The organism is Amycolatopsis iheyensis, from assembly GCF_024703995.1.
GTDB classification, from domain to species: domain Bacteria; phylum Actinomycetota; class Actinomycetes; order Mycobacteriales; family Pseudonocardiaceae; genus Amycolatopsis; species Amycolatopsis iheyensis.
This window is the reverse complement of the sequence record NZ_JAMXQV010000025.1, coordinates 1-57671: the sequence shown is the minus strand read 5'-3', so window position 1 is coordinate 57671 and position 57671 is coordinate 1. Positions and strand designations below refer to the sequence as shown.

24 protein-coding genes, 2 tRNA genes and 1 pseudogene (1 of these 27 running past the window's edge) are annotated in these 57671 nt (G+C 72.0%); 11 read left to right on the top strand and 16 right to left on the bottom strand.

The window, feature by feature from the left end:
- Positions 1-20026: pseudogene (locus tag M8542_RS36965) on the bottom strand (SDR family NAD(P)-dependent oxidoreductase) (its annotated part extends 50 nt beyond the left edge of the window); the annotation flags it as partial.
- Positions 20027-20075: 49 nt separating this feature from the next.
- Positions 20076-20852, bottom strand: coding sequence for an SDR family NAD(P)-dependent oxidoreductase (locus M8542_RS36960; protein ID WP_257924988.1), 777 nt, complete (start codon positions 20850-20852; stop codon positions 20076-20078).
- A 281-nt stretch (positions 20853-21133) separates the two neighbouring features.
- Here M8542_RS36960 and M8542_RS36955 point away from each other — a divergent pair, with 281 nt between their 5' ends.
- From M8542_RS36955 to M8542_RS36930, 6 genes are all read left to right on the top strand, one after another.
- Positions 21134-21850: a class I SAM-dependent methyltransferase gene (locus M8542_RS36955; protein ID WP_257924987.1), complete on the top strand. Its 717-nt coding sequence runs from the start codon at positions 21134-21136 to the stop codon at positions 21848-21850.
- A gap of 125 nt (positions 21851-21975) precedes the next feature.
- Complete coding sequence (locus tag M8542_RS36950) at positions 21976-23043, top strand: class I SAM-dependent methyltransferase (protein ID WP_257924986.1); 1068 nt, start codon at positions 21976-21978, stop codon at positions 23041-23043.
- 30 nt (positions 23044-23073) lie between these two features.
- A complete protein-coding gene (locus M8542_RS36945) occupies positions 23074-23739 on the top strand; it encodes an HAD family hydrolase (protein WP_257924985.1) in 666 nt (221 codons plus the stop codon).
- Between the two features lie 307 nt (positions 23740-24046).
- On the top strand, positions 24047-25168 hold the full coding sequence (locus M8542_RS36940; RefSeq protein ID WP_257924984.1) for an epoxide hydrolase family protein: 1122 nt from the start codon (positions 24047-24049) through the stop codon (positions 25166-25168).
- Between the two features lie 103 nt (positions 25169-25271).
- Complete coding sequence (locus M8542_RS36935) at positions 25272-25610, top strand: hypothetical protein (RefSeq protein WP_257924983.1); 339 nt, start codon at positions 25272-25274, stop codon at positions 25608-25610.
- 9 nt (positions 25611-25619) lie between these two features.
- Positions 25620-26666 carry a hypothetical protein gene (locus M8542_RS36930; protein WP_257924982.1) on the top strand — a complete coding sequence of 349 codons (1047 nt, stop codon included), beginning with the start codon at positions 25620-25622 and terminating at the stop codon, positions 26664-26666.
- 13 nt (positions 26667-26679) lie between these two features.
- Here the strand turns inward: M8542_RS36930 and M8542_RS36925 are convergent, their stop codons facing one another.
- Both M8542_RS36925 and M8542_RS36920 read right to left on the bottom strand, forming a co-directional pair.
- A complete protein-coding gene (locus tag M8542_RS36925; RefSeq protein WP_257924981.1) occupies positions 26680-29475 on the bottom strand; it encodes an AfsR/SARP family transcriptional regulator in 2796 nt (931 codons plus the stop codon).
- 935 nt (positions 29476-30410) lie between these two features.
- Positions 30411-33269, bottom strand: a complete 2859-nt coding sequence (locus tag M8542_RS36920; protein ID WP_257924980.1) for an ATP-binding protein — start codon at positions 33267-33269, stop codon at positions 30411-30413.
- A gap of 287 nt (positions 33270-33556) precedes the next feature.
- On the opposite strand from M8542_RS36920, the gene M8542_RS36915 reads away from it, so the two are divergent.
- Positions 33557-35095: a S8 family peptidase gene (locus M8542_RS36915; protein WP_257924979.1), complete on the top strand. Its 1539-nt coding sequence runs from the start codon at positions 33557-33559 to the stop codon at positions 35093-35095.
- A 40-nt stretch (positions 35096-35135) separates the two neighbouring features.
- Here the strand turns inward: M8542_RS36915 and M8542_RS36910 are convergent, their stop codons facing one another.
- The gene (locus tag M8542_RS36910) at positions 35136-36581 is read right to left on the bottom strand and encodes a trypsin-like serine protease (protein WP_257924978.1); all 1446 of its coding nucleotides are present in this window, start codon (positions 36579-36581) and stop codon (positions 35136-35138) included.
- Between the two features lie 191 nt (positions 36582-36772).
- Complete coding sequence (locus M8542_RS36905) at positions 36773-39013, bottom strand: NACHT domain-containing protein (RefSeq protein ID WP_257924977.1); 2241 nt, start codon at positions 39011-39013, stop codon at positions 36773-36775.
- Positions 39014-40425: 1412 nt separating this feature from the next.
- On the opposite strand from M8542_RS36905, the gene M8542_RS36895 reads away from it, so the two are divergent.
- Positions 40426-40575 carry a hypothetical protein gene (locus tag M8542_RS36895; RefSeq protein WP_257924976.1) on the top strand — a complete coding sequence of 50 codons (150 nt, stop codon included), beginning with the start codon at positions 40426-40428 and terminating at the stop codon, positions 40573-40575.
- A gap of 834 nt (positions 40576-41409) precedes the next feature.
- Here the strand turns inward: M8542_RS36895 and M8542_RS36890 are convergent.
- Positions 41410-41622: a hypothetical protein gene (locus tag M8542_RS36890; protein ID WP_257924975.1), complete on the bottom strand. Its 213-nt coding sequence runs from the start codon at positions 41620-41622 to the stop codon at positions 41410-41412.
- A 300-nt stretch (positions 41623-41922) separates the two neighbouring features.
- On the bottom strand, positions 41923-42522 hold the full coding sequence (locus tag M8542_RS36885; RefSeq protein ID WP_257924974.1) for a Hint domain-containing protein: 600 nt from the start codon (positions 42520-42522) through the stop codon (positions 41923-41925).
- A 127-nt stretch (positions 42523-42649) separates the two neighbouring features.
- Here M8542_RS36885 and M8542_RS36880 point away from each other — a divergent pair, with 127 nt between their 5' ends.
- Together M8542_RS36880 and M8542_RS36875 are read left to right on the top strand one after the other, a co-directional pair.
- Positions 42650-43021 carry an effector-associated constant component EACC1 gene (locus tag M8542_RS36880; RefSeq protein WP_257924973.1) on the top strand — a complete coding sequence of 124 codons (372 nt, stop codon included), beginning with the start codon at positions 42650-42652 and terminating at the stop codon, positions 43019-43021.
- Between the two features lies 1 nt (position 43022).
- Positions 43023-45548: a caspase, EACC1-associated type gene (locus M8542_RS36875; protein ID WP_257924972.1), complete on the top strand. Its 2526-nt coding sequence runs from the start codon at positions 43023-43025 to the stop codon at positions 45546-45548.
- A gap of 439 nt (positions 45549-45987) precedes the next feature.
- Here the strand turns inward: M8542_RS36875 and M8542_RS36870 are convergent.
- The 4 genes from M8542_RS36870 to gltX all read right to left on the bottom strand — a co-directional run bounded on the left by M8542_RS36870 (position 45988) and on the right by gltX (position 48702).
- Positions 45988-46063, bottom strand: a tRNA-Glu gene (locus tag M8542_RS36870).
- A gap of 102 nt (positions 46064-46165) precedes the next feature.
- A tRNA-Gln gene (locus M8542_RS36865) sits at positions 46166-46237 on the bottom strand.
- A gap of 49 nt (positions 46238-46286) precedes the next feature.
- The gene (locus tag M8542_RS36860; RefSeq protein WP_257925062.1) at positions 46287-47021 is read right to left on the bottom strand and encodes an HAD family hydrolase; all 735 of its coding nucleotides are present in this window, start codon (positions 47019-47021) and stop codon (positions 46287-46289) included.
- A 202-nt stretch (positions 47022-47223) separates the two neighbouring features.
- Entirely contained in the window at positions 47224-48702 is a 1479-nt protein-coding gene (gene gltX, locus M8542_RS36855) for a glutamate--tRNA ligase (protein WP_257924971.1), read from the bottom strand.
- Positions 48703-48797: 95 nt separating this feature from the next.
- On the opposite strand from gltX, the gene M8542_RS36850 reads away from it, so the two are divergent.
- Positions 48798-50045 (top strand): FAD-dependent oxidoreductase, encoded by a 1248-nt coding sequence (locus M8542_RS36850; RefSeq protein WP_257924970.1) that lies wholly within the window; start codon positions 48798-48800, stop codon positions 50043-50045.
- Here M8542_RS36850 and M8542_RS36845 read toward each other — a convergent pair.
- The 4 genes from M8542_RS36845 to M8542_RS36830 form a co-directional block, all read right to left on the bottom strand.
- Complete coding sequence (locus M8542_RS36845; RefSeq protein ID WP_257924969.1) at positions 50042-50812, bottom strand: fumarylacetoacetate hydrolase family protein; 771 nt, start codon at positions 50810-50812, stop codon at positions 50042-50044. The two genes, M8542_RS36850 and M8542_RS36845, sit on opposite strands and share 4 nt — an antisense overlap.
- Before the next feature lie 4 nt (positions 50813-50816).
- Complete coding sequence (cimA, locus tag M8542_RS36840; protein ID WP_257924968.1) at positions 50817-52448, bottom strand: citramalate synthase; 1632 nt, start codon at positions 52446-52448, stop codon at positions 50817-50819.
- Between the two features lie 257 nt (positions 52449-52705).
- A complete protein-coding gene (locus tag M8542_RS36835; RefSeq protein WP_257924967.1) occupies positions 52706-53746 on the bottom strand; it encodes a 3-isopropylmalate dehydrogenase in 1041 nt (346 codons plus the stop codon).
- Positions 53747-53974: 228 nt separating this feature from the next.
- Positions 53975-57337: a S8 family serine peptidase gene (locus M8542_RS36830; RefSeq protein WP_257924966.1), complete on the bottom strand. Its 3363-nt coding sequence runs from the start codon at positions 57335-57337 to the stop codon at positions 53975-53977.
- Between the last annotated feature and the right edge of the window lie 334 nt (positions 57338-57671).

The following is a 57671-nucleotide window of genomic DNA, read 5'->3' as shown; positions in this document are numbered from 1 at the left end:
CGGTGGCGGCGTTGAGCCGGTCACGCAGTTCGAGCGAGGTGAGCGAGTCGAACCCGAGGTCCCGCAGCTCCACACCGCTCAGCGACTCGGGCGGCTCGTGGGCGAGCACGGCGGCGACGGTGGTGCGCACCAGCTCGAAGACCAGGTCGTACCGCTCCCGCGGCGGCTGTCCGGCGAGCTTGGCCACGAAGTCCGCCCGCGCCGCACCGCCGTCGGCTGCCGGGCGCAGGCCGGCGCGGGCCCGCAGGGTGGCGAGGTCGAGCCGGGCCGCGACGAGCGTCGGCTGCCCGGCGGTGAGCGCTTCGTCGAAGAGCGCCAGCCCATCGGCGACGGGCATCGGCAGCACCCCGGCCCCGGCGAGGCGGCCTCGGCCGGCGGCGTCGAGCTGCCCGGCCATGCCGTCCTCCGACGCCCAGAGCCCCCAAGCCAGCGACGTCGCCGGCAACCCGAGCCGGGCGCGGTGCGCGGCGAGCCCGTCGAGGAAGGCGTTGGCCGCGGCGTAGCCGGCCTGCCCGGCGCTGCCGAGCACCCCGGCCAGCGACGAGAACAGCACGAAGGCCGCCAGGCCCTCGGTCTGCCGGTGCAGTTGCCAGGCCGCACCGGCCTTCGGCTGGAGCACCGCGGCCAGCCGCGCGGGGGTCATGGTCGCGATCGGACCGTCGTCGAGCACGCCGGCCGCGTGCACCACGGCCCGCAATGGACGCTCGCTGGGGATTTCACCGAGCACGCGGGCCAGCGCGGCCCCGTCGGCGGCGTCGCAGGCGATGAGGTTCGCGCTTGCGCCCAGGTCGGCCAGTTCGGTGAGCAGCCGGGCCGCGGCGGGTGCATTTTGCCCGCGCCGGTTGAGGAGCAGCAGGTGCCGGACTCCGTGCCGGGTGACGAGGTGCCGCGCGATCAGCCTGCCCAGCGCGCCGGTCGCGCCGGTGACGAGGACGGTCCCGTCGGTCAGGGTGGCGCCGGTGCGGTGCGCCATGAGCTGTGCGGTGGTGGCCTGCTCGGACTGGATCGCGGGAACTGTTCCCTCGGCCAAGGCTGAGTCGGCGCGGTGCCCCACGAGCGGTGGTGTGGTGGCCATTCCGGACTGGATCGCAGACTCCGGCGTGCCGGAGCCGAGAACCGGCCCTTCGGCAGGGGCTGAGTCGGTGCGGTGCACCACAAGCCCTGCCGTGGCGGCCTGCCCCGACCGGACCTCAACCTCCGGCGTGCCGGAGCCGACAACCGCCCCCTCGGCCAAGACCGAGTCGGTCCGGTGCCCCACGAGCGGTGGTGTGGTGGCCTTTCCGGACTGGATCGCAGACTCCGGCGTGCCGGAGCCGAGAACCGGCCCTTCGGCAGGGGCTGAGTCGGTGCGGTGCACCACAAGCCCTGGCGTGGCGGCCTGCCCCGACCGGACCTCAACCTCCGACCCGCCAGAGCCGACAACCGCCCCCTCGGCCAAGACCGAGCCGCTCCCGTGCACCACAAGCCCTGCCGTGGCGGCCTGCCCCGACCGGACCTCAACCTCCGACCCGCCAGAGCCGACAACCGGCCCGCCGGCAAGCGCAGCGCCGGTGCGATGCACCACAAGCCCTGGCATGGCGGCCTGCCCCGACCGGACCTCAACCTCTGGCCCGCCAGAGCCGACAACCGCCCCCTCGGCCAAGACCGAGTCGCTCCCGTGCACCACAAGCCCTGCCGTGGCGGCCTGCCCCGACCGGACCTCAACCTCCGGCCCGCCGGAGCCGACAACCGCCCCCTCGGCCAAGGCCGAGTCGGTCCGGTGCCCCACGAGCGGTGGTGTGGTGGCCTGGCCCGACCGGTTCGCAAGCTCCGGCCCGCCGCCAAGGGCGGCGCCGGTGCGGTGCACCACGAGCCGTGGCGTGGCGGCCTGCCCCGACCGGATCGCGAGCTCCGGCGCGCCGGTGGCGAGCGCCGCGGGAACCGCGCGCCAGGACGCCGCGGTGTCGTCGGTGTCCAGCAGCACGAACCGGCCGGGCTCTTCGGCCTGCGCCGCGCGCACCAGACCCCAGACGGCGGCCGCCGCCGGGTCGATGTCGTCCGTAGGCCGGGTGGCGACCGCGGCCGTCGTCGCCACGATGAGCCGGGCCGCGGCGAACCGCGGGTCGGCCTGCCACTGCTGGACCTCGGCGAGCACCCGTGCGCACCGCCGCTCGGCGCGGACCGCCGCATCGGCCTCGCCGGCTTCGGCGGCCGTGGCGAGCAGCACCAGGTCCGGCGGGCTCGCCCCAGCGTCGAGCGCGGCGCGGAGGTCGCGCACGGTGGCGTACCGCTCGACGTCCGGCCCACCCTCGCCCACCACGACCAACCCAGCCGAAAACCGGTCGCCCGTCGCGAGCGGTGACCACGCCTGCCTACGCAGCACCGGACGCCCGGCGCCGAGGTCGGCCAGGGATACCGCCCGGGTGTGCAACTGCGCCACTTCCAGCACGGGCACCCCGCGCTCGTCCGCGACCGTCACCGACACCGAACCGCCCCCGGCGCGGGTGAGCCGCGCCCGGACAGCCGCCGGACGGCCGCCGTGGAACCGGACCCCGGCCCACGCGTGCGGCAACCGGACCGAACCGGACGGTTCCGCCAGTGCCAGCGGGTGCAGGACCGCGTCGAAGAGGGCCGGGTGCAGCCGCCAACCCTCGACGTCCAGTGCGTCGGAGGCCGCCTCGACATCCAGGTCCTCGCCCTGTCGCCAGGCCGCGCGCACGGCCCGGAAGGCCGGTCCGTAGCCGAGGCCCGACGCGGCCAGCCGCGGATACGCGCCGGCGAGGTCGATCTCCTCCCCTGCGCCGGGTGTCCGGGCGGGCAAGGCATCGGCGGGGGTCCCGTCGTCGGCGACGAGCGCCCCGGTCGCGTGTTCGGTCCAGGCGTTCGTGTGCAGCCGTCCGTGGATGGTGATCGCGGCGGCGCCCGTCCCGTCGGCGGCCGCGACCCGCACCTGGACGTCGACCGCCCCGGTCTCCGGCACCGGCAGCGGCACCTGGACGACCAGCTCGCGCACCACCGGCCGGCCGGCCTGCGCACCCGCGTGCAGCGCGAGGTCGACGAACGCGGTGCCGGGCAGCAGGACCACGCCCGAGACGGTGTGGTCGGCGAGCCAGGGCTGCCGCCGGAGCGAGACCTGTCCGGTGAGCACGACGCCGCCGTCGGCCAGTTCGACCGCCGCGTCCAGCACCGGATGGCCCGCGTCGGCGGGCTGCGGCGTGAGCCAGAACCGCTGGTGCCGGAAGGGATAGGTGGGCAAGTCGGCGGGCCGGATGTCGGCCGGGAACACCGCGGAGACGTCCGGTCGCACACCCGCGGCGAACAGCCGCGCCAGCATCGTGACGGCCGCGTCCGGCTCGGGTTCGTCCTTGCCGAGCACCGCGACGACCGCGGGTTCGGGCGTGGTCCCGGCGACCGTGGCGGTGACGTCCGGCAGCAGCACCGGGGTCGGGGAAAGCTCCAGGAACGCGGTCACCCCGCGGTCCCGCATGGTCCGGACGCAGTCGGCGAACCGCACGCCACGACGCAGCTGCCCGGCCCAGTAGCCGGCGGAGCGCAGCTGCTCGCCGGTCGCCTGCTCACCCGTCACGGTCGAGATCAGCGGAATGGTCGCGGGGTGCAGCGTCAGCCCGCCGACGACGGCGCGGAACTCCTCGGCGGCCTGGTCCAGGTGGGCCGAGTGGAACGCGTGGCTGACCCGCAGCCGGGTGGTGCGCCTGCCGCGCGAGCGCCAGTGCGCCACCAGGTCGAGCACGGCTCCGGCGTCCCCGGAGACGACGACCGACCCGGGCGCGTTCACCGCGGCGACGGACACGCCCTCGCCCGGGTCGCCCAGTTCCGCCTCGTCCGCCTCGATCGCGGCCATCGCGCCGCCGGTGCGCGCGGCCTGCATCAGCCGGCCGCGGGCGGCGACCATGGTGCACGCGTCGGCGAGCGACAGCACCCCGGCGACGTGCGCGGCGGTCAGTTCGCCCAGCGAGTGGCCCGCCACGCAGCCGGGCACCAGTCCCCAGCTCTCCACCAGCCGGTACAGCGCGACCTCGACGGCGAAGAGCGCGGGCTGGGTCCAGGCGGTGTCGTGCAACGCCGGGTCTTCGTCGCCGTCCAGGCCGATGACCGCCCGCAGGGGCCGGTCCAGGTGGCGATCCAGCTCGGCGCACACGGCGTCGAACGCGGCGGCGTACACCGGGAACGCCGCCGCCAGCTCGCGGCCCATCCGGTGGCGCTGGCTGCCCTGGCCGCCGAACAGCACGGCGAGCTCGCCGTCGCCGGCCGTGCCGGTGACGACGGACGAGCCCCCGTCCGCGAGCTTCCGCAAGCCGGCCAGCAGCTCCGCCCGAGTCCGTCCGACGATCCCCGCGCGTGCGGGGAACACGCTCCGCCGCGCGAGGGCCGCTCCGGTCGCGGTGGTCGAGTGCCCGGGGTGCGCGAGCAGGAAGTCACGCAGCTGCCCGGCGCGCCTCCGCACTCCCGCCGCCGTGGGCGCCGACACCACCCACGGCACCACGGCGCCGTCGGGGGCCTCGGGCGCGGCTGGCTCGTCGGGGCCCTGCTCCAGCACGACGTGTGCGTTGGTGCCGCTGATGCCGAACGACGAAACACCCATCCGCCGCGGCACGCCGCGGTCCGGCCAAGGCGTCGTCTCGCGCAGCAGGCGCACCGGTCCGCGGGTCCAGTCGACGTGGGGTGTCGGCCGGTCGACGTGCAGCGTGGGCGGCAGCACGCCGTGCCGCATCGCCTGCACCGCCTTGATGATCCCGGCGACACCCGCAGCCGCCTGCGCGTGCCCGATGTTGGACTTCACCGAGCCGAGCCAGAGCGGCCGCGCACGTCCCGCTCCGTAGGTCGCCAGCAGCGCCTCGGCCTCGACGGGATCGCCGAGCGGGGTCCCGGTGCCGTGCGCCTCGACGGCGTCGACGTCGTCCGGGGCGAGCCCGGCGTCGGCGAGGGCCCGCCGCACCACGCGCTCCTGCGCGGGCCCGCTCGGGGCGGTGAGCCCGTTGCTGGTGCCGTCGGAGTTGACCGCCGAGCCGCGCAGCACGGCCAGCACCCGGTGGCCGTGGCGCCGGGCGTCGCCGAGCCGTTCGAGCAGGAGCAGCCCGGCGCCCTCGGAGAGCGCGGTGCCGTCGGCGGCCGCGGCGAACGGCTTGCAGCGGCCGTCGGGGGCGAGCCCGCGCCGGCGGCTGAACTCGAGGAGGGCGGCTTCGGTGGCCATCACCGTGACCCCGCCGGCCAGTGCGAGCCGGCATTCGCCGGCACGCAGCGCCTGGGCGGCCAGGTGCACCGCGACCAGCGAAGACGAGCAGGCCGTGTCCACCGTGATCGCCGGGCCGGCGAAGCCGAGGTGGTAGGCGACCCGCCCGGACGCGACGCTGCCCGCGCTGCCGGTGACGAGGTAGCCCTCGGTTTCCGCGGTGGGCCGCGTCGCCCGGGTCCGGTAGTCGCCGTACATGACGCCGGTGAAGACGCCGACCGGCTCGCCGCGCAACGAGTGCGGGTCGAGGGCCGCGTGCTCCAGGGTCGCCCACGCCGTTTCCAGGAGCAGCCGTTGCTGGGGGTCGGTGGCGGTCGCTTCCCGGGGGGTCATGCCGAAGAACTCCGCGTCGAAGCCCGCCGCGTCGGCGAGGAAGCCCGCCTCCCGCGTGTAGATCGTGCCGGCGCGGGCGGGGTCGGGATCGTAGAGCGCGTCGAGGTCCCAGCCCCGGTCGGCGGGGAACGGCCCGATCGCGTCCCCGCCTTCGGCGACCAGCCGCCACAGCTCGTCGGGGCCGTGCACGCCGCCCGGGAAGCGGCACCCCATGCCGACGATCGCGATCGGCTCGGCGGAGGGGGCGCGGACCACCTCGGCGGGCCCGGCCGGTTCGCCGGACAGCTCGCTCCGCAGGTGGCGGGCCAGGGCGTCCACGTCGGGGTGGTCGAACACGACGGAGGTGCGCAGCCGGAGCCCGGTGGCGGCGGCAAGCCGGTTGCGCAGTTCGACGGCGGTGAGCGACTCCATGCCGAGCCGGCTGAAGGTGCGATCCGCCGGCAGCGCCCCGCGGTAGCCGAGGACGGCGGCGGTGAGCCCGGCGACGAGTTCACGCAGTTCCCGCTCCTGCTCGGCCGGTGGGAGGCGACGCAGCCGATCCCCCGGCCGCGACGGCGGGGGCGCGGCGGCGGCGTGCGGCGGGGGCGCTGTTGGGCTCGCGGCGGCTTCGCTCGGTAGGAGCGCTGCCGGGGTCGCGGCGGCTTCGCTCGACAGCAGCCCCGCTGGGCTCGCAGCAGCTTCGCCCGACAGCAGCCCCGCCACGGTCTCAGCGGCGTCGCGCGAAAGCAGCGGCGCCGAGGGCACAGCGGCGTCGCTCGACAGCAGCCCCGCTGGGGTCGCAGCGGCTTCGCCCGACAGCAGCCCCGCCGCGGTCTCAGCGGCGTCGCGCGAAAGCAGCGGCGCCGAGGGCGCAGCAGCGGCGCGCGACAGCAGCCCCGCTGGGCTCGCGGCGGCTTCACTCGACAAGAGCCCCGCCGCGGTCGCAGTGCCTTCGCGCGACCGGAGCGCCGCCGGGTCGAGCTGGGCCGGGACCACCACCGGGTGCGTTCCCGCGAGCGCCGCGTCGAGCATCGCGAGTGCCCGTTCCGTGGGCATCGGCGTCAGGCCCGAGCGCCGCAGCCGCGCGCGGTCGATGTCGGTGAGTGAGCCGGTCAACCCGCTCTCGGCCGCCCACAGCCCCCAGGCGAGCGACCGGGCCGGGAGGCCGAGCGCCGCCCGGTGTCCGGCCAGCGCGTCGAGGAAGGCGTTCGCGGCCGCGTAGCCGGCCTGGCCCGCGGTGCCGGTCGTCCCGGCGATCGAGGAGAACAGCACGAACTCGGCCAGGTCGAGGTCGCGGGTCTGTTCGTGCAGGTGCCAGGCGCCCGCCGCCTTGGCGTGGAACACCGGCCCGAGCCGGGCCGGGGTGAGCGCTTCGACGGTGCCGTCGCCGAGCACCCCCGCCAGGTGGAACACGGCGGTCAGCGGGTGCTCGGCGGGGATCCCGCGCAGCAGGGCCGCCACCGCGTCCGGGTCCCCGACGTCGCAGGCGGCCACGGTGACGACAGCGCCCAGCTCCCGCAGGTCCGCGGCCAGCTCGGCGGCGCCGGTGGTGTCCGGGCCGCGGCGGCCGGCCAGCACGAGGTGCCGCACGCCGTGCCCGGTCACCAGGTGCCGCGCGACGACCGAGCCGAGCGTGCCGAGCCCGCCCGTCACGAGCACGGTGCCGTCCCGGTCGAGGGGCCGGGCGGGAGCGGAACCCGCGGCCGGCACCAGGCGTGGGGCGGTGAACCCGTCCGCGCGCAGGGCGAGCTGCGGTTCGCCGGTGGCCAGCGCCTCGGCCAGCTGCCGCGCCGACGGCGGCGCGAGCGCATCCAGCAGAACGATCCGGCCGGGGTGCTCGGTCTGCGCCGACCGCCCGAGCCCCCACCCGGCGGCCGCCGCCGGGTCGGCGGGATGCGGGTCACCGGCCGCGCCCGCGGTGAGCAGCACGAGCGGCGGCCCGGCCGGTCCGGCGAGGTGACGCTGGATCGCGGCGAGCGCGTGCGCGGCAACTTCGCGCGCCGACGCGGCCAGGTCTGCTCCGCCGCCGTCCAGCCGGACCACCTCCGGCGTGACTGCAGAGGCCTCCCCATCACGCGCCGGCGCAACGACATCCGCCGCGCCACCGGGCCGCACCGGCCGCCAATCCACCCGCCACAACCGGACTGCGGGTCGCAGCACGAGCGAACCAGCGCGCAGCAGCGGCGCACCCGAGACATCGTCGACCGCAACCGACACCCGCCCCGCCGCGAGCAGCCGGATCCGGACCCGCGCCCGCGTCGCCCCAACGGCCGACAACGTCACCGAAGACCACTCGAACGGCAGCAGCGGCGCGGTCTCTTCACCCACCAGCAGCGCCGGATGCAGCGCCGCGTCCAGCAGAGCCGGGAAACCACCCGCCCCGATCCCGGCGGGCAGCTCGACCTCGGCCAGCACGTCCGGGCCCGACCGCCACGCCGCCGTCAGGCCGCGGAACGCGGGCCCGTAGCCGTAGCCCAGCCCGGCGAGCCGCGCGTAGCCGGCGGCGACGTCGATCGGGACCGCGCCCTCCGGTGGCCACTGGGCCGGCGGCCCGGGCACGTCCTCGGCGACCGGCTCGCCACACAGCAGACCGTCGGCGTGCCGGAGCTGGTCCGCGCCGGAGTGCACCGAGAACGCCCGCGTCCCGCCCGCGCCCGGTTCGGCCACCACGACCCGCAGGTGCGCGACGCCGTTCTCGGGCAGCACCAGCGGCGCGTGCAAGGTCAGCTCCGCGATCGCCGGGGTGCCGAGCTGCCGCCCGGCCCGGGCCGCGAGCTCCAGCACCGCCGTCCCGGGCAGCAGCCGGGTCCCCAGGACCGCGTGGTCGGCGAGCCATGGGTGGGTGCGCGAAGAGACCGAGGCGGTGAACAGGACACCACGGCCGTCGCCCAGCTCCGTCGGCGCGGACAGCTGCGGGTGGTCCGGCTCCCGGCCGGTGTCCAGCCAGAAGCGCGTGTGCTGGAACGGGTAGGTGGGCAGGTCGACCGGGCGGCCGGGCCCACCGCCGAGCACCGCGGGCCAGTCCACGGCGAGGCCGCGCACGTACCCCTCGGCCAACGACGTCCGGAAGCGCTCCAGGCCGCCCTGGTCCCGGCGGAGGGACCCCAGCACCACCGCGCCCGGGCCGGTGCCGTCGTCGGCCGTCTCTTCGATCGCCGCGGTCAGCACCGGGTGCGGGCTCGCTTCGACGAACCACGTGTGGCCCGCCGCGAGCAGCGCCCGGGTGGTCTCCTCGAACCGCACCGGCTGCCGGAGGTTGCGGAACCAGTACCCGGCGTCGAGACCGGTCGTGTCGAGCACCCCCGCGGTCACCGTCGAGTAGAACGGGATCGCCGACGCGCGCGGCGCGATCGGCGCGAGGAGCTCCAGCACCCGCTCGCGGATCGGCTCGACCCGCGGCGAGTGCGACGCGTAGCCGACCGGCACCCGCCGCGCCCGGATCCCGGCGGCGGCACACGCCTCGAGCAGCGCGTCGAGCGCTTCCGGCGCGCCGGAGACCACGGTCGCCGACGGCCCGTTGAGCGCGGCGACGTCGAGCGCGTCGCCCCACGGCTCGAGCAGCTCCGCCACGCGAGCCGCGGGCCGCGCCACCGACACCATGCCGCCCGTGCCGGTCAGCTCGGCGAGCGCCTGGCTGCGCAGCGCGACCACCCGCGCGGCGTCCTCGACCGTCAGCGCGCCGGCGACGCAGGCGGCCGCGATCTCGCCCTGCGAGTGGCCGGCGACCGCGTCGGGCACCACCCCGGCCGACCGCCACAGCTCGGCGATCGACACCAGCACCGCCCAGAGCACCGGCTGCACGACGTCGACCCGGTCGTGGCCGGGCGCGCCCCGCAGCATCTCCGGCAGCGACCAGTCCACGTGGGCGCTCAGCGCGGCCGAGCACTCGGCGAGCCGTTCGGCGAACACCGGCGAGGTGTCGAGCAGCTCCAGCGCCATGCCCGGCCACTGCGAGCCCTGGCCCGGGAAGACGAACACCGTCTTCCCAGCCGGCGACGGCGTTCCGGTGACCAGGCCGGGCAGCGGCCGTCCGGCGGCGAGCGCGTCGAGCCCGGCGAGGAACCCGGCCCGGTCGGCGGCGACCACCACGGCGCGGTGCTCGAACGGCGTCCGCGTGGTCGCGAGGGCGAGCCCGACGTCCGCCGGGTCCAGCGCGGCGACCCGAGCACGCACCCGGCCGGCGAGTTCGCGCAGCGGCCGTTCCTCGCGGGCCGAAAGCACCCACGCCGACGCGGTGCCGGGCGCGGCCGGGCGGTCGGCCGGCCGCGGCGCCTGCTCGAGGATCACGTGCGCGTTGGTCCCGCTGATCCCGAAGGCGGACACGCCCGCGCGGCGGGGGCGGCCGGTTTCGGGCCAGTCCACCGGCTCGGTGAGCAGCTCGGCCCGCCCCGCCGACCAGTCGACGTGCCCGGTCGGCTCGTCCACGTGGAGGCTTCGCGGCAGCCGGCCCGCGTGCATCGCCTGGACCACCTTGATCACCCCGGCCACCCCGGCGGCGGCCTGCGTGTGCCCGATGTTCGACTTCACCGAGCCGATCCGGACCGGCGGACCGCCCAGCCGGTCCTGCCCGTAGGTGGCGAGGATCGCCTGGGCCTCGATCGGGTCGCCGAGCGGTGTGCCGGTGCCGTGGGCCTCCACGACGTCCACGTCCGCCGCGGCCAGCCCGGCGTCGGCCAGCGCCTGCCGGATCACCCGCTGCTGGGCCGGTCCGCTCGGCGCGGTGAGCCCGTTGCTCGCGCCGTCGGAGTTGACCGCGGACGCGCGGACCGTGGCCAGCACCGGGTGCCCGTTGCGCAGCGCGTCGTCGAGCCGTTCGACCAGCAGCACGCCTGCGCCCTCGCTCCAGCCGGTGCCGTCGGCCGCGGCGGCGAAGGGCTTGCACCGGCCGTCGGGAGCGAGCCCGCGCTGCCTGCTGAACGCGACGAAGAGCCCGGGGGTCGCCATCACGGTGACGCCGCCGGCGAGCGCCAGGTCGCAGTCGCCCGCGCGCAGCGCCTGTGCCGCCAGGTGCAGCGCGACCAGCGACGACGAGCAGGCCGTGTCGACGGTGACGGCCGGCCCCTCGAGACCGAGCGCGTAGGCCACCCGGCCGGACGCGACGCTGCTGGTGATCGCCGTCGCGAGGTAGCCCTCGTAACCCGGCGCCTGCTTCAGCCGCTCGGCGTAGTCGTCGTACATCACGCCGGCGAAGACACCGGTGCGGCTGCCGCGCAGCGTCCGCGGGTCGATGCCCGCCCGCTCCAGCGTCTCCCAGCTCGTCTCCAGCAGGACGCGCTGCTGCGGGTCGGTCGCGAGGGCCTCGCGCGGGCTCATCCCGAAGAAGGCGGCGTCGAACCCGGCGGCGTCGTCGAGGAAACCGCCGTGCCGGGTGTAGCTGTGCCCGGCGGCGTCGGCGTCGGGGTCGTAGAGCGCGTCGACGTCCCAGCCGCGGTCGGCCGGGAACTCGCCGATGGCGTCGCGCTCGTCGTCGACCAGCCGCCACAGGTCCTCCGGGGACCGGACCCCGCCCGGGTACCGGCAGCCCATGGCGACGATGGCGATCGGTTCGTCGCTGCCGGCGAGAACCCGAGGGGCGGGTTCCCGCGCGGAGCCGAGCACCTCGGCCCGGATGTGGGCGGCCAGCGCCGCCGGTGTCGGCCGGTCGAACAGCACGGTCACGGGCAGCTTGAGCCCGGTGGCCGCGTTGAGCCGGCCGCGCAGCTCCACGGACATGAGCGAATCGACGCCCAAGCCGGTGAACGCCGTGGCCGGGGCGACGGCCTCGGCCGAGTCCAAGCCGAGGACCGCGGCCGCCTGCTCGCGCACCAGCGCCAACGTCAGCGCTTCCTGGTCGGCCGCGGAGGCCGCCGCGAGCCGCGCGGACCACGCCGGCCCGGCCGCCGTGACCTCGACATCACCGACGGCGGGAGCGGGCACCAGCTCGCGGAACACCGGCGCCTGCCGTCCGGCGCGGGCCTGGGCACGCAACGCCGCCAGGTCCAGCCGGGCGGCCACCAGCACCGCCTCGGACGCGCCGAGCGCGGCGTCGAACAGCGCCAGCCCGGCCTCCTCGGGCAGCGCCGCGACGCCGGACCGGCTCAGCCGCGCGAGGTCGGCGTCGGTGAGGTGCGCGGTCATCCCGCTCGGCCGCGCCCACAGCCCCCACGCCAGCGACGTGGCGGGCAGCCCGGCGGCCCGTCGCCGGTGGGCGAGGGCGTCCAGCGCCGCGTTCGCCGCGGTGTACCCCGCCTGGCCGGGGCTGCCGAGCGTGCCGGTGACCGAGGAGAACAGCACGAAAGCGGCCAGGTCGTGGTCGCGGGTCAGCTCGTGCAGGGCGAGCGCACCGTCCACTTTGGACCCGAGCGCGGTGTCGAGCCGGGCCGGGGTGAGCGCGGTGAGCACGCCGTCGTCGAGCGTCCCCGCCGCGTGCACGACCGCGCGCAAGGGACGGTCCGCCGGGATCCCGGCGAGCACCGCGGCGAGTGCTTCGCGGTCGGTCACGTCACAAGCGGCGAAGGCGACGTCCGCACCCAGCGCGGCGAGCTCGGCCGCGCCCTCCGCGTGCTCGCCGCGCCTGCTGACCAGGAGCAGGTGCCGCACGCCGTGCTCGGCGACCAGGTGCCGGGCGAGCCGAAGGCCCAGCGTGCCGGTGCCGCCGGTGACGAGCACCGTGCCGCCGCCGAGCGGCACCGGCGCCGCCGCCGCGGTGGTGCGGACGAGCCGGGGCGCGAGGCCCGTCCCCGCGCGCACCGCGAACTCCGGCTCGCCGGCGCCCACCAGCGCCCGCAGGGACTCCGCGTCGCCCGCGTGCTCGACGTCGGCCACCACGAACCGGCCCGGGTACTCGGCCACGGCGGTGCGCAGCAGCCCGTGCACCGCGGCTCCGGCGAGGGCGGGCACCGTGTCACCCGCGGGCACCGCACCCGAGGTCACCACCAGCAGCGTGGTGCGTTCGAGCACCTCGTGCGCCAGCCAGTCGCGCAGCAGCGCGTGCGCGCGGTGCACAGCTTGGTGCACGGAACCGCCGTCGAAGTCGGTCAAGTCGGCCACGACGACGTCCGGGCCGGCGCCACTCCGCCCGGCGGCGGACACGAGCGCGGCGACGTCGTCGTGCGCCTCGGCCGCGAGCCCGAACCGGCGCGCGGTCCCCAGCGCCGCCCACCGGCGCTCCACCGACGGCGGCGCCGCCGAGATCGGGGTGGTCCAGGAGACCCGCAGCAGGGGGTCGGCGGCCGGCGCGGCCCGCAACGTCAGCGAGCCGACCGTCGCCACCGGCGCGCCCGCCGTGTCCGCGAGCACCACGGACACGGCGTCCGGACCCGCGGGCCGCATCCGCACCCGCAGCTCGGTGGCCCCGGTCGTGTGGAGCCGGACGTCCCGCCAGGCGAACGGCAGCAGCCGGCGGCCCGGGTCGTGGAGCAGGCCGACGGCCGCGTGCAGGGCGGCGTCGAGCAGCGCCGGGTGCAGGCCCGCCCGGGCGGCGTCCGGGCGCTCGGGGGCGGCCAGCGCGACCTCCGCGAAAACGGTGTCGCCCTGCCGCCAGGCGGCCTTCAGCCCCCGGAACGCCGGGCCGTAGTGGTAGCCCTCGTCGGCGAGCCGCGCGTACAGCTCGTCGACGTCCACCGCGGCCGCGCCCGGTGGCGGCCACGCCCCGGTGAGGGCGACGCCGTCGCCGCCGTCGCCGAACGTCCCCGACGCGTGCAGCGTCCACAGCTCGCCGTCGGCCCGCGCGTAGACCCGCACGGTGCGCTGGTCTTCCGGCGGCCCGAGGGCGACCTGCACCTGCACCGCGCCTTGGCCGGGCAGCCTGAGCGGCTCGGCGATCACCAGCTCCGCCAGCCCCCGGCACCCGGCCCGGCGCCCGGCGGTGAGCGCGAGCTCGGCGAACGCGGCTCCCGGCAGCAGCACCGCGTCGCCCACCGCGTGGTCGGCGAGCCACGGCTGGGTGCGCGGCGACAACCGGCCGGTGCACAGCACCCCGCCGCCGTCGGCCACCGAAACTTCGGCGCCCAGCAGGAGGTGCTCCGCGGCGGCAAGCCCCAACGCCGTGACGTCCTGGGTGGCTCGGCTCGTGATCCAGTACCGGCGGCGCTGGAAGGGGTAGGTGGGCAGGTCGGCGGGCCGGACGTCGAGACCGGCGAACGCCGCCCGCCAGTCGACGGTCACGCCGTCGGCGAACGCCTCGGCCAGCGACCCGAGCAGCCGCCGCGGGCCCCCGTCGTCGCGGCGCAGCGAACCGGCCACGGTGACGTCGTCGCCGGCCGTGGTCCGCAGGGCCGCGGTCAGCACCGGGTGCGGGCTCATCTCGAGGAAGGCGTCGTGGCCGTCGTCCGCGAGCCCGCGCACCGCCTGCTCGAACAGGACGGTGCCGCGGAGGTTGCGGTACCAGTAGCCGGTGTCCAGCGCCTCGGCGCCGAGCAGGCCACCCGTCACCGTGGAGTGGAAGGCGACATCGGCCGGGCGCGGCGTGATCCCCGCGAGCAGCCGCTTCAGCTCGTCTTCGAGGTCCTCGACGTGCGGCGAGTGCGAGGCGTAGTCCACCGGCACCCGGCGCACCCGCACGTTCTCGGCTTCGCACCGGCGCTGCAGGCCGGCCAACGCGTCGAGGTCGCCCGCCACGACCGTCGCGGCCGGGCCGTTGACCGCGGCGACCGACAACCGGCCCGCTCCGGCGAGCCGGTCCCGCACCCGGTCCACCGGCAGCTCGACCGCCAGCATCCCGCCACGCCCGGCGATCGCCGTCAACGCCTTGCTCCGCAACGCCACCACGGCGGCGGCGTCGGACAGCGACAGAGCGCCGGCCACGCAGGCGGCGGCGATCTCCCCCTGCGAGTGACCGACGACGGCGGCGGGCTCCACGCCGAAGGACCGCCACACCTCGGCCAGTGACACCATCACCGCCCACAGCGCGGGCTGCACCACGTCGACCCGCTCGAGCAGGCCGGCCTCGGCCGGCGCGCGCACCACGTCGGCGAGCGTCCAGTCCACGTGCGGCCTCAGCGCGTCCGCGCACGCCGCCATGGACCGGGCGAACACCGGCGACGTCTCGAGCAGCTCGGCGCCCATCCCGGCCCACTGCGCGCCCTGGCCGGGGAAGACGAACACGGGTCTGCGCGCCACCACCGGGCCGGGCGGCTCGTCACGCGCCACCCGCGTCAGGCCGCGCCGCAGCTCGCCGATGGTCGCACCGATGACGACCGCGCGGTGCGCGAACACGGCTCGTCCGGTGGCGAGCGTGTACCCGGCGTCGGCGGGGTCGAGGTCGCCGACGTCGAGCAGCGCCCGGGCCCGCGCACGCAGCGCGTCCGCCGAGCGCGCGGTCAGCACCCAGGGCACGGGCACCGCCGGCCGCGGGGGCCGCTCGCCCGGAGCCGGCGCCTCCTCGATGATCAGGTGGGCGTTGGTGCCGCTGATGCCGAACGACGAGACGCCGGCCCGGCGCGGCCGGCCGTCAGCCGGCCAGGGCGCGGCCTCCGTGAGCAGCGACACCGCACCCGCGGACCAGTCGACCCGTGCCGACGGCGTGGCCGCGTGCAGCGTGCGCGGCAGCCGGCCGTGCCGCAGCGCGAGCAGCATCTTGATCAGCCCGCCGACCCCGGCGGCGGCCTGGGTGTGCCCGACGTTGGACTTCAGCGAGCCCAGTCTCAGCGGGCGGTGCGCCGGGCGGTCGCACCCGTACGTGGCGATCAGTGCCTGTGCCTCGATCGGGTCGCCGAGCGTGGTGCCGGTGCCGTGCGCCTCCACCGCGTCGACCTCGTCGCCGCGGAGCCCGGCGTCGGCGAGGGCCTGCCGGATCACCGACTCCTGCGCGCGGCCGCTGGGCGCGGTGAGGCCGTTGCTCGCCCCGTCCTGGTTGATCGCGGAGCCGCGGATGACGCCGAGGACCGGGTGCCCGGCGCGGCGCGCGTCGGAAAGCCGTTCCAGCACGACCATCCCGGCGCCCTCGGCCCAGCCGGTGCCGTCGGCGCCGGCGGCGAACGCCTTGCACCGCCCGTCGGGGGCGAGGCCGTGCTGCCTGCTGAACTCCACGAACATGCCGGGCCCGGCCAGCACGCAGACCCCGCCGGCGAGCGCGAGCGCCGACTCGCCCTGCCGCAGCGACCGGCACGCGAGGTGCAGGGCCACCAGCGACGACGAGCACGCGGTGTCGACCGTGACCGCCGGCCCGCCGAGGCCGAGCGCGTAGGCGATCCGGCCCGAAACGACGCTCGGCGTGCGCCCGGTGAGCAGGTAGCCGCCGGCCTCGCCGGCGGTCTCGTCCGGCCGCGGGCCGTATTCCTGCGCGGTCGCGCCGACGAACACGCCGGTGGCGCTCGCCCGCAGCGCGGCGGGGTCGAGGTTCGCGTGTTCCAGTGCCTCCCAAGCCGTTTCGAGGAGGACGCGCTGCTGCGGGTCCATCGCGGCCGCCTCGCGCGCGCTGATGCCGAAGAACGCGGGGTCGAACAGGTCGGCGTCGTAAAGGAATCCGCCGTACCGCGTGGCCGAGCCGCCGGGGCGGTTCGGGTCGCGCAGCCGGTCGAGGTCCCAGCCGCGGTTGTCCGGGAACTCGCCGATCGCGTCGACCCCGCCGTCGACCAGCCGCCACAGGTCGTCGGGATTCCGCACACCGCCTGGGTAGCGGCACGCCATGCCGACGACGGCGATCGGCTCACCGGCCGCCGCGGCGACTTCCGAGGCCGGGTCCGGGTTCCGGCGCGCGAGGGGCTCGCCCAGCTCGGCGGGGGTCGGGAGCCGGCGCGCGAGGTGCTCGGCCAGCTCGGCCGAGTCCGGGAGCCGGCGCGCTAGGTGCTCACCCAGCTCGACCGGGTCCGGATGCCGGTGCACGAGGTGCTCGCCCAGCTCGACCGGGTCCGGGTCCCGGTGCACGAGGTGCTCGCCCAGCTCAGCCGCCGCCGGGAGCCGGCGCGCGAGGTGCTCGCCCAGCTCGACCGGGTCCGGGTCCCGGCGCGCGAGGTGCTCGCCCAGCTCAGCCGCCGCCGGGAGCCGGCGCGCGAGGTGCTCGCCCAGCTCGACCGGGTCCGGATGCCGGCGCGCGAGGTGCTCGCCCAGCTCAGCCGCCGCCGGGAGCCGGCGCGCTAGGTGCTCAGCCAGCTCGGCGGGGGTCGGGAAGTCATACAGCAGCGTGTCCGGCAGCCGGGTCCCGGTCGCCTCGCCGAGCAGGCCGGCCACCTCGACCGCGGCGAGCGAAGCGAACCCCTGCTCGCGGAAGTCCCGGCCGGGATCGACAGCGTCCGGCCCGGCGTGCCCGAGCACGGCCGCGGCGGTGGCGCGGACGAGCTCGAGAAGCTCGGGGCCGCTGCGGCCGGCGGCGGCCGGCGCGGCGGGGCGCGCCGGCGGTGCGGTGTCGGTGAGCCAGTGCCGGGTGCGGTCGAAGGCGTAAGTGGGCAGCGGGACACGCCGCGGTCGCGCCGGGGCCAGCACCGCGGCCCAGTCGACGGGGACGCCCCGGACGTGCGCCTCGGCAAGTGCGGCGAGGACGGTGTAGGGCTCGTCGCGCTCCGCCCGCAGAGCCGGGACGACGACGGTGCCGGGCGACCCGGCCAGGCACGCGCGTGCCATCGGGCTGAGTACCGCGTCCGGGCCCAGCTCGACGAACACGGTGGCACCCCGGTCACGCGCATGGCGCACGCCGTCGGCGAAGCGCACGGTGCCCCGCAGCTGCCGGGCCCAGTAGTCGGCGGACCCCAGCTCGGCGGTGGTCAGCGGCTCGCCGGTGAGGGTGGAGACGACGGGGATCGCCGGTTCGGCCGCGCGCAGCCCGCGCACGGCGGCGCGGAACTCGTCGAGCACGCCGTCCATGTGCGGCGAGTGGAAGGCGTGGCTCACGCGAAGCCTGCTGCTCCGGCGGCCTCGGGCGCGCGCCCACGCGACCACCTCGGCCACCGCGTCCTCGTCGCCGGACACGACCACCGCCGACGGTCCGTTGACCGCCGCGAGCGACACGCGTTCTTCCTTGCCGCGCAACCATTCGGTCAGCTCGTCCGGGTCGGCTTCGACCGCCGCCATCGCCCCGGACGCGGGAGCCGCCTCCATCAGCGCACCGCGCGTCACGACGAGTTCGGCGGCGGCGGCCGGCGTCAGCCCACCACCGACCTGGGCGGCGGCCAGCTCGCCGACGGAATGGCCGACGAGGTGACCCGGGGTCAGGTGCCAGGCCGAGAACAGCCGGAACAGCGCCACTTCCACGGCGAACAGCGCCGGCTGCGTGTAGCGGGTGCGGTCGAGCCGTTCGGCGGCCGGGGAGCCGGGCTCGGCGAACACCAGGTCCCGCACCCGGACGTCGAGGTGGGTGTCGAGCTGCGCGCAAACCTCGTCGAACGCGTCGGCGAACACCCGGTGGGCGCGGTAGAGCTGCCGGGCCATCCCGGGACGCTGGCTGCCTTGCCCGGCGAACAGGAACGCCACCCCCGGTGCCCGCGGTCCCGCCGTCCCGCGCACGACCCCCGCCGCGGGCATGCCGCTCGCCAGCCCGCCCAGCCCGGCGAGCAGTTCACCGTCGTCGTGGCCGAGCACCACGGCACGCTCTTCGAACGCGGTCCTGGTGCGGACGAGCGAGAACGCGGTGTCCACCGCAGACCAGGCCGATCGCTGATGCCGAAGCCCGCGGTGCACGGCGGCGGCGTCGGTGTTCTGGGCGGATTCGGCGGCGCCGCCAGCACCCCGAGCGAGTTCGGCGGCGCCGGTCCCCCGGGCGAGTTCGGCGGCGCCGCCGGCACCCCGAGCGGATTCGGCGGCGGCGGTCCCCCGGGCGAGTTCGGCGGCGTCCCCAACACCCCGAGCGAGTTCGGCGGCGCCGCCAGCACCCCGAGCGGATTCGGCGGCGCCGGTGCCCCGAGCGAGTTCGGCGGCGTCGGTGCCCCGGGCGAGTTCGGCGGCGCCGCCAGCACCCCGAGCGGATTCGGCGGCGGCGGTCCCCCGGGCGAGTTCGGCGGCGTCCCCAACACCCCGAGCGAGTTCGGCGGCGCCGCCAGCACCCCGAGCGGGTTCGGCGGCGTCGGTGCCCCGAGCGGGTTCGGCGGCGTCGCCAACACCCCGAGCGAGTTCGGCGCCGTCCCCAACACCCCAAGCGAGTTCGGCGTCGCGGGTCACCGCATCGCGCAGCCGCTCGGCCTGGCCGCGCAGGGCCGGCCCGCTGCGTGCCGACAGCACCCACCCGACCACGTCAGGCGCCGCGCCGCCGGACCGGGGCCGCTCGGGCGCCGGTCCTTCGGCCAGCACCACGTGGCAGTTCGTGCCGCCCATGCCGAAGGAGCTGACCCCGGCCAGCAGCCGTCGCCGCGGGTGCGGCCACGGTCCGTCCTCGGTGTGCACCCGCAGCTTCAGCTCGGCCAGCGGAATGCCCGGGTTCGGCGTCGTGAAGTTCAGGCTCCGCGGCAGCCACCGGTGGCGGATGCCGAGCACCGCCTTCAGCAGCCCGGTGACACCGGCCGCACCTTCGAGGTGCCCGACATTGGTCTTCACGGAACCGACCAACAGGCTTTCGGCGCGGCCCACGCCATACACCGCACCCAGCGCGGCGGCTTCGGCCCGGTCGCCGCGCACGGTGCCGGTGCCGTGCAGCTCGACGTACTGCAGGTCGGCCGGGCTGACGCCGGCCCGCTCGCACGCGGCGCGCAGCACCAGTTCCTGGCCGTGCGGGTCCGGCGCGGTCAGGCCGTCCGTGGCGCCGTCGCCGGTGACGGCGCTGCCCAGCACCACGCAGTACACGGGATCGCCGTCCGCGAGCGCGGCGGCCAGCGGCTTCAGGACGACGGCGGCGCCGCCTTCACCACGCACGTAGCCGTTGGCGCGCGCGTCGAAGGTGAAGCAGCGCCCGTCGGGGGACAACCCACCGAACTCGTCGGCGCCGAGCATGCTGTCGGGCGCCGCGATCACGTTGACCCCACCGGCGATCGCGAGGTCGGACTCGCCGCTGCGCAGGCTCTCGCACGCCAGGTGCACCGCCACGAGCGACGACGACTGTCCACTGTCGACGGTGAAGCTCGGCCCGTGCGCACCGAGCAGGTAGGACAGCCGGTTGGCGACGAGTCCGCGGTTCCGCCCGGTGAGCGTGTGCCTTCCGACGCCGTCGATCCCGAGCCTCGCGCCCAACGTCGTGTAGTCGTCGCCGATCGCCGCGGCGAACACGCCGGTCCGGGTGCCGTGCAGCGTTGCGGGCACGATCGCCGCGTCCTCGACGGCCTCCCACCCCAGCTCCAGCAGGAGCCGCTGCTGGGGGTCCATCGCCGCGGCCTCGCGCGGTGAGATGCCGAAGAACGCGGCGTCGAAGGTGGCTATCCCGTCGAGGAACGCACCGTGGCGGAGGGCGGGCGACGGGTGGCCGGCGAAGGCCGCCGGGTCCCACCGGTCCTCGGGCACTTCCCCGACAGCGCTTACTCCCTCGCGCAGCAACCTCCAGAACGCGCCGGGATCCGGTGCCATCGGCAACCGGCAAGCGACGCCGATGACCGCGATCGGCCCAGGTTTCTCTCGTGCGCCCACAGCATGCTCGCCCCCCTCGCGCATGGTTTCGCTCTCCCTCCCCTCCCCAGGGTGCCGGTCGCCAGGCCGGCGCTCACCACATGAACTGACCGCCGTCGACGATGAGCTTCTGGCCGGTGATGTAGCGCCCGCCGTCGCCGATGAGGAAGGCGAGCGCGGCGGCCATCTCCGCGGGCGTGCCGATGCGGTCGAGCGGAATGCCGGTGACCATGCTGTTCCGGTGTTCGGGCGCGGCCGCCGCCACCCGCGTCCGCATGTCCTCGGTGTCGATCATCCCGGGGATCAGGCAGTTGACCCGGATCGTGGGCGCCAGCTCCAGCGCGAGACATTTGGTCAGGTGCAGCAGGCCGGCCTTGCTGGCGCAGTAGTTCACGCCGTGGAAGCGCGGCCGGATGCCGGTGGTGGCGCCGATGTTGACCACCGACCCGCCACCGGCCTCGAGCATCGCCGGCGCCAGCGCGCGGGTCACGTAGAACGGCCCGGACAGGTTGGACCGGATCACCACGTCCCACTCCTCGTCGGTCATCGCGAGGAAGGGCTGGTCGATGTTGCGGCCGGCGTTGTTGACCAGCACCGACGGGGTGCCGTGCTCGGCCAGGACGATGGCCGCGGCCCGGCGCACCTGATCCGGGTCCGACACGTCGGCCTTGAGCGCGACGTGGTGTTCGCCGAGTTGCCGCGTGGCGGCTTCGGCCGACTTCTCATCGTGGCGGTAAAGAGAGACGACGCGATATCCCGACTTCACCAACATGGCACTCAACTCGAGGCCGATTCCCTTGGTGCCGCCAGTGACGACAGCCAGGTTCACGAATGGAGCAACGGACGAGTTTTCCGAGGCGCGAGCATGCATCGGATGAGACACTAACCCCCCTGCCGGTCACACCGGTCCGAACGCTTACTCCACTCATATTCGCTCGTGCGTTCGGTGCTGTCAAGGCGTAGACTCGCCCACCGGGGGCCTGCGACGTGGGTCGACGCATCCAGGGGGAGGGCTGGGGATACTGCGCGCCACGCCCGGAACAGGGCGCGGCGAAGACCTGATTCACCACCATTACACGGCTTCTTCTTCCCCCGTTCTTCGAATTTTGTGACACCTCACGGCGAAACCGACACAAATGACGCGAGGAGATCATGAGCGAGCCGCAAACAACCGCCGAAGACGTCGATTTCGAGGAAATGTACCAGGGGAAATCGCCGCTCGGCACGCGGATACCGTGGGACACCAAAGAGCCACAGCCGGGGGTGATCGCGCTCGAAGCGAGCGGGCAGTTCGCCGGCGAAGTGGCCGACCTGGGGTGCGGCCCCGGCGACAACGCGATCTTCCTCGCGTCCCGCGGGCACCGGGTCACCGGACTCGACGGCGCGCCGTCGGCGATCGAGCAGGCCCGCGCCCGGGCGTCAGCGAAGGGCGTAGAGGTCGGCTTCGCGGTCGCGGACGCCACAAAGCTGGACGGGTATGAAGATCGCTTCGACACAGTTCTCGACAGCGCGCTCTACCACTGCTTCACCGAGGAAGTCCGCCACACCTACGTCGAGGCACTCACCCGGGCCACGAAGCCCGGGGCGCGGCTGCACATGTTCTGCTTCACGGACGCAATACCGGCCGGTGTCCCGGTCCCCTTCTTGATCAGCGAACGCAACCTCCGCGAGACGGTCGGGCGGAGCTGGGAGATCACCCGGCTGGAGCAGGCGAGCTACCGGACGGCGTTCACCCTGGACATGCTGCACGAGGCGTCGCGAGCGGTGCTGGGCACCGACGCCGACCCGGCCACGATCGCCGCACTGGACATCGACGAGCGGGGCAACCTCGTCCTCCCGGTCTGGCAGCTCACCGCTCGCCGTCCGTGAGCACCGGGGTTGACGCTGTGCGGCCGCCGCATGATCTACGTTTTCACCATGACGCTCATCGATCACCAAAACCACCGTGCGGCCTTCGAGCGAGCTGAAGCCGGCACCACCGGCCGGGGTGCGGCGTGACCAAGACCCCTGCGCACGCCGCCACCTCCTACCGTGACGCGACCGCCCACTACACCTCGCCGAACCGCCGTGACCCGGTCAAGACGATGCTGGAGGAGCTGGTCACCCACCGGGTTCTGGGCGAGGCCATCCGGACGATCCGCCCCGAACCGGGCGAACCACTGCGGGTGCTCGACCTCGGCTGCGGCACCGGGGACGGGCTTTCCCTGCTGACCGAGCAGCACGGGCCGCTCCCCCCGCTGACCGACGCGAACACGCTCGAGTACGTCGGCGTCGACGTCGACCCCGACATGGTCGACACTGCACGCTCGCTCCACGCGCACCTGCCGGCCACCTTCGAGGTCGCCGACATGCGGTCCGCACCGCCGGCCGGCGACTTCGACCTCTACATGTCGAGTGGCGTCCCGTACTCCCACCTCCCCCACGCGGAGGTCGCCGACGTCCTGACCGGCCTCATGCGGCGGATCGTCGAGACCCGCGACCGCGCCGCGCTCGTCGTCGACGTCCTCGGCCGCTACTCCGTCGAGTGGACGCCGCAGTGGCCGCGGACGCGGTGGTCGTACGACATGAGCTTCTTCGAAGGGGCGGGCGAAACCCTCCACGACCAGATGAGTTTCTTCGACCGCCGGTCCCTCGACGAGACGCTCGTCGAGGCCGCGACCCGCGCCGGGGCCCGGCTGTGCGGCACGACGTTCACCGACCGGTCCATCCTGGCCGGCCGGCACACCGCCACCCTGGCCTTCACCAAGGCGATCCCGCCCTACCGCACGCTCCTCAACGAGCTCGCCCGCGGCACCGCGGACGTCGACCCGGCACGACTGCGGTTCCAGGTCCCCGAGGGGGAGGCGCCGCAGAGTGTCGAAAGGTTCTTCGCGGCCTTCGCCGAACGCTGGAACCAGACGATCACCACGTCCGTCGGCGACGGCCCGGGGCTGCGCTCGCCCGAGCACGCGAAGCAGCTGGCCGACGCGTTGTTCGAGTGCGAACAGCAGGTACAGCAAGGACTCGGCGTCGGGCACTCCCTGATCGCCAACGTCGTCGTCGAGCGGCCCACCGCCGCCTGAACGGGCCGCGCCGTCCGGAGAGGACAGAGAATGACCGCCACCGTCTTCGACCTCGACGAAACCCTGGTCGGCAGTGCCCCGGCCTGGAACCGCGTGATCGAGGGTGTCGCGGGCCGCCACGGCCACCGCTGGTCGCCGCGGGACTGGGCGGCGATCCAGGGCACCGGCACCCGCCACTGGACGGGCTACCTCGCCGGCCGCTGCCCCGGCCTGACCGCGGAAAGCGCCCTCACCGAGTGCGTGGACGGCATGCTCGACGAGCTCGGCCGCGGCGGTTTCGGCCCGCTGCCCGGCGCGGCCGACGCCGTCGCCGCCGCGGCCGAGCTCGGCCCGGTCGGACTCGTCTCCGCCTCACCCCGGCGCTACGTCGAGGCGACGGCGGAGGCCTGCGGATTCGCCTCGCGGCTCGCCACGGTGGTGACCGGCGACGACGTGACGCACGGCAAGCCGGCCCCCGACCCGTACCTGCTCGCCGCACGCAACCTCGGCGTGCCCCCGGCGCGGTGTCTCGCGATCGAGGACTCGGGATCCGGCATCCGGTCGGCCCACGCGGCCGGGATGACGGTGCTGGCCATCCCGAACGAGGCGACGGCGTCCGACGTCGAGGTGCTGAAGCTCGCCCGGTACCAGGCCGCCGACGCGCACATCGCCGCGAAGATCCTGCGCACCTGGCACTCGGCTCCGGGCGAGGCCTGACATCCGCCGCCCCACCATCCACACCGCGAAATCCGCGCCGACCTCGGTCAACGCGGACTGCGTGGTTGCCGCTGACACCCCGGCCGGGTACGACCTGCCGCGACTGCGGTCGGTCCGCGCTCGCAGGAGCCGCGCCAGGGCGCCCACCCGGTCCGGCCGTCGATCCCGTTCTCCTCGGGGCCGCCGCCCGCTCGGTACTGGCGGCTCACTGGGCTCAGCGTCGCCGGCGTGCTGGTGGTCGCGGGCCGCCGGGCCGGACCTGTCCTCAGCCTGACCCGACGAAGCCGCACCGAGAAAGGATCCCGCCATGACCGCCGAGCCGTTCGAGGTCAGCGTCACCGACGCCGAGATCGAAGACCTGCGCGACCGGCTGCGCCGCACACGCTGGCCGGAGCCGGAACCCGTCGACGACTGGTCACAGGGAGTCCCGCTGGCCTACACGCGGGAACTGTGCCGCAGCTGGGCCGAGGACTACGACTTCGGGTTCGCCGAGCGCGTCAACGCCTTCCCGCAGTACCGCGACACCGTCGACGGGCTGGGCCTGCACTTCCTGCACGTCCGCTCTCCGGAGCCGGACGCGTTCCCGCTGGTGCTCACCCACGGCTGGCCGGGCTCGGTGCTCGAGTTCCTCGACGTCCTCGGCCCGCTCACCGACCCGCGCGCCCACGGCGGCGACCCCGCGGACGCCTTCCACGTCGTCGCCCCGTCGCTGCCCGGCTACGGGTGGAGCGACAAGCCGTCGACGACCGGCTGGGGCGTCCCCCGCATCGCCCGCGCCTGGGACACCCTGATGGTTTCCCTGGGCTACGAACGCTACGGCGCGCAGGGTGGGGACTGGGGTTCGGCGGTCTCCGGCGCGCTCGGCGAAGTCGCGCCCGAGCGGGTCGCGGCCGTGCACCTGAACCTGGGTTCCGTGGCCGCGGGCACGTTCGACGACCCGACACCGCCGGAACTGGCGAACCTCGCCGCGGAGAAGGAGTTCCGGCGCACCGGCCGGGGGTACTCGGCGATCCAGTCGACGCGGCCGCAGACACTCGGCTACGGCCTCACCGACTCCCCCGCCGGTCAGGCCGCCTGGATCGCCGAGAAGTTCCAGGCCTGGACCGACCACGGCGGCCACCACGAAGACGCGGTGCCCCGGCAGAAGATCCTCGACGAGATCTCGGTCTACTGGTTCACCGCCTCGGCCACGTCGTCGGCACGCCTGTACTGGGAAAGCTTCGCCCGGTTCCGGGACCGGGTCACCGCGCCGTCCGGGCTGTCGGTCTACCCGCGCGACATCACCCGCCCGTCACGGCGGGAAGCCGAGCTGCGGTTCACCGACCTGCGCTGGTTCGAGGAACTGCCCCGCGGTGGCCACTTCGCCGCGCTGGAGCAGCCGGAGTCGCTGGTCGAGCAGGTTCGCGGGTTCTTCCGCCTCTTCCGCTGACGTGGCTGAAAGCGTCGGGAAAGGACTTTGAAAGGCCGCTCGGGTCAGATGGTGCCGGCGCGCCGCGAACCAGCGGCCGGCGATCACTCAGGGGGACCGGGCAATGGCGGACGGGCAGGGCTACGCAGTCGACCTCGACAGTTTCCAGCGAACTTTGACAGACCACGTCGATCCGGCGGTCGACCACCTGCGGGAGGGCGCCGACTCGCTGCGGCCGATCGGCGGCCTCGCGACGGCCCGGTTCGTCGGCAAGGATCCCGAGCAGATCTACGGCGGCTTCACCGGCCAGGCCGACGCGCTGCAGAAGCGGATCGCCACGGCCAACGACGCGTTGTGGGACTCCCTGCGCCAGCTGAGCCAAGCCCTGTGGGAGGCCTACCGCGTCTACTCCCATACCGAGCAGACGCACGCGTCCCGGCTGACGTCGGTCTACGAGGATTGAGGGGCGGCCATGGTCAGCACGGATCGGTTGTTCTTCGGCCTCGCGCCCGAGTTCTTCGAAGGGGACGGCACGCGGTTGCTGACCGATGTGGCCAACTGGGCCGACCTCTGCACCGCACCGCGCGGCGCCCCGGTCCAGCACCCGGAGTCCGGCATCAACAACCAGGTCTACGAGAAGTCGGTGCTCGCGGACGGCTCTCCGCTGGACAACCGCCCGGCGAACCTGCCGATGCCGGACGTGACCATCGGCCGGTTCTTCGCCGCCGCGCACGCGGTCTCCGGTCCGGACATCGACTTGTTCGGCGCCGCGGGCGCCCCGCACGCCCTCCTGCAGGCTGCCTGCCTGAACCTGGGCAGCAACCTGACGAACAAGGCGGGCGGGGGCGCGGACCCCGCGGGTGGCCTGATGGGCCTGCACGACGCGCTGGAGCGGCTGTTCGAGAACTGGCAAGGCAGCGCCGCCGAGGCCTGCAAGGACTACGCCGGTTCCCTGTACACGTTCATGGCCCACGAACTGGAGGTGATGGCCGGCCTCGTCGACGTGCTCACCGCGTACTGCGCCACCGTCAAGGCCGCACGCCGCCGGTTGATCGGCCTGATGCAGGCGTTCGTCGCGGCGATGCGGGCGAAGGAGGCCGAGGACGTCGCGAACGCCCAGCAGTTCCCGTGGGGTCTCGTGGCCGCCGCACTGGCCACGGTGGTCGGACTGGGCTTCGGACTGGCCGGCGCCATCGAGGCGGCCGTGATAGCCGGGACCGAGGTCTCGACCACCGGGGCCGCGAGTGTGCTGTTGCCGCCCCTGGCGAGCATGGCGGCCACGACCGCCGACAAGATGCTCGACTCGGGGACCAAGTACATCCCCGCGACCGACTACGCGGTGGCCGCGAAGACCTACCTCCACATGGCGAACCAGGTCGTCGAGGACGTCCGGTCCTCGACCGCGTCGCTCACGCAGCAGGTCACCGACATGCTCGACGGCTTCATGGACCCGCCACCGCCACCGCTGACGAAGGTGAAGTTCGAGGCCGACCCGCATGCCCTGGAACCCGCGCCCTGAGCCGGGCACCGGCTCAGGGCACCGGCGACCGGCCGTGTGCGGCGAGCTTCCCCGCCACGGTCGCGGCGGCCGGATGATCCAGCCGGACGAACACGGTGTGCGCCCGTTGCCAGGCCGCGATGGCGCTGTCGAGGTCGCCGAGGGCTTCGTGGACGTCGCCGAGGCCGTCGCTCGCGAACGCTTCGTCGACGTGTTCGCCGTTCCGCTCGAACTGCTCGGCCGCGGCGACGCAGTCGGCGATCCCGCCGGCGTGGTCGCCGAGCGCGATCCGTGCGCGACCGCGGCTCTGCAAGGCGTACAGGCGCTGGTTGTGCCGTCCGAGCCGATCCCAGATCGCCAGTGCCGCTTCGGCCAGCCGGAGCGCGGTGGGATAGTCCCCGGTTCGCGCGCACGAGTCGGAAAGCTGCTCCAGGGAGTCGGCTTCCAGCGACGCGAAGCCCAGCCGTCGTGCCAGATCGACGGCCTGGGCGAGGTGGGCGTACGCCTCGTCCGGCAGGCCGGCGGTGTTGTACTGCAAGCCGAGGTTGAACAGGGCATGCAGCTCGCCTTCGGCGTCATCGAGTTCGCGGGAGATTTCCTGCGCCGCCCGGATGGCGTCGAGGGCGGATCCGTGACTACCGGCAAGCCCGTGCATGGTGCCGAAGCCGCTGAGCATCGCCGACTCGGCCCGGCGGTTCCCCAAGGTTCGCGCCGCCGCGAGCCCGATTTCGAAAGTCTCCTGCCAGACGTCGAACCGTGAGCTGGCGATGAAGCCCACCATCATCAGGTACGGAAGCTGCCACGCGGCGACCGGCCTGCCGTGGCTGCTCGCCCATCGCACTGCGGCGGCCACGTTCACCTCGTGGGTGCTCAGCCATGCTGTCGCCGCGGAATGGGAACCGAACGCCGGCGCGTCCGGCAGATCGCCGGGCAGGGTCAGGATGTCGTAGCGCCGGTAGGGTCGGGCGGTTTTCGACGCGTTGAACGCGGCCACGGTGTACCAGTCCAGCAGGCGATCGAGCAGCCGGACGCGGGTCTCGGCCGGTTCGGCGCGGCCGCATTCGGCGGCCGCGAACTCACGAAGGAGGTCGTGGAAGGCCCAGCGGCCCGAACCGCGCTGCTCGAGGAGGTTCGCCGTCGCGAGCTCGCGCAGCAGTTCTTCCGTGCGTGGCCGGTCGAAGCCGACCAGCACCGCGGCGACGTCCACGTCGAGGAACGACCCCGGATGCAGGCCCAGCCGCCGGAACAGGCACGCTGCCTCCGGGGACAGGAAATCGAGCGACCGGCCGAAGACCGCGCGAAGATCGGTGTCGTCCTCGTCGTCGAGGACGAGTGCCGCCAAGCGGCCGTGCTCCCGCCGCAGCTCGCTCACCACCTCCGGCAGAGACGTCGGTTGCCGGCGGATGCGCTGGCCGAGAATCCGCAGGGCCAGCGGAAGGCCGGCGCACGCCCCGACCAGCTCGGCCGCCGCCTGCGGGGCGTCGTCGAACGCGGTCCGCCCGGCGGAGTCCGCAAGGACAGTGAGTGCGTCGGCCGCGGACAGCGAACCGAGGGCGATGCGATGCGCCCCCTCATGCACCCCCAGGCTGCCGAGCCGGCGCCTGCTGGTGACCAGCGTGAGCCCGCCCTGCCCAGGCAGCAGCGGGCGAACCTGGGCGGCGGAACGCGCGTTGTCGAGGACGAGGAGGATCTTGTGGCCGCTGGTCCGCTCCCGCCACAGCGTCTGCCGCGCGTCGAGACCCGGTGGCAACTCCTGTCCCCGGACGCCGGAGGCCCACAGCAGGTCTTCGAGCGCGGTCGCCGGGTCGACCTGGGGTCCGGGGCCGAACCCCCGCAGATCCACGAAATAGTGGCCGTCCGGGAACAGGGGCGCGAACCGGTGAGCGCACTCCAGCGCGAACGCGGTCTTCCCGGCGCCGCCGATCCCGTCCACGGTCACCGTCCGGGGCGGCAGCCCGGACTTCATCACACCGTCGAACGCATCGAGCTCGGCGGCACGCCCGGCGAAGTGTGGTGCTGGGGCAGGAAGCTGGTGCGGCACCGGACGGACCGGATCCGCGGTCTCCCGTTCGGGCCGGTGTGGTGCCGGCCGCTGGTCGTTGAGCAGGCTCAGGTGCAGCTCGGCCAGTGCCTGCCCGGGATCGAGGCCCAGCTGGTCGGCCATGGCCGCAGCGGTCCGTCGGTAGGTCTCGAGTGCCTCCACGCGCCGGCCGGATCGGTGCAAGGCGCGCATCAGCAGCTCGGCGAGCCGCTCCTGAAGGGGATCCTGCTCGACCAAGCTGGTCAGCAGCGGGATTGCGGCGGCCGGCCGCCCCGCCTCGATCGTCGTCGCCGCCCAGTCCAGCTGGGTCTGCCGGTGCAGTTGCTCGAGAACAGGATTCTCTTCGCGGTGGAGCGAGCTCGATTCGACGTTCGCCAGGGGCGGGCCGTGCCAGAGCGAGAGCGCCTTTCCGTAGAGCGTGGCAGCACGAGCGACATCATGCTCGGCCACCGCTCGTCCCGCCGCCGTCCGCAGACCGCGGAAAACCGACAAATCCAGCGATTCGCCGTAGATCTCCGCCCGGTACCCGCCGTGCTCGGTGATGATGGGGACCACGGTGCCCAATGCGCTGCGCGTCCGTGCTATGTAAGTCTGGATAGCGGCGCGAGGACGCGCGGGCTCGTCGCCGTCCCACAGCCAGCGCCCGAGCTGGTTCGGCACAACCACTTCGCCGGCATGCAGCAGAAGGCCGGCCAGGACAACGCGGACCTTGCTGCCACCCAGCGGCAGCACGACGTCGTCGACGCGAATTTCGACCGGCCCCAGCACCCGACACTCGACGACGGCCATTCGCCGATTATCGGTGAAACCGCCACGAGCGTCAGGCGAACCGGAGAACGGCCCGAAATGTCCGGACGGCGACGCCGGCAGGCTGCCCTCGTGGTGGTCACCCGGTAGGGGGTCGACGCCCGACCACGGCAGACAGTGGCGGGACAGCATTCGGTAAGGCCCGGCGGGCACGGTGAATGTCGGCGCATCCACTACGGGTGCTCATTACTGCGAACAAAAGGGGAGATGCGCAGTGTCGAAAGTACGGATTCCGATTCGAATCGCCGCCGCGGTTGCCTGTCTGGCCGCCACGCTCGCGGGCGGTGGCGTTGCCACAGCGTCACCAGGCACGACCGTGACGCCCAAGAACGCGTGGGGGTGCAACGGACAGGTGTGCATCACCGTCGTCGGTGACGCGAAAGCGTACAGCGTGGGCGGATCGGCACGGTCTGTGTGCCCGGATGCGTGGGCGGCTTTTTCGGACATTTCGAGTTCCTTCTGCCCAACCAGCATTTGTCCACCTACGATCGGTGGCACACGCCTGGTGAGTCGGTTACGGAGTGGGTGACCAGGGTTGGCGGCGGTCAGGTTTGCGTTCGCGGCTGGTCGAAGAACAGCAATGGCAGCTACACCGAGATCGGCCTTCCTTGCGAGTACGTGCGCTAGGCAGGCAGTTCGCTGACCCGCACGGTCGGCGGGTTCTGCGGCGCCGGAAGCAGCAGCGCCGCCGGTGGTGTAGGGCTAGTCGACCACCAGCACGCCGTCGGCGGTGAGCAGCAAGTTGTTCGCCCGCGGGCCGGCAGCTGGAGGCGTCGCCACACGCAGCTGTGAGTGCGCCCGACGAAGGGCCCCGGCGGTGCGCCGGGGCCCTTCAGGAGCAGCTACTTTTCTGGTCCGTGTGGAATCCCACCGTGCCAGTCGTGGTCGACGAGACGCTGCGAAGCGACCGAAGTGCCTCACCCCGCGCGAACCCCGATGAGCGCGTCCCGCGACCGCACCTTCAGCTTCCGCAGGACATTGGCCACGTGCTGTTCCACCGTCCGCCGCGAAAGGAACAGCACCTCCGCTATCTCACGGTTCGTGTGGCCGTCCGACAGCAGTGACGCCACGTCGAGCTCCCGTGGCGACAGCTGGTCGCCGTATCCTCGGCGGCCGCGGCGTGACGGGACCGATCCGCCCGTCGAGCGGGACGTGTGGCGGCAGCGGGCCGCGTCGCGAGTGGCTCCCAGCGCCGCGAAGACGTCCGCGAGCTCACCGAACTCCCCCGTCACGCTCGTGTCTCCGTGGCCGAGACGGCTGCGCGCACGGCGTTCCGCGGCCAGCGCCGCCGGGTACGGCGCCGGAAGGTGGTCGTAGCGTTCCCGGGCCTCGTCGAAGAACCGGACCGCGGCCGGCTCGTCGGCGGCCGTCGCCGCGACGATCCCGCGAGCGTCGGCGAGGACCGCGCGGGCCATCGGTGCGTCCAGAGCGATCGTCTCCCGGTCGAGCTCGTCCAGCAGCGCGCGGGCCTCGGCGACGCCCCCGGTCCGGCAGAACGCCTCTGCCGCCGCCGGGATCAGGTCGCCCGCCCAGGCCCATACTCCCTTGGTGCGCAACACCTCCAGGCCGCGGGCGGCCTCGGCGGCCGCCGCTTCGGCGGAGTCCTGCGCCAGCAGCATGCCCGCGGTCCCACCGTGCGCGGCGACCACCACCGGCGTGACCGCGTTCTCCGGGCGGTCGACGCCCGTCGCGGCAAAACAGGCCGCCGCGCGCTCCCAGGCGCCGCGGGCGCCGGCCAGCAGACCCAGGACCAAAGACAGCTCGCTGCTGACCGGCAGCAGGTCGCGGTATTCGGCCAGCAGCCCGAGTGCGCGTTCGTCCAGTCCGGTCCACTCGCCGCTCAGCCAGTCGATGTGCACGCCGGTGGTGCGGGCCGTGCTGACGACGTACGGCGTCCCGGAGTCGGCCGCGAGCTGCACCCCGCGCTCCAGCAGCCGCCGGGCTCGCCGATGGTGCCCGGTCCACGCGCCCGCGTCGGCGGAATTGCAGTACAGCCGCGCGAGCTGGCGTTGTTCCTCCGCCGTCCCGGCGGCGGGCGGGACGCTCTCGAGCTCGGCCCACGCCCGGCGGTCGCCGATGTGCAGCCGCGACGGGACGTTGTTGGCCATCAGCGTCAGCCGCAGCCGGGTGTCGGACGCGGTGGTGATGAGCGTGTCGACGCGGTCGAGCCACGGCCGGTGGGCACGCAACGGCGTCGCCCCGATCCACGGCTGGGCCAGCACCGCCATCGCCCGGCCGGCCAGGTCGGGCCGGTGTCCCAGCCCGCTCAGCGCCACTTCGAGCTCGACGCGGGCCGCTTCCAGCCCACCCGCCTGCCGGGCGAGCAGCAGGCCCAGGCTCAACCGGATCTCCGCCGACAACCGGCCCGACAGCCGGGCGTCGCTCAACAACCCTTCCAGCGTCGTGATGACGTCCGTCTGCGAAACCCCGTTCGCGGCCACCGACGCCAGCTTCACCGCCAGTCTGTCCACTACGGACGGTTCGAGGTCCGGAGTCGCCAGCAGGGACCGCAGCAGCCCGATCGCCGTCGCGGGATCGCCGACGTCGATCGCTCGGTCGGCCGCGGCTTCGCCGTACCGCAGTGCGTCCGGCACGTCCCCGGCCTTGCGGCTGTGCTCGGCCAGCCGGACCAGGGGCGCCGGGTTCCGCCCGGCCAGGGCGCGGACCGCCCGCCGGTGCAGTTCCTCCCGGTTCGGGCCGCGAATCGTCCGGTACGCGGCCTGCTGCGCGAGCTCGTGCCGGAAGCCGTAGCGGCACTCAGCGACCTCGACGAGCACGGCTCGTTCGAGAGCCAGCACGAGCGCCTGCCTGCCGCGCGCCGCCGTCAGCCCCGCGATCTCGCCGAGGAGCGCGCCGGACGCGGGTTCGGCGAGTACCGCGGCCGCTTCGGTGATCCGCCGCGCCGTGAGCGGCAGCGCCGCCATCCGCTCGGCCGTCGCTTCCCGCAACGACACCGGCACCTCGGCATCGTCGAGCACCCGCCGCGCCACCTCGGCGTCCTGGACCCCGCCTGCCGTGTCCCGCAGCGGGTGCAGGACTTCTTCGACGACGAACGGGATCCCGGCGGTGCGCTCGTGCAGCCGGGCCGCGAACGCGGCCGGGACGGCGGGCTCGTCGAGCAGTGCCGCGGCCAGCCGCCGCACGTCGTCCGGTTCGAGCGGGCCGAGCCGGATCCGCGTGGCCGGGCGGTGCGCGTGCCCGAGCGGCATCCCGCCGGGCGCGTCCTCCGGCCGGTAGGTCACCACCAGCACCGTGCCCGGTGGCAGGTCGCCCATGAGGAACCGCAGCAGCCGCCGGGACCCGTCGTCGGCCCAGTGCAGGTCTTCGACCACCAGGACGAGCGGGCCGAGCAGGTCCAGCAGCTCCCGGACCGCGCGGAAGAAGCGGTGCGTCTCCGCGCGGCTGTCACCGAGTGGCTCCGGTGGCGGGGGCAGCGACGCCGCCAGCTCCGGGAGGTGGCGACCCACGACGCCGGTGAGCGGGCTCAGCCGCCCGGCCGCTGGCAGGTACTTCCCCGCGTCGCGCAGTGCCTCGACGATCACCCCGTAGGGGAACGGCTCGCGCAGTGGCCGGCACCCTCCGGCGAGCACCCGCGCCCTGGCCAGTTCGGGACGCGCCAGCAGTTCGGCGGTCAGCCGGGTCTTGCCGACGCCGGCCTCGCCCTCGACCACCAGGAGCGCGGGCGGGCGCAGGGCGGCGGAGGTGAGCGCGGCCAGCTCGCCGGCCCGGCCGACGAGCACCGGCGAACCGGTCCCGGCCACGATCCCGTTCGTCATCGCCGTCCCTCGCCTGGTCGACGCGGCGGCACCACGCCCGGACCGCCTTGTCCGGATTGCCCGAGCGTAGATCCGCCGGCGACCCGCGCGGAACCCGCGGCGGCAGGCACGGAACTTTCGTAGGGAGCGCGCCGAAGGCATTTGTTTAGGTAGCCCTACGGGGCACCGCCTCGCTTGTTCTCGCAGATCACCGCACCCGACAGTGAGTCGGCGGTGGCTCTCGGTCACCCGCGGCGTCACGGCCGACCGCGACGCGATTCACCTGTTCGAGTGAGTGGAGCTGAAGCATGCGCACAGTTCATCGGAAGGCGGGCGTGCTCGCCGCGGCGGTGCTGGCCATCCTGGCCACGACCGGCGTGGCGACCGCCGCGCAGCCAGAGGGCGCCGTGGTGCCGGCCCGCCGGCACTACGGCGACCAGTACATCGTCGTCCTGAAAGACGCGCAGGCGCTGACGAGCTCGGCGTCCCTCGCTGGGCGCTACGGCGGCGAAGTCCGGTCGACCTACCGCCGCGTCCTGCACGGGTTCTCCGCACGGCACCTGAGTGCGCAGCAGGCCCGGCGGCTCGCCGCCGACCCCGCGGTGGCCACGGTCTACGAGGACGGCACCGCGCGGACCGCCGGCACCCAGGCGAACCCGACCTGGGGACTGGACCGGATCGACCAGGCGAACCTGCCGCGCGACAAGTCCTACACCTACCCGAACACCGGCGAGGGCGTCACCGCCTACGACCTCGACACCGGGATCAAGCCGGACAACCCCGAGTACGAAGGCCGCGCGTCGATCGGCAAGGACTTCGTCGGGGGCAACGGAAGCGACTGCAACGGCCACGGCACGCACACCGCGGGCACGATCGGCAGCAAGACCTACGGCGTCGCGAAGAAGGTCAAGCTCGTCGGGCTCAAGGTGCTCGGCAACGACTGCTCCGGCAACGGCCCGGACTCGGCCGCGGTCGACGCGATCGAGTGGGTGACGGCGAACGCCGCCAAGCCCGCGGTGGCGAACATGAGCCTGACCATGGACCAGGTCGGCGTCGGCGACGACGCGATCAAGCGCTCGATCGCCGCCGGGATCGTCTACTCGGTGGCCGCGGGCAACAGCTCCACCGACGCCTGCAACACGAGCCCGGCGCACGTGCCCGAGGCGATCACGGTCAACGCCTCGGACGAGAACGACAACCGCGCGTCGTTCTCCAACTACGGCAGCTGCACCGACATCTTCGCGCCGGGCAACAACATCACGTCGCTCGGGCTGTCCAACGGCAGCAGCGCGAACATGAGCGGCACCTCGATGGCGACCCCGCACGTGACCGGCGCGGCCGCGCTCTACCTGGCGGCGAACCCGGGCGCCACCGCGCAGCAGGTGCGGGACGCACTCGTCGGCGGCGCCACTTCCGGGGTGATCAAGAACGCGGGCAGCGGGTCGCCGAACAAGCTGCTGAACGTGTCGTTCATCGGCGGCGGGACCCCGCCGTCGCAGTGCGGCGCGAAGTCGAACACGACGCCGGTGGCCATCCCGGACGCCGGCGCGGCGGTGACCAGCTCGATCACCCAGGACGGCTGTGCCGGCAAGGCGTCGGCGACGCTGGCGGTCAAGGTGGACATCACCCACACCTACCCCGGCGACCTGACGCTCGACCTGATCGGCCCGAGCGGCACGGCCTACTCCCTGCAGAAAGCCGGCGGGACCGGATCGGGGTCGGGCATTCACACGACGTACCAGGTGAACGCGGCCGCGGAGACGGCGAACGGCACCTGGCAGGTGCGCGCGCAGGACGTCTACCGGTACGACACCGGCAGCCTGGACGGGTTCACGATCACCTTCTGAGACCGGGGCGGGGAGGCCGTCGCCTCCCCGCCCCGCGTCCTCATTGGACGGTAAGCGTGTACTTCGCCGTCACCGTCTTGCCGGTCGAGTCCTTCGCGGTGATGGTCACGGGATACGTGCCGCGCTGGAACGGCCCGACCACCTGCATCTGCGACGTCCCGGCGCCGTTCAGCGTCGAGGGGTTGAAGAACGGCGCGAACGACAGCCCGGTGGCCGACAGCGTCACGGTGCCGGTGCCGCCGGACACGGTGACGGCCGCGGTGGTGAAGAAGCCCGGCTGCACGGTCCCGCTGCCCGGGTTGACGCTCACCTTCAGGTCGCCCGTCGGCGGCTGGCCGCTGCCGACGGTCAACGTGAGCTTCGCGGTCGCCGTGCCGCTGGGCCCGGTGCCGGTGATAGTGATCGGGTAGTCCTGCTGCGGGGTGTTCGCGGCCGTCTCGATCGTCAGCTTCGCGCTGTCGCCGGAGTTGAACGTCGACGGCTGGAACGTCGCCTTGGCTCCTTCGGGCAGGCCGGACGCGGTCAGGTCGACCTTCTCGGGCCCGTTCTTGCCCGCGGTGCTCGTCACCGAAGTGGAGACGTACTTGCCCGGGTCCACCTTGACCGCGCCGGGCGAGACGCCGAGACCGAACGTCTCCGGCGGGGTGACGTCGCCGATCTGCTGCTTGACCCAGTCGCCCATGTCGTTGTTGAGCCGGCCGTAGACGCTGTACCACTTGAAGTCGCTACGGCTCCACGACGCGACCCCGGTGACCTTGCCGTCGACGATCAGCGGGCCGCCGCTGTCGCCGGGCAGGATCGTGACGTGGCCGTCGGAGTAGCCGCTGCAGATCATGGTGGCGTCCTGGAACCCGGCGCCGACCCCGCTGCAGTTGGTGCCCGCCACGATCGGCAGGCTGAACTTGGTCAGCGTGACGTCCCGGCTGGTGTCGTTGAAGTCCTTCTTGCCGTAGCCGAGGCCGAGCCCGGTCTTGCCGGGCTTGTTCAGATCCGTGTCGGCGGAGGTCGCGACCTTCGCGTACTGCCCACCGGGCACGGGGACGTCCCGGTCGGTGGTGACGACGGCGACGTCGTAGCCCTGGTCGAAGTTGACGTACTTGGGGTGGGTGTCGTAGCTGACGACGCCGATGGGCGTGCCGCCGCCGGCGCTGAGGTCGTCGAGTCCGTACAGAAAGGACTTTTGCCCGTCCGCGGCCTTGCAGTGCGCGGCAATGAGGATCTTGCGCGGCGCGACGACCGACCCGGTGCAGGTCTGGCCGAGCGGCCGCGGACCACCTTCCCGCAGGCCGGCGATGATGAACGGATAGTCCTTGACCGACGCGGGCGTCCCACCGACCGAAGACGGCGAAACGCCCGCGGGCAGCGGAGTCCCGCCAAGCGGAGTGACTGCCGGCGGGTGGCCGGCCGCACGGGCTCCGGGCACGGCGACCAGCGGCAGAACGAGGACGGCGGCGAACGCCCCCAGCAAGCGTTGTCTCGAGTTCACGGCAGCTCCTTCCGAGGTTGCTGCCGGTCACTGTCCGGTGACGTCGGGTGCGAGAACAACCGGGGAGCCGCCCCGTACGACTACGGATCTATTGGCGGCGTTCCCCGGTCAGGTCGTACCGGAATGGACCGCGTGTCACGTCCGCTGGTCGGGTCGCGGCGTTGGCCGCTGTTACTTGCGGGCCCCCAACTTCATCGGCGCCCGCGCGCTTCAGGCGCCCTGGCCTGAACTCCCGCGTCCGCCGAGGCGAGAAGGAATTCTTGGAGGTCGCTGTGCCGGAACTGGACAGCAGCGCCGGATACGCGCACCAGGCCCGCGTTGTGCGCCCAGTCCAGAAATTGTCCAGGGCGGCCGGGGAGTTCGCCACTTCGCCTGAGCTTCCACACAGTCAGCGCGTACAGCGGCCCAGGCGACCCGATCAAGCCGACCGCAAGGGCGAATGCCAGGCCGATGGACAGCCAGCCCACCCACCAGCTGGTGAGCCCGACGACCTTCCAATCGGTGAACATCATGGCGAACCGGCCCGTGAGCCAGCCGATCGCACCGCCGGCGAGCCACGCGACGACACCTCGCACGAGATCCCAGGTCAGAGCCTGCCGCATCGGGTCGCTCGGCTGCGAAGCCGTCATCTGCGCAGCAGTCAGCCCACCGGTGACGCCGAAGACCAAACCGATCGTGACTCCCGCAGTGAGTCCGACCGGCAACCCGATCGGCAGACCCACCGCGATTCCGAACGCCAGCCCCAAGCCCAGACCGACGGGAAGCGCGAGCTTCAGGGCCTTCATCAACCCCTCAGCCAACTTCCGCCGCCCAGCGACACTCAGGGCAAGGCGCACTTCGAGACGTTGCGGCGGCTTCATCGTCGGTGAGCTGGTGTGCTGGAAGATCCAGCCGAGCAGGATGACGATGCCGAAAGCAGCAATCCAGCCCCGCGCCGTCGTGGGTGGGTGGAATCCGGTGAAGGTCGCGGACTGCACCACGAAGACGAGCACGGGCAAAGCGATGACGGCGACGGTGAGAGCCGCGGCCCAGAACCTGATAGCACGCCCGGGAGGGTTGCCGGTCGTGCGCCACAGGTGGTGGAGGTGCAGGTCGACGGAAGAGTGCCCGTTCTCACCCATCCACGCGAGGTGTTTCGCCAGCGAGCGCAGCCACCGAGTCACTTCTTCGGCATTGTAATAGGTGCCGTTTCGCCGAGGGTGGTGCGCGACAATGGCCGGCACCAACTGATCGAACAGCCTGGCTTTCAGCGTACGCGGAAGCGATGACTCGTTCCGCTCGGGATTGCACATCTCGCGAGGCTCGCTGCGTGGATCGCGGTAAACCGTCACCGCCACGTACAACATCAGGGGCTTGGTCAGGCAGGTCGCCAATTGGCCTTTCGGATGCCTGCGCAGGGTCGTGATCACCCGACGCCATCGGCTCTGCACGCGGTCAGGTTTCGCGGACGGATCCGGGAAGCGATGGGAAAGCCACCCGATAACCTGATCGATCTCAAGCGGCTCGACTTCGACAGTGACAGCGTCCACCAGCGCAACGCCGTGGTTCTTCGCGAGTTTCCGATAGCGCTCCGACCTACAGGTCAGGACTACCGGCCAGGCAACGGGCACAGGCCGGTTGAGAGCGGCCAGGATCGTCTTGGCTCGCTCGAATTCGCTCGTATCGGCATCCATCTCGTCGAGCCCGTCGAGGATCGGAAGCAGCCACCCGTCGTCGAGCAGAGCCCGGGCGATCGGCGCCGGCAAGCCGTACACTTCGACGAGCTGTCCGCAGATCCACGAATCCAGCCTCTCGCCCGCCGCTCTGGCCATCGACCTGCGGTAGCGATGGGGGAACGCCGAAAGGCTCAGCCTGACCGGCACGCGGATACGCGGCTCGCCGGCCTGGCAGGCGGACTGCGCTTCGCTGACGAGATCGAGCAGCAGTCGCAACACCGTCACGGTCTTCCCACTACCGGGCTCACCCACGACGACGAGCCGGCTCCGCCGTAGATACTTCTTGTAGTCGTCGGCGATGGTGGTCAGCGACCCGCTGTGAGGGTCACCGTCCGAGCGCCAGTGTCCCTCCTCGGATCGCAGCCCGAGGTCGGCGGGGCGGGGATCACCCACGTCACCCAGCAGGTTCGCCAGAGCGCGAGCCTCCACCACCGCGACCGTTCCGAGCAGCGTTCTCGCGTGCGCCCACAGCTCGCTGTACCGCAGGTAGGAACGCGACCGTCGTCCTGCGCCGGCCGACGCCACGCTCAGCACAGCGCTGACCACACTGGCCGGAAGCGCGAGCACGTTGGCGATCCCAGCCCCGTCAGCACCTCCCGTTCTGGCCAGCAACCACCAGGTGGCAAGCGACAGCCCGCCCATCAGCGATACCGCGGACATGGCCCACCACACGCGGGTCCACCGACGTTTAGCACTCACCAGCACAATCTTGGCCATTGAGGCTCCGCGTCGCCACCATCCGCTTCCTTGAGGCCGCTCGACACAGCAGGTGCATGGGCAGGAATGGGCCGCTTGTCAATCTCAATGACCGCGAACACGCGCTGTTACTCCATGAATCACTCTATCGAGTGCAGCACATGGAATTGACACTGAAGCTCACTTCGTCGGTACCCGGCCCGCTACCGCTGTTCGGCGTTCTCCCAACGGGAGATGAGTGGCCGCCCAACGCCGAGACCGTCCAGGCTGACTGCTCTTGGGCGCAACGAAGAACGAAAGGGTGTTTCGGCCCTCCCGTGGGGGAATACTACTGCTCTTCGGCTCCAAAACGCGAGTGCGGCGCCGTCACCCGCACCAGCCCCGAGCAGCTCAGCCAAGCACACTCATAGCCGCTGAGCTGCGGTTTTGCCAGCAGTTACCGCTGAAGCCGAGACTTCACGGGGTCCACAGACAGGCGAGTACATGCGAGTGCTAACTTCCGCCGATACCACCTCCCGATCCGTCTCGGATGGTCGACCGCCGAGAAGGAAGGAGGTGAGATATGAGGACACCGCGCTTCCAGGTCATCCTGAAAGTGAGCGGTCCGGTCACCCTCGAGGTGACCGGGTCCGCCGTCCTCATGGCGGTGCTGAGCGTGCTCCTGCTGTTCGTCGGCTAGCTCGGCCTCGCCGTTCCACCTGGGGAGGGAAGCCGGGTCCGACCGGCTTCCCTTCCCAGCGCGTTGATCTTCGTAGATGACGATCGCGCGCAGTGAGGGTAACGCCGCCGAAGGCGATGGCTACAGGCCGGGCCGCCGCGGGTCGGGTACGAACAGCAATCACCCGACTCGCCAGCTCGCCGACCTGCGAAAATCAGCGAAGCTGACACTCGTCGAATTGGGTCGTCGTTGACGGGAGCGGTCATGACCAAGACCACCGCAACGACCTGACGCTGGGCGTCCAGTGCTTCTGCACCGGACTGGTCGCCCTCGGCGTGGCCTATGCCTCCTGCCAACACGGACGCCAGTTCGCCCTCGTTCTCGGAGATGACCCGACAACCGCGGCGATCTGGCTGCTCACCGTCGACGGACTGCTCGTCATCGCGACCGTAGAACTCCGGCGGTCCGGCGTGAGAAGCCGACGGCAGGCCTGGCTTGCTTTCGGCTTCGGTATCTCGCTCTCCCCTCTGCGTGAACATCGGCTCCGCTCCGGAGCTGAGCGCCTTCGGTATCGCGGTGGCCGCTTGCCCTCCACCGGCTTTGCTCCTCGCCGTCGAACTGCCGAACCGAACCCTGAACTGCCACCGCGTCGCGCCACCAGCTACCCCACAGACGACGAATGTCGGCAGGGGCGGAACCCAACGGCGGCCGATCTCGACCGGGTTGCCGGCGCGCCGGGCTGGAGATCGACGTCGTTCCCTTGGACGGTGGGGTCGTGGTGCTGCTCAGCATTCCGGCCCAGCCGGAGCACACGAAACCGTTCGTCGTCACCAAGGACGGCAGCTCCGTCATCTACGAACGTCGAGGGGACCGGACAACCCGGCTGTCTACGGCGGAGGTCCGTGCCGTCCTGGCCGCGGGATGACGAAAGTAGTCGCGGGAATCTCAGTCGAACACGCGCTTGCCACGACGCCGGACGGCTTGGGTGCACGGCAGTCACGACTACCACTTCATCAAAGTCGGGATGTGCAGGCCCGGCGCTGGTCTGCGCTAAGACTGCGCGCGGGTGACCGAGCGGAACGGCGGGCAGAATTTCGCCGGGACTTCGGTCGAACCGGCCAAGCAGACCGCCGCCCTCGTGACGACGACTTCGCTCACGGGCGCGGCCTGGCGAACCACCGCCTGCAGCAGCGTCCAGCACCCTTCGTCGCGTTCCCGCCCCGCCGTCTGCGGAAGGAGCCAGGACGATCCGCGGAGCGCGATTTTCTCCCGGCGTTCCCGACGCTCAGGTAGCCGGCGATCGACTCTCCCGGCACAGCGCAGCGGCCCGGAGGTGTACTCCCATTCCTTACCAGGCGATGGCGCTGTACCGACCGCACGAGGCGGCTGGCATCGGCGAAGGCGGCCAGGTCCTCGCGTCGAGACCCGCGCGAGCTCCGCCAAATCTCCCGCTCGGTCGGAGTACCGGAGCCGGACCGGCAGTTCGCGCGGCGCCCGCCGGACCTGCATGTCACCGCCCGACACTTGGCAAGGAACAGGCGCGCTGGTCGCAATGCCCCGTCGTCGACCACGCCACCAGCGTACGCAGTTGCTCCGCTTCGACTGTGCGATAACCGTCGTATTCCACCTGAAGTCGATGCGGCTCTACGGTCCTTCGGCTGCGAGTGCCGCCACTCGACCAGGCCGCAACGATTCCTTGCCTTTATCCTGATATGCCGAGATATCTCCAGTCGGAACTCGCCAGCAAGTGCACCGCGAGTCACTCCTCACAGACCCGAACCTTGCCGCACACGACAAACCCCCCAACACCGCCATCGGACACGACCAGCCTCTCGTAGCGATCCTCATGACGCTCCGGAACCTCGATAAAACTATCGATTTCGGAACCATCCTCGGCGGTCTCAATAAACAGCTCTTCATAGTAGGACTTGACCTTCATTCCCAGGACGTCCAGGAATTCTATCTCGATCATCTCCCGTCCATCGCCAAATTGAGTGCGCAGGATCAGCCTTCGATGGGAAACCGAATATGTCCACAATTCGAAGGGTCGCTTGATGTGCAGCGGAAGCACAGCGGACGAAATGACCACAAGAGCACCAAGCTTTCATTCGAATGGATTTTTTGTGACTTTTCCATATTTATCGTACCAGATGACTCGAGATTGAACCGATACCGGTGCAGCCTTGATCTGGGCCAGCTCCCACGGCGTGTACTGTCCGTCTCGGGGGCGAGCTGACACCTTCCGCCAGCTTGGCATATGCATTCGCATCGTCTATTCCCGCGAGGCTGAAGTGGATCTCCACTGTACTACTTGGATCGAGCGCCTCTCTGACGATGTCTTGCCAGTGCAAATCGTTCGGCCAATCCTCATACATTTTCGCACCGACGCGCTCAGCGAAGTCAACCAGCGCGTACTTATTGTTTTCGACTCCAGTCCGGCCCAGTGCAATGGAGCTGGGGCAGCCCCGTTATGGACGAGAATCGGCGTGCGATCGGCTAGCACGTAGTATGTGTGGACGTCGCTGACGGTGAGATTGTAGGTCCGGGTGCTCGCGGCGAAACGATGGCTGCTGATCAGCTTTGCGTGACCGCCGCGCGGTGTATCCAGCCACGTGCCTGACTTGAGATCCGCTGCCGAGTGCCACGCATGAGCGGTAGCGTTCCAGAACAAATGGTGTGCAGTCGTGGTGATCGTAGCGCGACCGTCGGGAGTGGTGACGGTGAGGTCGACGAAGTCGCGGTCGGCGTCCGTCACATGAATGTTCTCGACTCTGTGTCGCTGAAGCTGCGGACTATCCGGCTCCGCGTCGGCGATCTGGTCACCGATCTTGATGTCTTTGATCTGCCTGGTAGTGGCCCGCGCCGGCCTCATCCAGCTGCGGGCCTACCCTCGAGCCCCGGCATCGGTCGCCCACCACTGAGGCTGTAACGCCGTCGCGTGGCCGCCGACTTACCTGCGTTCAGCCCGCCGGTGCCCGCGGGCCTGTGAAGGAGTCTTCATGTCGCAACGCGAGATCGAACTGGTCGTCGGCGGCTGGGACGGTGATCCCACCGAAATCGCCGATGCCGGAGACCGGCTGTACGAAGAGCTGGACCTGCTCGACTTCGACCGGCTGGACAGGCCGGCGATCCCGAGCGAGCCCGGCACCCGCTCCGGCGCTGCCGTGGCCGCCGGCACGCTCGTCGGGTTGCTGGCATCCCCCGTCGTCCTACGTGCCGTCGTGGACGTCGTCAAGAGCTGGCTGGAACGGCAGAAACGAGGAACGGTCACCATCAGGGTCGACGGCGACAGCATCGAGCTCACCGCCGCCACCCGTGCGCAGCAGAACGCGCTCGTGCAGGCGTTTCTGGACCGGCACGCCGGAAGCTGACATGGCCCGCCGCTGCCTCATCATCGCCAACCAGCACTACCAGGACCCCGGCTTCGCCGAGCTGCCCGGCGCCGCCGAAGACGCCGTCGCTCTGTCGGACGTGCTGGCACAGACCGACATCGGCGGCTTCGAGGTCACGGTCGTGCGTGACGCCGGCGCCCTGGCGTTCCGCCGCTCCATCGAATCGTTCTTCCAGCATGCCGACCGCGAAGACCTCCTGTGGTTGCACCTGTCCTGCCACGGCATGAAGAACCGGGACAACCGGCTGTTCCTCGTCGCGACCGACACCGAACGCGACTTCCTCGCCTCGACCGGCATCGACAGCACTTTCATCAGCGACCAGGTCGAGAGCTCCCGCTCCCGGCAGGTCGTGGTGTTCCTGGACTGCTGTTACAGCGGCGCCTACAGCCGCGGCCTGCGTACCCGCTCCGCCGCCGACTCGGTCGACGTCGCCGAAGCTTTCGACGGCAAGGGCCGCATCGTGATCACCGCGTCCAACGCCCTGCAGTTCAGCCACGAGTCGATGACGACCAGCCGCGCCGCCGCCCAGCCGTCGATCTTCACCCAGGCAATCGTGCAGGGGCTCGCCACCGGGGATGCCGACCTCGACCTCGACGGCCGGATCAGCGCGGGCGAACTCTACGACTACATCTACCGCGAAGTCCGTACCCAGCTGCCGAACCAGACGCCCACCCGCAGCGTGTCCAGCGCCGAGGGGACGATCCTGCTCGCCCACAACGCCCGCGTCGGCGCGTCGAAGCTCCCCGCCGAACTGGTGAAGACGAGCCTGAGCCCACTGGGCTGGCAGCGCATCGGCGTTCTGCACGAACTGGAGAACCTGCTCGGCAGCCGCCGCGAGGACATCCGCCGCGCCGCCGAAGACCTGCTCGCCCAGCTCGCCGCCGACCCCGACCGAACCGTCTCGGCGCAGGCACGCGCGCTGTGGTTCGGACGCGGCCTCGGCGAACTGCCGGTCCCCGCCGCCGTGGAATCCTGGGCGGACGGCGGACACCCGATCGGCATCGACTTCGGCACCACCAACTCGGCTGTCGCCGTCTACGTCGGCGACGAATGCCGGGTGCTGCCCAACGAGTTCGGCAACCGGACGACGCCCAGCGTCGCCGCCCTGACCGCCGACGGCGATTGGCTGGTCGGCGAGCGAGCGAAGAACCAAGCAGTCACCAATGCGGCGCGAACGTTTTCGGCGATCAAGCTCCGGCTCGGTTCGGGCTGGTCCACCGAGGTCGACGGGCGACGGTTGACCGCCGAAGACATCGCCGGCGTCATCCTCCGGCACCTCGTGCGAGACGCCGAACGGGCACTGCAGGCCGGCATCCACCAGGTCACGCTCACCGTCCCGGCCTACTTCGGCCTGCCCGAACGCCGCGCGCTCGTCGAATCAGCGGAGAAAGCCGGCCTCACCGTGCAGCGCGTCCTGACCGAGCCCAACGCGGCCGCACTCGCCTACGGCCTGGCCAAGGGCACCGACGAGCAGATCGTCATGGTCCTCGACCTGGGCGGCGGCACCTTCGATGTTTCCCTCATCGAGCTCGGGTTTTCGCCCGATAGGCCGGACTCCCCAGGAAACCTGGTCATTGCGAGCGTCCTGGCGACCAGCGGCGACAACCACTTGGGCGGCGAAGACTGGGACACGCGGATCGCGGACTGGCTGATGACAAGGTTCGAGACTGCCCACGGCATCGACCTGCGCGCCGACGCCGCAGCGCTGCGGCGGCTCCGCGAGGCCGCCGAGCGGGCGAAGATCGAGTTGTCCGCGGCCCGGCAGACCGCGATCAGCGTGCCCTACCTGGCCGCGGGCCTGTCGCTGGACGAGCAGCTGTCGCGAGGGCACTTCGAGCACTTGACGGCGGACCTGCTCACGCGGATCAAGATCCCGATCGAGGCGGTCCTGCGTGACTCCGGCACCGCGCTCGAAGACGTCGACGAGGTGCTGCTGGTCGGCGGCGCAAGCCGGATGCCCGCGATCGGCGGACTGGTCACCGAACTGACCGGGACCGCACCACGACGCGGTCTCATCCCGGACGGCGTCGCGCTCGGGGCGTCGATCCAGGCCGCTGTGCTCCGAGGCCACGCCCGCGACACCCTCCTGAGCGACGCGGTCCCGTGGTCACTCGGCATCCGAATCCAAGACGGCACCTTCGCCAAACTCATCGAGCGCAACACGACGATCCCCACCAAACGCTCGGAACTGTTCACCACAGTCGAGGACAACCAGACATCGTTGCAACTGCATGTGTTCCAAGGCGAAGAGGACGACGTCTCCCGCAACCTGCAGCTGGCTACGGTCACCCTGACCGGGATTGAACGCGCCCGGCGGGGCGTGCCCCGGATCGAGGTGACCTTCGACATCGACGCAAACACCACCGTGCACGTGACCGCGAAGGACTTGGCCAACGGCAACGTGAAATGGGTGGTGATCGACGCGGAAGCGGCGCGTGCGGTGGCCCTGTTCGATCCGCACGCGGCAGTTGCCCGATTGGCATCAGGTCCGCCTCCGAAGCTTTAGCTCAGGGTACGCGGGACAGGCCCGGGCGGGTTCTCATCCGCTGAACCCCACGAGCGCGTCGACCCGTGTCGAAGACACGCAACAAGGTGCCCGGTGAGTCCGAGCAACTCGGAGGTCCGCCGGTTGTGGGGGCCCGCCGCGACGCAGCGGAACCGTCCGCCGCTTCGAGCACCACCGACCTCAGCCGGGTGGACGCGCTCCCGAACCTCGCCGTCAACCTGGCGAAGGCACCGCGAGAGCTCCTCTACGAGCTGTTCGAAGTCACCCAACTCAATGTCCACGTCAGCGGGGCGGGCAATGAGGTCACGATCACAGTTAGACTACCTGTGGATCACTTACCCGAAGCGGCACAAGCCGCGGAAAGGATCTCTGACGCGATGGTATCCACAACGCAAAAAGCTGCGTCGACCTCGGTCAACGCAGCTTGCGTGGATGCTGCTGGTACCCCCGATGGGATTCGAACCCACGCTACCGGCGTGAGAGGCCGGCGTCCTAGGCCGCTAGACGACGGGGGCTTAGGATCTTTCCCTGGTTTCCCAGGGGCTTTTCTGTTTTTCTTGCTGGAGAGAACTTACCAGAGGCGATTTCTCGCCCCGCAGGGGGGTCACTCTCCGCAGCTGGGGTACCAGGACTCGAACCTAGACTAACTGGACCAGAACCAGTCGTGCTGCCAATTACACCATACCCCAGTGAGGTACTTTCCCGGCTCGCCGGTTCAGCACCGCACGAGGAGAAATACTAGAGCACGCCGTTCCGCACCGTGAAAGCGGGGGTCCCACTCATGCGCTGGGCCGGGACGCCGATCGTCGCGTACTCCGAAACCAGCAGCTCAGGCAGCTCCGCCAGCCCCGCGATCGTGTGGACGCCCTCCGGGGCGCGGTCGCCGATGTCGTCGCGGTCCAGCCAGACCGCGCCCAAGCCCGCGTCGCGGGCGCCGATCGCGTCCGTGTCGAGCTTGTCACCGACGTGGACGGCCTGGGCGGGTGAACAGCCCAGGCCGACGCAGACCGTGTGGAACATCACCGGATCGGGTTTCGCCACCCCCAGCTCGCCGGCGATGGCGACGTGGTCGAAGAACGGGGCCAGCCCGAGGTCGGCCATTTTCTTCCGCTGGTGCGTGCCCGAGGCGTTCGTCACGGCGGCCAGCAGCAGGCCGGCCGCGCGGAGCCATTCCAGGCACGGGAGGACGTCGTCGAACAGCTGCCACGAGTGGTCCAGCAGCTCTCTTCGGCGCCGCTCGAACGAGCTCACCTGCTCGGCGTCGGCGAAGATGCCGATCTCGGCGAGGAAGCAGTCCGTGCGGCGCTGGTGCATCGTCGCGTAGTCGAGCTCGCCGGCGACGACCAGCGCGACGTGCTCTTCGGTGATCAGGTCCCACAACGGCCACAGGTCGCCCCGGCCGGTGAGGATGTGGAGGCTGCGGCGGATCGCGGCCGTGCAGTCGATCAACGTGTCGTCGATGTCCAGGCACACCAAACGCAGCTGAGGCGGCGCCCAGGGTTCGGGCGCCGCCTCAGCTGGGGCGGTTCGCGACGGGGTCCGGGGTGCCAGGGCGAAATCCACCCAGTGAGGCTAGGGCAACCGCCACGTTCGCGACGCTGCCAAAGAGGTGATTACCGGTGCCCCGTTCCGGCGCACCGGCTCTACTCCCAGTTGGCGAACCGTCTTCTTTCGGTTATCCGACCATCGCGCGGCGAAGACGTCCCAGTGAGACGTCGCGGCCGAGCAGCTCCATGGACTCGTACAGCGGCGGGGAAACGGTCCGGCCGGTGATCGCGACGCGGACCGGGGCGAAAGCCTTGCGGGGCTTGAGACCCAGACCGTCCACAAGGGCGTCTTTGAGCGCCTGCTCGATGGCGGCAGTCTCCCACGAAGGCAACGCCTCGAGCGCCGCGACCGACGCCGCGAGCACCGGCTGCGCGGCCTCGCCGAGGTTCTTCGCCGCAGCGTCCTCTTCGGGCGCGAACGCCGCTTCGTCGACGAACAGGAAGCGCACCATGGCCGCCGCGTCCGAAAGCACCGTGACGCGCTCCTGCACCAGCGGCGCGATCGCGCTCAGCCGGGCCAGCTGCTCCTCGCTCGGCGCCTCGGGCAGGACACCCGCGGTGACCAGGTAGGGCGTGACCCGCGTGACGAACTCGGCGGCCGGCAAGGCCCGCACGTGGGTGCCGTTGATCGCTTCGGCCTTCTTGAGGTCGAAGCGCGCCGGGTTGGCGCTGACCTTCGTGACGTCGAAGGCGGCGACCATCTCCTCGACGCTGAACACGTCGTAGTCGTCGGCGATGGACCAGCCGAGCAGCGCCAGGTAGTTCAGCAGGCCTTCGCGGACGAACCCGCGGTCGCGGTAGTTGAAGAGGTTCGACGAAGGGTCGCGTTTGGACAGTTTCTTGTTGCCCTCGCCCATCACGTACGGCAGATGGCCGAACCGCGGCGTGAACTCCGCCACGCCGACCCGCTGCAACGCCTCGTACAGCGCGATCTGCCGGGGCGTCGACGGCAGCAGGTCCTCACCACGCAGCACGTCGGTGATCTTCATCAGCGCGTCGTCGACCGGGTTGGTCAGCGTGTACAGCGGCTCGCCGTTGGCACGCACCAGGACCGGGTCCGGGATCGTGTTCGCCGGGAAGCTGATGTCGCCGCGGACCAGGTCGGTCCAGCCGAGGTCCTGGTCCGGCATGCGCAGCCGCAACACCGGCGCGCGACCCTCGGCGCGGTGGGCGGCCCGCTGCTCGTCGGTGAGGTCGCGGTCGAAGTTGTCGTAACCGAGCTTCGGGTCCAGGCCGGCTGCCTTGCGCCGCGCCTCGACCTCCTCGTTCGTCGAGAACGCTTCGTACAGCTCGCCGGCTTCGAGCAGCTTCGCGGCGACGTCGGCGTAGATCGCGCGCCGCTCACTCTGGCGGTACGGCCCGTAGGGGCCGCCGACCTCGGGGCCCTCGTCCCAGTCGATGCCGAGCCAGCGCAGCCCGTCGAGCAGCTGCTCGTAGGACTCCTGCGAATCGCGCGCGGCGTCGGTGTCTTCGATCCGGAACACCAGTTGCCCCTGGTTGTGCCGGGCGAAGGCCCAGTTGAACAGCGCCGTGCGGATCAGCCCGACGTGCGGGGTGCCGGTCGGCGAAGGACAGAAGCGCGCGCGAACCACCGATGTCTCACTCATAGCCCGATCAGCGTATCCGTCGCCACAACGCTTGACGCCGGGGACCGGCCGGGTGCATCCTCAGCTTATTCAACAAGCGATGAATAGATGGGGAGATGGTGGAGATGACCGAGCGCACGGGCTGCGTCGTCATCGGTGGCGGACCGGCCGGGATGGTCACGGGGCTCCTGCTGGCGCGGGCCGGTGTCGAGGTGACGGTGCTGGAGAAGCACGCCGACTTCCTGCGTGACTTCCGCGGCGACACGGTGCACCCGTCCACGCTCACGCTGCTCGACGAGCTGGGCCTCGGCGAGAAGTTCCACGCCCTGCCGCACAGCGAGCTGACCGCCGCGGGCTTCCCGGAGGAGGACGGCACGCTGATGAAGCTGGCCGACTTCACCCGGCTGAAGGTCCCCCACCCGTACATCGCGATGGTGCCGCAGTGGGACTTCCTCGACCTGCTCGCCGAAAGCGCGCGCAAGGAGCCGACGTTCGTCCAGCGGATGGAGACGGAGTGCACCGGTCTGGTCCGCGAGCACGGCCGCGTCGCCGGCATCACCTACCGCACGAGCGCCGGCGAGACCGGCGAAATCCGCGCCGACCTGGTGATCGCCGCCGACGGCCGCTGGTCGCTGGCCCGGCGTGAGGCCGGCCTGGTGCCGCGCGAGTACGACTGCCCGTTCGACGTCTGGTGGTTCCGGCTCTCGCGCGGCGAAGGCGAGGAAGGCGGCATGCTGCTGCCGAAGATGCGGGACCGCCGGTTCGCCGTCCCGCTCCCCCGGCCGGACTTCTACCAGGTCGCCTACCTCGCGCCGAAGGGCGAGGACCTGCGGAAGCAGGGCATCGAGGCGTTCCGCGACAACGTGACGCAGATCTGCCCCGAGTTCACCGACCGGGTACACGAGCTCGAGACGATGGACGACGTCAAGTTCCTCGACGTGCGCCTCAACCTGCTGCGCAAGTGGCACGTCGAGGGGCTGCTCTGCCTCGGCGACGCGGCGCACGCGATGTCGCCGATCGGCGGCGTCGGCATCAACCTGGCGGTGCAGGACGCGGTCGCGGCGGCGACGCTGCTGGCCGAGCCCCTGCGCCGGGGCCGCCCGTCGGCGGCCGACCTGGCGAAGGTCCGTTCGCGCCGGCTCGCGCCGACGCTGATGGTGCAGGGGCTGCAGCGCCTGATGCACCGCACGGTCGTGCGCGGGGTGATGAACGGCAAGCGCAACGGCCCGCCGGCGCCGATGATCAAGGCGTTCGCGCGGTTCCCGCGGCTGTCGTACTTCCCGGCCCGGCTCCTCGGCCTCGGGCTGCGGCCGGAGCACGCTCCGGCGTTCGCCCGGCGGCCGATGGAGCCGGTGCAGCGTTAGACGTTCTCGACCGGGTTGGTCAGGGTGCCGATGCCTTCGATGGTGATCGAGACGCTCTGGCCGCCCTCGATCGGGCCGACGCCCTCGGGCGTGCCGGTGAGGATGATGTCGCCGGGCAGCAGCGTCATGACGCCGGAGACGAACTCGACCAGCTCGGGGATCTTGTGCACGAGGTCGGAGGTGCGGCCGTCCTGCTTCAGCTCGCCGTCGACCGAGGCCTTGAGCGACAGGTCGGAGGCGTCGAGCGACGTCTCGATCCACGGGCCGAGCGGGCAGAACGTGTCGAAGCCCTTGGCGCGGCCCCACTGGCCGTCGGACTTCTGCAGCTCGCGGGCGCTGACGTCGTTCGCGACCGTGTAGCCGAGGATCGCCGAAGCGGCGCGCGCGGCGGGCACGTTCTTCACCGGCTGCCCGATGACGACGGCGAGCTCGCCCTCGAAGTCGACCCGGCCGACGCCCGAGGGACGGCGGATGGGCGCGTTCGGGCCGATGACCGTGGTCGACGGCTTGAGGAACAGCATGGGGGCGCCGGGCACCTCGTTGCCGAACTCGGCCGCGTGCTTGGCGTAGTTGCGGCCGACGGCGATCACCTTGGACGGCAGGATCGGCGCGAGCAGCCGGACGTCGGCCAGCGGCCACCGCTTGCCGGTGAAGTTGGGGTTGCCGAACGGGTGCTCGGCGATCTCCAGGACCTGGGCGTCGTCACCGTCCCCTTCGACCGAAGCGAACGCGACTCCACCGGGATGAGCAATTCGGGCTAGGCGCACGGCGTCAGTCTACGTGCGGCGGGTCCGTGACCGGGGCCACGGTGGTGCTCTTGTGGACCAGTGCGTCGCAGAGGGCCAGCCAGCTGGCCTCGACGATGTTGCCGTGCACGCCGACCGTGGTCCACTCGCGTTCGCCGTCGGTGCTCTCGACCAGCACGCGCGTCACCGCGTCGGTGCCCGGGTGGCCCTGGAGGATGCGGACCTTGTAGTCGGCGAGCTCCACACTGTCCAACCAGGACAGGTGGGGACTCAGCGCTTTCCGGAGCGCGGCGTCGAGCGCGTGCACCGGGCCGATGCCCTCGGCGGTGGCGATGACGCGCTGGCCGCCGACGTGCACCTTGACCGTCGCCTCGGAGACGACCTCGGCGTCGGCGCGGTGGTCGAGGACCACGCGGTAGGACTCGAGTTCGAACGGCGCCTCGGCCGGGACGTCGGCCTCCTGCCGCAGCAGGAGCTCGAGGGAGGCGTCGGCGGCCTCGAAGGACCAGCCTTCGGCTTCGAGGCGCTTGACCTTGGTGATGGCGCTCGTCAGCGCTTCGGGCCGGCCGGCAAGGTCGACCCCGAGCTCACGTCCCTTGAGCTCGAGGCTGGCCCTGCCGGCCATCTCGGTGACCAGCACCCGCATGTCATTGCCGACGGAAGACGGATCGATGTGGTTGTACAGCAACGGATCCACCTTGATCGCGCTCGCGTGCAGTCCTGCCTTGTGGGCAAAAGCCGACGCCCCTACGTAAGCCTGGTGGGTGTAGGGGGCGATGTTCGCGATTTCGGCAAGGGCATGGGAGACCCGGGTCAGCTCGGCAGCTCCTCCGGTCGGGAGGACGTCCATGCCGAGCTTGGTCACGAGGTTCCCTGTCACGGCGAACAGGTCGGCGTTGCCGGCCCGCTCCCCGTAACCGTTGGCGGTGCACTGGACGTGCGTCACGCCGGCCTGCACCGCGGCGACGGAGTTCGCCACGGCGCAGGAAGTGTCGTCCTGGCAATGGATTCCGAGGCGGAACCCGGTCTTGTCCTTGATGGTGCGGACGGTCTCGGCGAGCCCGAGCGGCAGCTGGCCGCCGTTGGTGTCGCAGAGCACGAGGACATCGGCGCCCGCGTGTGCGGCGGCGTCGAGGACCCGGAGGGAGGTTTCGGGGGAAAACGCGTAGCCGTCGAAGAAGTGTTCGGCGTCGAGGAAGACGCGGCGACCCTCTTTCACCAGGAACCCGACGGTGTCTTCGACCATGGCACAGGCTTCGTCGACGTCGACCCGCAACGCGCGTTCGATGTGGCGCAGATCGGACTTCGCGACGAGCGTGATGACCGGGGCTTCGCTGTCGAGCAGGGCCCGGACCTGCGGATCGGTGTCGGCGGTGGTGCCGGCCTTCCGGGTGGCCCCGAAGGCGACGAGGGCCGCGTGGTTCAGCTTCAGCTCGCCCTTCGCGGCGCGGGCGAAGAACTCCGTGTCCTTGGGGAGCGCCCCCGGCCAGCCACCTTCGATGAACCCGACGCCGAGCTCGTCCAGCAGCCGCGCGACGGCGAGCTTGTCCTGGACGGAGTAGGTGACGCCCTCGCGCTGCGCACCGTCGCGCAGGGTCGTGTCGTAGAGGTGGAAGGCATCGCCGAGCGGGGTATCGGCGGGCTCCTGGCGGGTCACGGTCTTCTCCTAAGGCTTTCGTGGCAACAAAAAAACCTCCCGCATGGGTGCGAGAGGTTGCGCGCCGGGGGCTCTTGTGGAGCTATCGTCCGGCGCGCTCGATGATAATGATCGCGAAGCTGGTCACGGTCGCATCATGCCACAGGACTTCCGGCGAAGTCCACAAGCTGGGTCAAGCTCCCACCATCCGGGAACACCCCGGGCACGAAAGAGCCCCGCGCCACGGGGGCGCGGGGCTCTTCCGAACGAGAAAGACCTCAGCCGGCCGTCCGCACGTTGGACGAAACCAGCGCCGCCAGCCGGTCGCCGATGGCCTGCGTGGCCCCCGGCGAAGCCTGGTCCCGCGTGGCCAGGTCGAACGCCACCGAAGCCTCGATCCGCCGGGCGGATTCCTTCTGCCCCAGGTGGTCCAGCAGCAGCGAAACCGACAGCACCGCGGCCGTCGGGTCGGCGAGCCCCTGCCCGGCGATGTCCGGCGCCGACCCGTGGACCGGCTCGAACATGCTCGGGTTCCGGCGAGTGATGTCCAGGTTCCCGCTCGCCGCGAGCCCGATGCCGCCGGTCACCGCCGCCGCCAGGTCCGTGATGATGTCGCCGAACAGGTTGTCGGTCACGATCACGTCGAACCGGGACGGGTCGGTCACCAGGTGGATCGTCGCCGCGTCCACATGGGAATAGGCGACCGTCACCTCCGGGTGCTCCAGCGAGACCTCTTCGACGATCCGCGACCACAGCGAACCCGCGTACTCGAGCACGTTGGTCTTGTGCACGAGCGTCAGGTGCTTGCGCGGGCGGCCCTCGGCGCGGTTGAACGCGTCCGCGACGACCCGGCGGATGCCGAACGCCGTGTTGACGCTGACCTCCGTCGCGATCTCGTGCTCGGTGTCCTTGCGCAGCAGGCCGCCAGTGCCCGCGTACGGGCCTTCGGTCCCTTCGCGCACGACGACCATGTCCACGTCACCGGCGTCGGCCAGCGGGCCCCGAACCCCCGGATACAGCCGCGCCGGGCGCAGGTTGACGTGGTGGTCCATCTCGAACCGCAGGCGCAGCAGCAGGCCGCGCTCGAGGATGCCGCTCGGCACCGTCGGGTCGCCCACCGCGCCCAGCAGGATCGCGTCGTGCTGGCGCAGTTCGCCCAGCACCGACTCCGGGAGCAGTTCACCCGTCGCGTGCCACCGGGCGGCGCCGAGGTCGTAGTTCGTGATCTCCGCCGTCGGTACTACTTCGCCGAGCACCTTCAGCGCCTCGGAGACCACCTCGGGCCCGATCCCGTCACCTGGGATCACCGCGAGCCGCATCCACACACCTCCGTCGACGAGGCCACCGGATGCACCGATGGCCCACCGCAACAAAACGCCAGCAGCCGGAAGGTTACCGGCCGTAGACAAACGGCCGTAGCCGCACCACCCTTATGCCGCATCCTCCCGCAGGGTGAGACACCCGATCGGGTGAACGTGAGCGGGGCGTTCCCAGTGGGAACCCACCGGGAACGCCCCTGTTCCTGCATCAATCGATCTTGCCCCGGCTCAGCGGTGACCAGCCCCGATCGGCTGACGCTCGTTGCCGGGCCGGGCGCCCTGGGCGGCGTCCACCTTGACCACGTTCGCCCGGTTCCCCGCGGCGTTGTGGTGCTCGATGGCGAGCAGCCCGAGAGCGTTGTCCGCCGCGGCCGAGGCCGCGTTGCGGGTGACGACCAGCGCCGTGCCCGGCTTCGCGACGTAGCCCAGCGCGGCGTCGCCGCCGCCCTGCACCGAGTAGCCCGGCGCGAGCGCGTCGAACGAAAGCGGCGTGCCGACGTAGTCGATCAGCCCGTTCGTCGTGCCCGGCGCGACGTAGAAACCGCTCACGCCCACCGTGTAGGAAATCCGGTGGCTGTCGGCGTTGGCGTCGATGCCCAGCGCGGCCAGGGAAACCGGCAGCGTCAGCACGTTCGTGTCGAACACGTTCGTGTCGACGTCGCCGAGCTGCCCGTTGACGGCCTGGATGTCGACGGTCGGGAAGCCCGGGGTCAGCGCGACCGTGACGGCCAGCAGGACGTCGGTCGCCGTCGCCTTGGTCACGTAGGTCTCGAAGTCCGGCTGCCCGTCCCCGGTGGTGTCGATGTCGACGAACGGCGAGGTGTTGCTGCCGATGTTCGCCCAGTCGCCCCAGGTGGACAGGCCGAACGCGAGGACCGCGTTCTCCGGCTCGCCCTGCGCCTTCGCCAGCGGAGCGGTGGAAGCCGCGCCGACGTAGCGGAGGTCGCCGCCCTTCGCGGTGTTGTTCACCGTGCAGTCGGTGACCACGTCCGCGTCGCACTCGGGCAGCTGCGGGGACTCCGCCTGCAGCTCGAGCACGCTGATCAGCGAGCGGTACCGCTGCGCGCCGGAGCCCTGGTCGAAGCCCTTGCCGCTCAGGTTCAGCACGGCCTGGGTCGCGTCCGGGGTGAACTTCACCGACGCCGGAGTCGAAATGGTCGAAGCCGGCTTGGGTGCGGCGTAGACCGCGACCCGCAGCGGCACCTTCGCCCCGCTCTTCGGCGTGAAGGCGACGCGGCCGGAGGCGTCCGCGACGAACTGGCGCGCGAGGCCGGCCTGGGTGGCCTGCATGGTCGGGTCCATGACCTTGCGCAGCGCCTTGGGGTCGGTGATCTTCAGCGTCACCTTGACCTTGGCGGTGCCGCGCGGGGTCAGCTTCACCGTCTGCTTGTCCACTGTGTACTCGACACCCGGCAGCGCGTTGACCGCCTGGTATCCCACGGTGTATTCGGCCGGGGTGACGCCCTTGTTGACCAGCTTGATCGTCTTCGAGAGGGTCACCGGCCCGGACGCCTCGACGGTGCCGAAGCTGACGCTCACCGCGCCCGGGTCGTCCTGGACGTAGGCCAGCACCTGGTTGTCCAGCGCCGCCTTGGCGTCGATCCGGCCGCTGCCGACGCGCTGCGGCGCGTAGGTGTGGCCCGCGCCGTCGGAGACGTCGTGGCCGGCGGTGTCGATCACCGAGGCCTTGACCTCCTCGACCGACCAGTCCGGGTGGGACTGGCGGACCAGCGCCGTGATGCCCGTGGTGTGCGGGGCGGCCATCGACGTGCCGCTCAGCACGGTCCGGCCGTTGCCGCTGCCGCGGAAGGCCGAAGTGATCGTGTCACCGGGCGCGGCGACGTCCGGCTTGACGGCCGGGCCGCGGGTGCCGCGCGAGGTGAACGAGCTCGGGGTGTCCACGATGGTCTTGTCGTAGGTCTGGATCGACGCGCGCCCGGTGCCGTAGAGCCGGATCTGCAGCGTGCCCGCGGTCAGCGCCGCACGCAGCGTCTTGGTCGCGGAGCCGGTGAACTGGAACATCGGAATCGCTTCGTTGCCGGCGATGCCCGCGCTGAAGTGCTCCAAAGTGGACGAAAGCAGCGCGCCCTTCGCCCCGGCGGCCTGCGCGTTGCCGGCGCGCGCGGCCGAACCGCAGGCGCGGGTCGAGTCGTTGTCGTCCCACTCCAGCCAGACGAACTTGCCGGCCGCCTTCGCCTTGTCCGCGGCGGAGTACGGCGCGCAACCGGCGTTGTTGGCCGCCGAGAGCGTGACGACCGGCGCGGTCAGGTTCAGCGTGTCGTAACCGGTGTAGTTCTGGCTGTACTGCCCGGTCTTCTGGCCCTTGGCCGCGGTCGGCGCGGTGGCCTCGGCGGCGTCGCGGAGGATGCCCGCGTCCCGCGTGCTGGCGACGGTGAGCGCCTCGGGGGTGTTGCCCGGGGAGCCGGCGATGTCGTTGATGTCGCCGCCGTTGCCCGCGGAGATCACCGGCAGCACGTTGTTCGCGGCGAGCTTGCGCACGAACAGCGAGTCCGGGTCGTCCGGCGCGCCGAAGTCGGAGCCGAGCGAGAGGTTGACGATGTCGAGGTGGTCGGTGAAGTCGCCGTCGCCGTCCGGGTCGAGCGCCCAGTCCAGGGCCTGCGAGGTGACGTTGGTCGAGCCGGTGCAGCCGAACACCTTGATCGCGTAGAGCAGCGACTTCGGCGCCGTGCCCGGGCCGATCTGCATCGCGTCGACCTTCTTGGCGTCCAGCTTCTTGTAGTCGCCCTTGAAGGTCTTGCCGTCGGCGGTGACGCCGAAGCCGCCGATGGTGCCGGCGACGTGCGTGCCATGCTCACCGCAGGCGAGCGGGTTCGCGTCGGGCTTCGGGGTGGTCTTGCCGGGCGTCGCGGCGTCGTAGTCGTTGCCGACGAGGTCAGTGCCGCCGACGACCTTGGCACTCGGGAAGAGCGGGGTCGGCTTCGTGCTGTCGACGCTCTTGTAGGCGGCCGGCGTGCCGGGGCCGCCGAAGTCGGCGTGGGTGTAGTCGATGCCGTCGTCGATGACGCCGACGCGGACGCCGTCGCCGAACTTGCCGGTCTGCTGCCACGCGGCGAGGGTGTTGGTCAGCTGCTCGGCGCTGGCGTTGGTGCGGGTCTTCGGGACGACCGTGCGCACCGAAACGACGTCTGCCCGCTTCGCGACTTCGCGCAGCTTCGCGGCGTCAGCGGTGACGACCACGCCGGGGACGGCGTTGGCGGTCTGGGTGACGACCTGCGGCTTCGCGTCGGCCGCGCGCAGCTGGCCGAGCACCGAGTTCACCGCGGCGGCGGTGTCGTCCTTGGCGGCCCGGGCGGCGCGCTTGGCGGCTTCCTTGCCCTGGGACTGCGTGGCGGTGAACGCGTCGACGGCGGGCTTCTTGGCCAGCTCGACGAACGCGGTGACGCGGCCCTGCGCGGCGCCCAGCCGCGGCGAGAGCTTGCCCTGCAGCTTCGCGTCGTCGATCTTCGCCGGCGCTACACCGTCGGCGAGCGGGGCGTCAGCGGCGCTCGCGACCGGCGCGCCCAGCGCGGCGGCCAGCACCACGGCGAAGAACGCCGTGGTGGCGCGAGCGGGTAAGCGGGATCTGCTCATGAGTCGGCCCCTTACTCGAGGTCTGGACCCGAACCTGCCTGCCGCTCCTGACACCCCCGACGGTGAAGCGCGGCACAGCGCCGTGCCCTCGACGGCGCGTTGGTTCAACCTCGCGGGGAGAACTTAATGCCCCAAATCACCTACTTACGTAGGCAAAGGACTCCGTTATGTGAATGTGATTGCGCACGAAGGCCCCCTGCCTGGTGACTTGGGTTCTAGTGGTGGTTGCAACACCTGAGCTGTTGAGGGGTTGCAGTGTTCGAGATCCGCGGGGACCGGTCGCCTCAAGGTCCGAGGAAGCTGGGCGACGAGCGCCAGACCTATCTTGATCTTG

What these genes read in the sequence shown, in the direction of transcription:
- M8542_RS36880 (WP_257924973.1), top strand. Translation starts at nt 42,650, where the DNA reads ATGTCGCAACGCGAGATCGAACTGGTCGTCGGCGGCTGGGACGGTGAT.
- gltX (WP_257924971.1), bottom strand. Translation starts at nt 48,702, where the DNA reads ATGAGTGAGACATCGGTGGTTCGCGCGCGCTTCTGTCCTTCGCCGACC.
- M8542_RS36905 (WP_257924977.1), bottom strand. Translation starts at nt 39,013, where the DNA reads ATGGCCAAGATTGTGCTGGTGAGTGCTAAACGTCGGTGGACCCGCGTG.
- M8542_RS36960 (WP_257924988.1), bottom strand. Translation starts at nt 20,852, where the DNA reads ATGCATGCTCGCGCCTCGGAAAACTCGTCCGTTGCTCCATTCGTGAAC.
- M8542_RS36925 (WP_257924981.1), bottom strand. Translation starts at nt 29,475, where the DNA reads ATGGCCGTCGTCGAGTGTCGGGTGCTGGGGCCGGTCGAAATTCGCGTC.
- M8542_RS36920 (WP_257924980.1), bottom strand. Translation starts at nt 33,269, where the DNA reads ATGACGAACGGGATCGTGGCCGGGACCGGTTCGCCGGTGCTCGTCGGC.
- M8542_RS36875 (WP_257924972.1), top strand. Translation starts at nt 43,023, where the DNA reads ATGGCCCGCCGCTGCCTCATCATCGCCAACCAGCACTACCAGGACCCC.
- M8542_RS36830 (WP_257924966.1), bottom strand. Translation starts at nt 57,337, where the DNA reads ATGAGCAGATCCCGCTTACCCGCTCGCGCCACCACGGCGTTCTTCGCC.
- M8542_RS36930 (WP_257924982.1), top strand. Translation starts at nt 25,620, where the DNA reads ATGGTCAGCACGGATCGGTTGTTCTTCGGCCTCGCGCCCGAGTTCTTC.
- M8542_RS36850 (WP_257924970.1), top strand. Translation starts at nt 48,798, where the DNA reads ATGGTGGAGATGACCGAGCGCACGGGCTGCGTCGTCATCGGTGGCGGA.
- M8542_RS36890 (WP_257924975.1), bottom strand. Translation starts at nt 41,622, where the DNA reads ATGATCGAGATAGAATTCCTGGACGTCCTGGGAATGAAGGTCAAGTCC.
- M8542_RS36940 (WP_257924984.1), top strand. Translation starts at nt 24,047, where the DNA reads ATGACCGCCGAGCCGTTCGAGGTCAGCGTCACCGACGCCGAGATCGAA.
- M8542_RS36945 (WP_257924985.1), top strand. Translation starts at nt 23,074, where the DNA reads ATGACCGCCACCGTCTTCGACCTCGACGAAACCCTGGTCGGCAGTGCC.
- M8542_RS36885 (WP_257924974.1), bottom strand. Translation starts at nt 42,522, where the DNA reads ATGAGGCCGGCGCGGGCCACTACCAGGCAGATCAAAGACATCAAGATC.
- M8542_RS36835 (WP_257924967.1), bottom strand. Translation starts at nt 53,746, where the DNA reads ATGCGGCTCGCGGTGATCCCAGGTGACGGGATCGGGCCCGAGGTGGTC.
- M8542_RS36935 (WP_257924983.1), top strand. Translation starts at nt 25,272, where the DNA reads ATGGCGGACGGGCAGGGCTACGCAGTCGACCTCGACAGTTTCCAGCGA.
- M8542_RS36955 (WP_257924987.1), top strand. Translation starts at nt 21,134, where the DNA reads ATGAGCGAGCCGCAAACAACCGCCGAAGACGTCGATTTCGAGGAAATG.
- M8542_RS36915 (WP_257924979.1), top strand. Translation starts at nt 33,557, where the DNA reads ATGCGCACAGTTCATCGGAAGGCGGGCGTGCTCGCCGCGGCGGTGCTG.